At 60.9% G+C, this 51,529-nt stretch carries 44 protein-coding genes and 1 pseudogene; 26 read left to right on the top strand and 19 right to left on the bottom strand.

The features are described 5' to 3' along the window. The 6 genes and pseudogenes from ADK28_RS22680 to ADK28_RS22705 all read left to right on the top strand — a co-directional run. Positions 1-279: pseudogene (locus ADK28_RS22680) on the top strand (XRE family transcriptional regulator); the annotation flags it as partial. Continuing rightward, a complete protein-coding gene (locus tag ADK28_RS22685) occupies positions 280-1,176 on the top strand; it encodes a queuosine precursor transporter (RefSeq protein WP_004937338.1) in 897 nt (298 codons plus the stop codon). It abuts the pseudogene before it with no gap. Beyond that, positions 1,154-1,993, top strand: coding sequence for an NADPH-dependent 7-cyano-7-deazaguanine reductase QueF (gene queF / locus ADK28_RS22690; RefSeq protein ID WP_028127598.1), 840 nt, complete (start codon positions 1,154-1,156; stop codon positions 1,991-1,993). The genes ADK28_RS22685 and queF overlap by 23 nt, the downstream gene beginning before the upstream one ends. Positions 1,994-2,116: 123 nt before the next feature. After that, positions 2,117-4,264, top strand: coding sequence for a phosphocholine-specific phospholipase C (locus tag ADK28_RS22695; RefSeq protein WP_048796749.1), 2,148 nt, complete (start codon positions 2,117-2,119; stop codon positions 4,262-4,264). A gap of 85 nt (positions 4,265-4,349) precedes the next feature. After that, positions 4,350-5,537 (top strand): ABC transporter substrate-binding protein, encoded by a 1,188-nt coding sequence (locus tag ADK28_RS22700; RefSeq protein WP_048796750.1) that lies wholly within the window; start codon positions 4,350-4,352, stop codon positions 5,535-5,537. A gap of 109 nt (positions 5,538-5,646) precedes the next feature. Further along, entirely contained in the window at positions 5,647-7,770 is a 2,124-nt protein-coding gene (locus ADK28_RS22705) for a TonB-dependent receptor family protein (protein WP_033639383.1), read from the top strand. A 27-nt stretch (positions 7,771-7,797) separates the two neighbouring features. Here ADK28_RS22705 and ADK28_RS22710 read toward each other — a convergent pair whose 3' ends face one another. Beyond that, positions 7,798-8,694, bottom strand: coding sequence for a LysR family transcriptional regulator (locus ADK28_RS22710; RefSeq protein WP_015379061.1), 897 nt, complete (start codon positions 8,692-8,694; stop codon positions 7,798-7,800). A gap of 272 nt (positions 8,695-8,966) precedes the next feature. Between ADK28_RS22710 and ADK28_RS22715 the strand changes: the two genes are divergently transcribed. From ADK28_RS22715 to ADK28_RS22750, 8 genes are all read left to right on the top strand, one after another. Next, positions 8,967-10,283 carry a M20 family metallo-hydrolase gene (locus ADK28_RS22715; protein WP_048796751.1) on the top strand — a complete coding sequence of 439 codons (1,317 nt, stop codon included), beginning with the start codon at positions 8,967-8,969 and terminating at the stop codon, positions 10,281-10,283. Further along, positions 10,280-11,731, top strand: coding sequence for a M20 family metallopeptidase (locus ADK28_RS22720; protein WP_048796752.1), 1,452 nt, complete (start codon positions 10,280-10,282; stop codon positions 11,729-11,731). The genes ADK28_RS22715 and ADK28_RS22720 overlap by 4 nt, the downstream gene beginning before the upstream one ends. Before the next feature lie 100 nt (positions 11,732-11,831). Continuing rightward, positions 11,832-13,358 (top strand): p-aminobenzoyl-glutamate transporter, encoded by a 1,527-nt coding sequence (abgT, locus tag ADK28_RS22725; protein WP_028127596.1) that lies wholly within the window; start codon positions 11,832-11,834, stop codon positions 13,356-13,358. Between the two features lie 178 nt (positions 13,359-13,536). After that, a complete protein-coding gene (locus tag ADK28_RS22730; RefSeq protein WP_048796753.1) occupies positions 13,537-14,463 on the top strand; it encodes an aminoimidazole riboside kinase in 927 nt (308 codons plus the stop codon). Between the two features lie 194 nt (positions 14,464-14,657). Continuing rightward, positions 14,658-16,067, top strand: coding sequence for a carbohydrate porin (locus ADK28_RS22735; RefSeq protein ID WP_048796761.1), 1,410 nt, complete (start codon positions 14,658-14,660; stop codon positions 16,065-16,067). 63 nt (positions 16,068-16,130) lie between these two features. Next, a complete protein-coding gene (locus ADK28_RS22740; RefSeq protein WP_033639379.1) occupies positions 16,131-17,501 on the top strand; it encodes a sucrose-specific PTS transporter subunit IIBC in 1,371 nt (456 codons plus the stop codon). Beyond that, a complete protein-coding gene (locus tag ADK28_RS22745; RefSeq protein WP_048796754.1) occupies positions 17,501-18,910 on the top strand; it encodes a sucrose-6-phosphate hydrolase in 1,410 nt (469 codons plus the stop codon). The genes ADK28_RS22740 and ADK28_RS22745 overlap by 1 nt, the downstream gene beginning before the upstream one ends. Positions 18,911-18,931: 21 nt before the next feature. Continuing rightward, positions 18,932-19,975 carry a LacI family DNA-binding transcriptional regulator gene (locus tag ADK28_RS22750; RefSeq protein WP_016930122.1) on the top strand — a complete coding sequence of 348 codons (1,044 nt, stop codon included), beginning with the start codon at positions 18,932-18,934 and terminating at the stop codon, positions 19,973-19,975. Positions 19,976-20,030: 55 nt separating this feature from the next. Here ADK28_RS22750 and exbD read toward each other — a convergent pair whose 3' ends face one another. Next, on the bottom strand, positions 20,031-20,453 hold the full coding sequence (exbD, locus tag ADK28_RS22755; protein ID WP_004937307.1) for a TonB system transport protein ExbD: 423 nt from the start codon (positions 20,451-20,453) through the stop codon (positions 20,031-20,033). Positions 20,454-20,456: 3 nt separating this feature from the next. Further along, positions 20,457-21,458, bottom strand: a complete 1,002-nt coding sequence (exbB, locus tag ADK28_RS22760) for a tol-pal system-associated acyl-CoA thioesterase (RefSeq protein WP_075202129.1) — start codon at positions 21,456-21,458, stop codon at positions 20,457-20,459. A gap of 431 nt (positions 21,459-21,889) precedes the next feature. Here exbB and metC point away from each other — a divergent pair, with 431 nt between their 5' ends. Beyond that, complete coding sequence (metC, locus tag ADK28_RS22765) at positions 21,890-23,086, top strand: cystathionine beta-lyase (protein ID WP_048796755.1); 1,197 nt, start codon at positions 21,890-21,892, stop codon at positions 23,084-23,086. A 145-nt stretch (positions 23,087-23,231) separates the two neighbouring features. Further along, complete coding sequence (locus ADK28_RS22770) at positions 23,232-23,894, top strand: DedA family protein (RefSeq protein WP_004937300.1); 663 nt, start codon at positions 23,232-23,234, stop codon at positions 23,892-23,894. 10 nt (positions 23,895-23,904) lie between these two features. Here the strand turns inward: ADK28_RS22770 and ADK28_RS22775 are convergent, their stop codons facing one another. Further along, positions 23,905-24,825 carry a LysR family transcriptional regulator gene (locus ADK28_RS22775; RefSeq protein WP_033639377.1) on the bottom strand — a complete coding sequence of 307 codons (921 nt, stop codon included), beginning with the start codon at positions 24,823-24,825 and terminating at the stop codon, positions 23,905-23,907. 107 nt (positions 24,826-24,932) lie between these two features. Here ADK28_RS22775 and ADK28_RS22780 point away from each other — a divergent pair, with 107 nt between their 5' ends. Continuing rightward, positions 24,933-25,961 (top strand): zinc-dependent alcohol dehydrogenase family protein, encoded by a 1,029-nt coding sequence (locus ADK28_RS22780; RefSeq protein ID WP_048796756.1) that lies wholly within the window; start codon positions 24,933-24,935, stop codon positions 25,959-25,961. A gap of 7 nt (positions 25,962-25,968) precedes the next feature. Here the strand turns inward: ADK28_RS22780 and ADK28_RS22785 are convergent, their stop codons facing one another. Beyond that, a complete protein-coding gene (locus ADK28_RS22785) occupies positions 25,969-26,856 on the bottom strand; it encodes an AraC family transcriptional regulator (RefSeq protein ID WP_156866316.1) in 888 nt (295 codons plus the stop codon). 226 nt (positions 26,857-27,082) lie between these two features. Between ADK28_RS22785 and yqhD the strand changes: the two genes are divergently transcribed. From yqhD to ADK28_RS22800, 3 genes are all read left to right on the top strand, one after another. Then, on the top strand, positions 27,083-28,246 hold the full coding sequence (gene yqhD / locus ADK28_RS22790) for an alcohol dehydrogenase (RefSeq protein ID WP_016930127.1): 1,164 nt from the start codon (positions 27,083-27,085) through the stop codon (positions 28,244-28,246). 285 nt (positions 28,247-28,531) lie between these two features. Beyond that, positions 28,532-29,356 carry a 2,5-didehydrogluconate reductase DkgA gene (dkgA, locus tag ADK28_RS22795; protein WP_004937289.1) on the top strand — a complete coding sequence of 275 codons (825 nt, stop codon included), beginning with the start codon at positions 28,532-28,534 and terminating at the stop codon, positions 29,354-29,356. Positions 29,357-29,498: 142 nt separating this feature from the next. Beyond that, positions 29,499-30,104, top strand: coding sequence for a transglycosylase SLT domain-containing protein (locus ADK28_RS22800; protein WP_016930129.1), 606 nt, complete (start codon positions 29,499-29,501; stop codon positions 30,102-30,104). Between the two features lie 63 nt (positions 30,105-30,167). Here the strand turns inward: ADK28_RS22800 and ADK28_RS22805 are convergent, their stop codons facing one another. Both ADK28_RS22805 and ADK28_RS22810 read right to left on the bottom strand, forming a co-directional pair. Further along, positions 30,168-32,336 carry a YgiQ family radical SAM protein gene (locus ADK28_RS22805; RefSeq protein ID WP_048796757.1) on the bottom strand — a complete coding sequence of 723 codons (2,169 nt, stop codon included), beginning with the start codon at positions 32,334-32,336 and terminating at the stop codon, positions 30,168-30,170. An 80-nt stretch (positions 32,337-32,416) separates the two neighbouring features. Then, a complete protein-coding gene (locus ADK28_RS22810) occupies positions 32,417-33,151 on the bottom strand; it encodes a GntR family transcriptional regulator (protein WP_016930130.1) in 735 nt (244 codons plus the stop codon). 657 nt (positions 33,152-33,808) lie between these two features. Here ADK28_RS22810 and ADK28_RS22815 point away from each other — a divergent pair. Beyond that, on the top strand, positions 33,809-35,206 hold the full coding sequence (locus tag ADK28_RS22815; protein WP_004937281.1) for a purine-cytosine permease family protein: 1,398 nt from the start codon (positions 33,809-33,811) through the stop codon (positions 35,204-35,206). Next, a complete protein-coding gene (locus tag ADK28_RS22820; RefSeq protein ID WP_033639374.1) occupies positions 35,203-36,135 on the top strand; it encodes a PfkB family carbohydrate kinase in 933 nt (310 codons plus the stop codon). Before ADK28_RS22815 ends, ADK28_RS22820 begins: the two co-directional genes overlap by 4 nt. A 33-nt stretch (positions 36,136-36,168) precedes the next feature. On the opposite strand, the gene ADK28_RS22825 is transcribed toward ADK28_RS22820, so the two are convergent. Continuing rightward, positions 36,169-37,419 carry a nucleoside permease gene (locus tag ADK28_RS22825; protein ID WP_033641351.1) on the bottom strand — a complete coding sequence of 417 codons (1,251 nt, stop codon included), beginning with the start codon at positions 37,417-37,419 and terminating at the stop codon, positions 36,169-36,171. Between the two features lie 81 nt (positions 37,420-37,500). Further along, positions 37,501-38,322 (bottom strand): xanthosine phosphorylase, encoded by an 822-nt coding sequence (gene xapA / locus ADK28_RS22830; protein WP_033639373.1) that lies wholly within the window; start codon positions 38,320-38,322, stop codon positions 37,501-37,503. 137 nt (positions 38,323-38,459) lie between these two features. On the opposite strand from xapA, the gene ADK28_RS22835 reads away from it, so the two are divergent. Continuing rightward, positions 38,460-39,371 carry a LysR family transcriptional regulator gene (locus ADK28_RS22835; RefSeq protein ID WP_048796758.1) on the top strand — a complete coding sequence of 304 codons (912 nt, stop codon included), beginning with the start codon at positions 38,460-38,462 and terminating at the stop codon, positions 39,369-39,371. Positions 39,372-39,388: 17 nt separating this feature from the next. On the opposite strand, the gene ftsP is transcribed toward ADK28_RS22835, so the two are convergent. The 4 genes from ftsP to parC form a co-directional block, all read right to left on the bottom strand. Further along, complete coding sequence (ftsP, locus tag ADK28_RS22840) at positions 39,389-40,804, bottom strand: cell division protein FtsP (RefSeq protein WP_004937270.1); 1,416 nt, start codon at positions 40,802-40,804, stop codon at positions 39,389-39,391. 132 nt (positions 40,805-40,936) lie between these two features. After that, positions 40,937-41,671, bottom strand: coding sequence for a 1-acylglycerol-3-phosphate O-acyltransferase (locus ADK28_RS22845; protein WP_033639371.1), 735 nt, complete (start codon positions 41,669-41,671; stop codon positions 40,937-40,939). Between the two features lie 60 nt (positions 41,672-41,731). Next, the gene (locus tag ADK28_RS22850; protein WP_033639370.1) at positions 41,732-41,914 is read right to left on the bottom strand and encodes a hypothetical protein; all 183 of its coding nucleotides are present in this window, start codon (positions 41,912-41,914) and stop codon (positions 41,732-41,734) included. A 3-nt stretch (positions 41,915-41,917) separates the two neighbouring features. After that, the gene (gene parC / locus ADK28_RS22855; RefSeq protein WP_016930135.1) at positions 41,918-44,191 is read right to left on the bottom strand and encodes a DNA topoisomerase IV subunit A; all 2,274 of its coding nucleotides are present in this window, start codon (positions 44,189-44,191) and stop codon (positions 41,918-41,920) included. Between the two features lie 325 nt (positions 44,192-44,516). Here parC and ADK28_RS22860 point away from each other — a divergent pair, with 325 nt between their 5' ends. Continuing rightward, the gene (locus tag ADK28_RS22860; RefSeq protein ID WP_016930136.1) at positions 44,517-45,098 is read left to right on the top strand and encodes an NAD(P)H-dependent oxidoreductase; all 582 of its coding nucleotides are present in this window, start codon (positions 44,517-44,519) and stop codon (positions 45,096-45,098) included. A gap of 33 nt (positions 45,099-45,131) precedes the next feature. Beyond that, complete coding sequence (locus tag ADK28_RS22865) at positions 45,132-45,440, top strand: putative quinol monooxygenase (protein WP_004937258.1); 309 nt, start codon at positions 45,132-45,134, stop codon at positions 45,438-45,440. 8 nt (positions 45,441-45,448) lie between these two features. Here the strand turns inward: ADK28_RS22865 and ADK28_RS22870 are convergent, their stop codons facing one another. The 6 genes from ADK28_RS22870 to nudF all read right to left on the bottom strand — a co-directional run bounded on the left by ADK28_RS22870 (position 45,449) and on the right by nudF (position 50,866). Then, positions 45,449-46,345 (bottom strand): LysR substrate-binding domain-containing protein, encoded by an 897-nt coding sequence (locus ADK28_RS22870; RefSeq protein WP_033639368.1) that lies wholly within the window; start codon positions 46,343-46,345, stop codon positions 45,449-45,451. An 82-nt stretch (positions 46,346-46,427) separates the two neighbouring features. Beyond that, positions 46,428-48,323 carry a DNA topoisomerase IV subunit B gene (gene parE, locus ADK28_RS22875; protein WP_025304305.1) on the bottom strand — a complete coding sequence of 632 codons (1,896 nt, stop codon included), beginning with the start codon at positions 48,321-48,323 and terminating at the stop codon, positions 46,428-46,430. Positions 48,324-48,369: 46 nt separating this feature from the next. Further along, positions 48,370-48,954, bottom strand: a complete 585-nt coding sequence (gene yqiA, locus ADK28_RS22880; RefSeq protein ID WP_015379081.1) for an esterase YqiA — start codon at positions 48,952-48,954, stop codon at positions 48,370-48,372. Continuing rightward, the gene (gene cpdA, locus ADK28_RS22885) at positions 48,954-49,781 is read right to left on the bottom strand and encodes a 3',5'-cyclic-AMP phosphodiesterase (RefSeq protein WP_048796759.1); all 828 of its coding nucleotides are present in this window, start codon (positions 49,779-49,781) and stop codon (positions 48,954-48,956) included. Before cpdA ends, yqiA begins: the two co-directional genes overlap by 1 nt. 27 nt (positions 49,782-49,808) lie before the next feature. Beyond that, on the bottom strand, positions 49,809-50,234 hold the full coding sequence (locus ADK28_RS22890; RefSeq protein ID WP_004937244.1) for a DUF1249 family protein: 426 nt from the start codon (positions 50,232-50,234) through the stop codon (positions 49,809-49,811). After that, on the bottom strand, positions 50,234-50,866 hold the full coding sequence (nudF, locus tag ADK28_RS22895; protein ID WP_004937242.1) for an ADP-ribose diphosphatase: 633 nt from the start codon (positions 50,864-50,866) through the stop codon (positions 50,234-50,236). Before nudF ends, ADK28_RS22890 begins: the two co-directional genes overlap by 1 nt. 347 nt (positions 50,867-51,213) lie before the next feature. Between nudF and ADK28_RS22900 the strand changes: the two genes are divergently transcribed. Further along, the coding region (locus tag ADK28_RS22900) for a TolC family protein (protein ID WP_048796760.1) at positions 51,214-51,529 on the top strand (316 nt) is incomplete at its 3' end.

Consider the following 51,529-nt stretch of genomic DNA (forward strand, 5'->3'; position numbering starts at 1 on the left):
ATCGGGCAACTGGTCACTGAGTTCCCTTTGACTTATTTCTTCGGCGATGAGTCGAACATGTTGGCAATGAAAATAGAGACCGAAATTAAAGGGTCATTTATTCCCGGCGAGGTCATCATCATCAAACGCCCGCCGGTACTGATTTGCGATTCGCCTTTGCTGTATCACTCGGGAAAAAGCGGCTTCTTTGTGGTTGACGACAAAGACAGCGAAAGCATGGACAAACGCCCTCAGGACACCGTGCAATTCCTGGGTTACATCGTTGGAGAAAGGTTATAAATGGAACCGAATCAGAAGTTCAAGCTGTTGGGCTTCACCCGGCATGGCACCATCGCGGCCAATGTCATGGTATTGGCCACCGGCAAAACCATTACCATGGGGCTGAATGAGCTGGCCGACAGCGAAATATCAGAAGATCTGAGCCGGCACGAGCTGCAGGCGCTGTACCGCAAACTCTATGGCGATAACCAACAAAAAACCGCCTACGAGCTCAGCGATCGCCACGAACGCTCCTGGTACGCCTATCTGATTATTACCGTGGCGCTCAGCGTGATTTATATTTTCTCAACGCTGTGCGGCGTCAAGCCGATCCAAATCCCGGTGCTGAATCTCATCACGCCGCCGGCGATCTTCATTTACCCGCTCACGTTCATTCTGGTGGACATCCTTAACGAATTCTATGGGTTGCGGTTGGCTCGGCGCACCATCATCATCTCGTTTATCGCCAACCTGACCTTCGTTCTGGGAGTCTGGGTGACAACGCTGGTGCCTAGCATTCCGCAGTGGGAGTACAGCGAGACCTACAACGGCATCGTGCACAGCATCATGGCGGTGCTGGTGGCCTCGTCGGCGGCCTATCTGATTTCCGAGAACGTCAATTCCTATCTGCTTTGCAAAATCAAAGAGTTGACCAACTCCCGTTACCTGTTTGTGCGCGTGATCACCAGTACCGTAGTGGCGTCGGCCATCGACAGCGTGGTGTTCTGTACGCTGGCGTTTTACAACGTGCTGAGCTGGGACATCATCAAGACCATGATCCTGTCGCAGTTCCTGATCAAGGTGGTTTACGCCCTGCTGGGCGTCGGGCCGATCTACGCCACCCGCAGTCTGTTTAACCGCTACATCAATACCGAACAAGCAAAGGGCAATGAATATGCATATCCAAAAGCAAGATAAGATCACCCATCTTGGCGCGAACTCCGATTATCCGGATCAATATGCTCCCGCATTGCTCGAAGCCTTGCCGCGCGCGCGCGGCCGCGATTTGATCGGCGTGGACGAGCGGCAACTGCCGTTCAGCGGCTTTGATCTCTGGACCGCCTTCGAGCTGTCCTGGCTCAACGCCAAGGGCAAGCCGGTGGTGGGCATCGGCGAATTTACCTTCCCGCATTCCTCGTCGAACCTGATCGAATCCAAGTCGTTCAAGCTGTATCTCAACAGTTTCAACCAAACGCGCTTCGACAGCGTGGAACAGGTGAGCGCCGCCATGCAAAAAGATCTGTCGCAGGCGGCCAACGGCCAGGTCACCGTTAAACTCTATCCGGGGCTGGAAGGTTACCCGGCGCAAATCGATCGCCTGCCGGGCATCAACATCGACGATCTGGATATCGCGATCGACGACTTCGCCTTCAAGCCGGAATACCTGAGCGGCGCGGCCGATCAAGGGGAACGCGTGGCGGAGACGCTGTCTTCCAATCTGCTGAAATCCAACTGCCTGGTCACTAACCAGCCGGACTGGGGCAGCGTGGTTATCCGCTATGAAGGCCGCCAAATCGATCGCGAAAGCCTGCTGCGCTACCTGATCTCCTTCCGCCAGCACAACGAATTCCACGAGCAGTGCGTCGAGCGCATTTTCAACGACATCAAGCAGAGCTGCCGCCCGGAAAAACTCAGCGTGTTCGCGCGTTACACCCGCCGCGGCGGCCTGGACATCAACCCCTTCCGCAGCGATTTCGAGACGGCGCCGGCGCTCGGCCGCCTGATCAGGCAGTAAGCGTTACCCCCCAATGCTCCCGCCAGGGAGCATTGTTTCCCTCGCTTTCATCTCCCTGTTATTTTTCGCCATTATCGTCGTCAGCGGCTATCTTCAAAGCACACTGACGGAGATTAACGACGCATGCCTGACCTTTCACGCAGAGATATCCTGCGGGCTGCCGCCATCGGATCGGCATTCTCGCTGTTGCCCGCCTCGATTCGCAAAGCGCTGGCCATTCCCGCCAACAACCGCACCGGCACCCTGCGCGACGTCGAACACGTGGTGATCCTGATGCAGGAAAACCGCTCTTTCGATCACTACTTCGGCACCCTGCCGGGCGTGCGCGGCTTCAGCGATCGCTTTACCATCCCACTGCCCGGCGATCGCCTCGTCTGGCAGCAACAGGGCGCCGAACGGCTGGTGCTGCCCTACCATCTGGACAGCAAACGCGGCAACGCCCAGCGCGTCACCGGCACGCCGCACTCGTGGGTGGATGAGCAAGCCGCCTGGGATCACGGCCGCATGAGCGCCTGGCCCACCTACAAAACGCCGGCCTCGATGAGCTACTACCGTCAGCAAGAGCTGCCGTTCCAGTTCGCGCTGGCCAACGCTTTCACCCTGTGCGATGCCTATCACTGCTCCATCCACGCCGGCACCAACACCAACCGGCTGTTCCACTGGACCGGCACCAACGGCCCGTCCGCCGCCGACGTGGCGGTAGTGGTCAACGAATGGGACAGTCCCGGCCCGGCGGACATCGGCTACCAGTGGACAACCTATCCGGAACGGCTGGAGGCGAGCGGCGTCAGCTGGAAGGTGTATCAATTCCTGCCGGACAACTTTACCGACAACCCGCTGGCGGGTTTTCGCCAATACCGCGCCGCCAGCATTCAAGTGGGCAACCCGGCGCGGCCGTCGAAAGACTTCAACGCTTTCGTGCCTTATAGCGATGCGCTCAACGAGGCCGCACCGCTCTACAAAGGCAACGGCAACACCCTGCCGGCCGCCGACGGCAACGACCTGGACGCCATGCTGGCCGGATTCCGCGCCGACGTGCAGCAGGGCAAACTGCCGCAGGTCAGTTGGATCATCGCGCCGGCGGCCTATTCGGAACATCCCGATCCCTCCAGCCCGGTGCAGGGCGGCTGGTTCACCCAAGAGATCCTCAACGCGCTGACCGACAACCCGGAGGTGTGGAGTAAAACCGTCCTGCTGGTCAACTACGACGAAAACGACGGCTTTTTTGACCATATGCCTTCGCCTTCCGCGCCGTCGCTGCGCGAAGACGGCAGCTTCGCCGGTAAATCGACCGTACCGTTCGACACCGAGATCTTCCAGCACGTGGCGCCGCCCGGCTCGCAGGATCAACCGCCGCCGGACGGCCGCATCTACGGCCCCGGCCCGCGGGTGCCGATGCTGGTGCTGTCGCCCTGGAGCCGCGGCGGCTGGGTCAATTCACAGGTTTTCGATCACACCTCGGTGCTGCAATTTTTGGAAAAGCGCTTTCAGGTGCATGAACCCAACATCAGCGCCTGGCGCCGCGCGGTGTGCGGCGATCTCACTTCGGCGTTCAACTTTGTCGATCCTAACGGCGAAGCATTGCCGAGCCTGCCCGCCACCAGCCGCCACGCCGCCGACGGCCTGCGCCAGCGTCAGGAACAGCTGCCGCAGGTGCCGCTGCCGCCGCCCGCCCACCAGCGTTTACCCCACCAACGCCGCCTGGCGCGCCCTTCCCGCGCTCTGCCCTACCAGCTGCACGTCGAGGCCAGCGTCGCGACCGAGCAGCGCCGCGTGACGCTGAACCTGTTCAATACCGGCGAGCAGGGAGCGGTGTTTCACGTCTACGATCGGCGAGACCTGACGCAAATCCCGCGCCGCTATACCGTCGAGGCCGGCAAGGCGGTCAGCGACGACTGGCGGGCGGAAAATGGGTACCATCTGTGGCTGCTCGGCCCCAACGGCTTTCATCGTGAACTGCGCGGCGCCCTGAGCCGGCCGCAGCCTGAGGTGCGTTTGCGCCCAACGGGCCGCAACCTGCTGCTGCAGTTGAATAACCCGGGCACCGAAGCGATAGCGATCACCCTCGAACGCTGCCCTTACACGCAGCAAGGCCCGTGGCCTATCACGCTGCCTGCGGGCGGCAGCCACCAGCAAGCGTTTGACGCACGCGCCAGCGGCGGTTGGTACGATATTACGCTGCAAAGCGCCGGGGGCTGGCTGCGTCGCCTGGCGGGGCGGCTGGAAGATGGCGAACACAGCGTCAGCGACCCGCTGATGGGCCATGAGTAACTATCGGCACTGTGGGAGTTCAAAAATCGAAAGGATATCGCTTATCATTGCGTTCTCGTTCTTCACCGATTACCCAAGGATCTTCATGCCCGCTGTTCTTATCGCCAAAGCCGGCCGCTGGTTGGCCGCCTGCGTTTTACTGTTGGCCGGCGCCGCTCAAGCCGCGCCGATCGTCGTCACCGATGTCGCCGGCCGCCAGGTCACCCTGCCGCAACCGGCAAAACGCGTTATCCTGGCCGATGCCCGCGCGTTGCTGGCGCTGAATATTCTGCATCCGCAGGAGCCGCTGAAAAACATCATCGCCTGGGACAACTCGCTGAAGGTCAAAGCGCCGGATCTGGTTGAAGCCTACGCGAAAAAATTCCCGCAGGTCATGCAGATCCCCACCTTCGACAACCCCTACACCAGTGATTTCAGCGTGGAAAGCGCGGTGGTGCGTCAACCGGATCTGATCATTTTCGACATTGGCCTGCTGAGCAAATTGAAAGACAGCGGCGTGCTGACCCAGCTGGAAAAAGTCGGCATCCCGGTGCTGATCATCGATTTTCGCCAACAGCCGCTGACCAACACCATCGCCAGCATGGCGCTGTTGGGTAAAGTATTTGACGAGCAGCCCAATGCCGACGCCTTCATCCGTCTCTATCAGCAGCGCCTCGAGCTGGTGCGGCAGCGGGTCGCCACGCTGAAACCAGAACAGCGCCCCAGCGTCTTCATCGAGCGCAGCGCCGGCATCAAAGGCGAACAGTGCTGCAACACCTTCGGCAAAGGCAGTTTCGGGCAGTTCATCGATACCGCCGGCGGCAACAATATCGGCAGCACGCTGTTTTCAGACATGGGCGGTGAAGTGAACGTCGAACAGGTGATCAGCAGCAGCCCGGATTTCTATCTGCTGACCGGCGCCGACTGGAGCCGCGGCCATCGCGGCACGCTGGCGGTGCCGCTGGGTTACGCCACCGATATGGCCACCAGCCAAAAGAAACTGGCGCACCTGCTGGATCGCACCGGCATTAACGTGCTGAAAGCGGTGAAAGAAAAACGCGTGATGGCGATTTATCATCAATTTTACGACACGCCGCTCAACTTTATCGCGGTTGAGGCGATCGCCAAATTCCTGCACCCGGCGCTGTTTAAAGATATTGATCCGCAAGCGGATATCGAAATGGTGCACCAGAAATTCACCGCGCTGGATTACAGCGGCGTCTTCTGGCTTACGCCACAATANCCCCCGCCAGGGCCCGCCAGCCGGGCCCTGTTTCCCGCAGTCATTATTTAGTTGCCTACTTAACTATCCCGTAACAATTTTATTTACTTGCCAATAATTATCATTAAGATTGTCTTTTCTAAAAAAATACATCCGGGTCTGAAACTCTTAAGGCATTATTATGTCACCTCTTTTTCGGCTTTCTCTGCTGACGGCTTCCATCGCCGTCGCATTCCCTGTCCTTGCTACTGATAACTCATCTCAGAACGATACCGACACCGTGACCGTCGTCGGCAACTGGCTGGACAACCCTGATACCAGTTCGGTGCTGCTCAACCATCCGGGCGCGCGTTCCATCGTCACCCAGCAGCAAATGCACGAACAGGGCGACCAAACCATCGCCGATAGCCTGCGCGGCGTACCCGGCGTGCAAGTGCGCGACAGCAACGGCACCGGCGGCAGCGACATCTCGCTCAACGTCGGCGTGCGCGGCCTGACTTCGCGCCTTTCTCCACGCTCCACCATTCTGATGGACGGCGTCCCGCTGGCGGTCGCGCCTTACGGCCAGCCGCAGCTGTCGATGGCTCCGCTGTCTATCGGTAATCTGCAATCGGTGGACGTTGTGCGCGGCGGCGGCGCGGTGCGCTACGGGCCGCAGAACGTCGGCGGCGTGATCAACTTCGTTACCCGAGACATTCCCAAAACGTTTGGCGGCACCGCCAGCGTACAAACCCAGGGCGCCAGCCACGGCGGCCTGAAGACCCTGACCAGCGCCTCCGTGGGCGGCACCGCAGACAACGGCCTCGGCGCCGAACTGCTCTATTCCGGCCTGCACGGCCAGGGCTACCGCGACAACAACGACAACACCGACATCGACGATTTCATGCTGAAAACGCGTTATGCGTTTACCGATCGCGACGAACTGTTGGCCAATTTCCACTACTACGACGCCAAAGCCGGCATGCCGGGCGGGCTGAGCAGCGCGCAATACGCGCAGAACCCGTTCCAGTCCACGCGGCCGTGGGACCAGTTCGAAGGCCGCCGCAAGGATATGTCGTTCAAGTACAAACACCAGGAAGACGACAAACAGTTCGAAGTGTTGACCTACTTCACCGACAGCTACCGCGGCAGCAACATCGAATCGGAAGGCACCGGCAAAAACGCGGGCCAGCGGCGCATGGTCTCCTATCCGCGCCACTATTCAACCTGGGCGATCGAACCAAGTTACTCGCAGGTCTTCCGTTTCTGGGATATGGCGCACGAGATCACCCTCGGTTACCGCTACCTGAATGAAACCATGGATGAAAAGGCGTCTCGTTCGGCCTGGTATAACCCGGCGAATATCGGCTCGACGCCGGAGACCCCGGACTATTACCAGCACACCTCTGGCGGCACCGCAGCCAACGCGTTCTATATCGACGACACCATTAACGTCGGCAACTGGACGGTCACGCCGGGCCTGCGTTATGAAAGCATTCGCACCCACGTGGACGATTCGTTCAACAATATCAGCCGCGAGAAAAGCTACAGCGAGCCGCTGCCGTCATTGAACGTGATGTACCACCTGTCCGACGCCTGGAAACTGTTCGCCAACGCCAACACCTCGTTCGGCAGCATGCAGTATTTCCAACTGACCAAAGGCGGCAACGGCAACCAGCCGGCGCCGGGGCTGACGGCGGAAAAAGCGCGCACCTATGAGTTCGGCACCCGCTACGACGACACCGTGGTTAAGGCCGAGGCCACGCTGTTCTATATCGACTTCGATAACCAGCTGCAGTACATCAGCAACGACGTGGGCTGGACCAACATGGGCGCCACCAAGCACAAAGGCATCGAGCTGGCGCTCAGCTACGATCTCAGTGAGCTGAATCGGGCGCTCGACGGCGCCAGCGTCTACACCAGCTATACCTACACCAAGGCCAGCACCGACAAGGGCGACTTCGCCGGTAAAGATCTGCCGTTCTACTCGCGCCAGGTCTATACCGTCGGTACGCGTTACGCCACCGGCAGCTGGGTATGGAATCTGGACGGTTATGCGCAGTCGAAACAGCATTCGCCGGGCACCGGGCCGGAGTACATCACGCAGGAAAGCGCCGATGGCCAGTTCGGCAACATCGCCGGTTACATGGTGTGGAATATGCGCGGGGAATATAACTTCGGGCCGCAGCTGTCGAACCTGACGCTGGGCGCCGGGGTGAAAAACCTGTTCGATCAGCGCTACTTCACCCGCTCCAACGACAATAACTTCGGCAAGTACGTCGGCGAACCGCGCACCTTCTTCGTGCAGGGGTCGATCGCTTTCTGATACCCAGGCCCCGATGGGGCTTCGGTATCACCGACAATAAAGACGAAACAGGCGCGCCAGGTGCGCGCCCATCGGCGTCAAGGTGGTGTCCTTGCGTTGGATAAGATAAAACGTCGCTTTCGGCAGACGCTCTTCCAGCTCAAGCGGCACCAAATGCTTGCCCAGAATCGGATCCGAAATCACGTCCACCGACAGAATGCTGACAAAATCGCTCTGCGCCACCAGGCTGGTACAGGCCATAAAGGTCTCACAGGTCACGCTGATCGACGGCGCCATGCCCAAGTCCCCGAACAGATCGTGCAATAGCCGGTAATAACTGCCTTTCGGCGTCGGCATGGTCCAGTCGCAGTGCTGCAGCTGTTTCAGCGAGGTCGCCCCCTCCATCGGATGCCCTTTGCGCACCACCACCCGATACTCTTTTTCCATCAGCCGTTCATACTGCAGCTCGTTGTCGAGGCTGCTGGGGTAATAGGTATTGACGGTAAAATCCAGCTCGCCCTGGCGCAGTTCTGGGATCATCGACACCAGTTGCCCCTCGACGATGCGCACCTTCACGTTCGGATACTCACGGTGAAACTGGGTGACCACCTGCGGCATCACGGTGCGCGCAATGCTGCCGCCAACGCCGATATTCACCGTGCCGCCCGCCAACCCCAGCCGCTGCTGAATGTCTTCCTGCGCCACCCGCAGCTCTTCGAGGATCAGGCTGGCATGCTGGAAAAAGTTATCGCCGCAGTCGGTCAATACCACCCCCTGACTGCGGCGAATAAACAGCTTGGCGCCCAGCACCTCTTCCAGCTCCTGAATGGCTTTGGTCAGTGCAGGCTGGGAAAGGCGAGAGGTGCGGCTGGCGGCGCGGATGCTGCCCTGGCGGCTAACGTCCACAAATGCACGCAATTGGTGCAATTTTATCGAGGCTGGCATAGGCGAAAGGCGATAACCGTTATTTATCAATAGCAAGATATTGGCATCTTATTTAGCCAGATTCCATTGTGTACATTCGGAAAAAACATAATAAATAACCAAATTCTTATTTCGCTTAATTAAGCGCATTTTCTGCGCCAATAAGCGCCATTCACGGCAGTTAGTAACCAAACGCACCTTTTTCTTTGCAATAGCTTCACCGTCTGATTTCAGTTCAGAGCATAACTGCTGCCTGGAGCGATCCAGCGCGCGATAACTTATGAGATATCACTATGACTAATTCGCTTTCGATGTTGGTGGCCGATCTGTACCCGCAATTGCAGGCCTGGCGCCGCGACTTCCACCGCTATGCCGAATCCGGCTGGTTTGAGTTCCGCACCGCCACCCTGGTGGCGGAAGAACTCGATCGGCTGGGTTATCGTTTGCAGCTGGGCCGCGAGGTCATCAAGGCAGAGGCGCGCATGGGACTGCCCTCGTCCGATGAGCTGGAGGCGCAGGAACTGCGCGCCCGCAATCAGGGCGCGTTGGAAAAATGGTTGCCGCACTTTTCCGGCGGCTTCGCCGGCATCGTCGCAACGCTCGATACCGGCCGCCCCGGCCCGATTATCGCCTACCGCGTGGATATGGACGCCCTCGATCTCAACGAATTGCTGGAACCCGAGCACCTGCCGTTCCGTGAAGGGTTCGCCTCTTGCAACAGCGGCATGATGCATGCATGCGGTCATGACGGCCATACCACCATCGGCCTGGGGCTGGCGCACGTGTTCAAAAGCCTGGAGTCCCAGCTTAGCGGCACCGTCAAACTGATCTTCCAGCCGGCGGAAGAAGGCACGCGCGGCGCAAAATCGATGGTGGAGGCCGGCGTGGTGGACGACGTCGATTTCTTCACCGCGGTGCATATCGGCACCGGCGTGCCGGCCGGCGAGCTGGTGTGCGGCAGCGACAGCTTTATGGCCACCAGCAAGCTGGACGTTACCTTTCGCGGCGTCGCCTCCCACGCCGGCGCCAAGCCGGAAGACGGTCGCAACGCGCTGCTGGCAGCGGCGCAGGCTGCGCTGGGGCTTTACGCCATCCCGCGCCACAGCGAAGGCAGCTCGCGCATCAATGTCGGCGTGCTGCAGGCCGGCACCGGCCGTAACGTGATCGCCGATCGGGCGTTTATGAAGGTGGAGACGCGCGGCGCCACCAATGAGATCAACGCGTTCGTCTATCAACAGGCGCTGAACGCCATCGAAGGCGCAGCCAAAATGCACGGCGTCGCCTGCGACATCGCGCTGATGGGCGCGGCGCAGAGCAGCAAACCGACCCAACCGTGGGTGGATTACATCCGTCGCCAGGCACAGCAGATAACCGAGCTGACCTCGGTGGTCGATCGCCGCGAACAGGCTGCGGGTTCGGAAGACGCCACCTACATGATGGAACGGGTGAAATCCCGCGGCGGCCAGGCCTCATATGTCATTTTCGGTACCGAGCTGAGCGCCGGACACCATAACGAGAAATTCGACTTCAACGAACAGGTGATGGCGGTGGCGGTGAAAACGCTGGCGTCGCTGGCACTGAACCTGCCGACATTCGGGAGCGGAGCATGAGCAACTCAGAACTGCAGGCTTTTATCGACGACTACATTGACCAACGCCAGTCCCGCTTCAGCACGCTGAGCGACGCGATTTGGGACCATCCGGAAACGCGCTTTAACGAGACCTATTCCGCCACGTTGCTGGCCGATGCGCTGGAACAGGAAGGCTTCTCGGTCGAGCGCGGCGTGGGCGACATCGAGACGGCGTTTATCGCCAGCTACGGCAGCGGTCACCCGGTTATCGCGCTGCTGGGCGAGTACGACGCGCTGGCCGGGCTGAGCCAGCGGTCCGGTTGCGCCACGCCGCAGCCGCTGGTGGAAAACGGCAACGGCCATGGCTGCGGCCACAATCTGCTGGGCACCGCGGCGCTGGCGGGCGCCTTCGCCGCCAAGGCGTGGATGCAGCAGAACCGGCTGACCGGCACCCTGCGCTTCTACGGCTGCCCGGGTGAAGAGGGCGGCTCCGGCAAAACCTTTATGGTGCGCGAAGGCCTGTTCGACGACGTCGACGCCGCCCTCACCTGGCACCCGGAAGGCTTCAGCGGCATGTTCAACACCAGTACGCTGGCCAACATTCAGGCGGCGTTTCACTTCAAGGGCGTCGCCGCCCATGCCGCCAACTCGCCGCACCTGGGGCGCAGCGCGCTGGACGCGGTGACGCTGATGAATACCGGCGCCAACTTCCTGCGCGAACATATCGTGCAAGAAGCGCGGCTGCACTATGCGCTCACCCACACCGGCGGCAGCTCCCCCAACGTGGTGCAGGCCGACGCCGAGGTGTTGTACCTGATCCGCGCACCGCAGCTCGACCAGGCGCAGGACATTTACCAACGGGTGATTAACATCGCCAAGGGCGCAGCGCTGATGACTGACACCCAGATGGAAGTGCGCTTCGACAAGGCCTGCTCCAACTATGTGCCAAACCGCAGTCTTGAACGCGCGATGTATCAAAACCTGTGTGATTTCGGTCTGCCCGAGTACAGCGACGCCGAACGCCGCTTCGCCGAGGAAATCCGCCAGACGCTGAGCCGCGACGATCTGCGCAACGCCAAACTCAACATTGCCCGCACCGGCGGTGCAGCCGGGCGCGAGTGGGTGCAACTGCTGGGAGATAAGGTGCTGATGGACGAGGTCGCTCCTTATGTGGAATCCGACGATCTGCTGTACGGCTCTACCGACGTTGGCGACGTGAGCTGGGTGGCGCCGACCGCCCAATGCTTTAGCCCCTGTTTCGCACTCGGCACTCCGCTGCACACCTGGCAACTGGTGGCGCAGGGCCGCACCGCTATCGCCCATAAGGGCATGTGCCTGGCCGGCAAGGTGATGGCGGCGACCGCCGTCGATCTGCTGAGCGACAGCGCCCTGCTGGCGCGCTGCCGCAGCGAGTTTGAGCGCCGGCGCGCCGAACAGCCGTACCGCTGCCCCATCCCGCAGGGGGTGAAGCCATCTCCATTGAAATAGCATGAACAGACAGGGCCCGGACAACCGGGCCACCAAGCATAATTATAAATAAATCAAATAATAACAATCACACAACAGAGCAAACACAGAGGGTAAAATCATGAGTGAGGCCACAACGCCAATCAATAAAAGCCCCGGACGCGTTTTTTACTGGGTGGAACGCATCGGCAATAAGATCCCCAATCCGTTTTTATTGTTCGTCTATTTGATCCTGGTGCTTATGCTGGCCACCGCGCTGTTTTCCTGGCTCGATGTGGCGGTGAAAAATCCGGCCACCGGCGAGCTCATCAAGGTGAATAACCTGATGAGCGTGGCGGGCATGCAGTGGATATTTCCCAATATCATCCATAATTTCAGCAGCTTTGCGCCACTGGGGGCTATTTTGGCGCTGGTCATAGGCGCCGGCCTGGCGGAAAAGGTCGGCCTGCTGCAGGCGCTGATGTATAAAATGGCCTCGCGCGTCAGCGCCCGCTACGCCAGCTATATGGTGCTGTTTATCGCCTTCTTCAGTCATATATCGTCGGACGCCGCGCTGGTGGTGATGCCGCCGCTCGGCGCGCTGATGTTTGTAGCGGTGGGTCGTCACCCGATAGCCGGACTGCTGGCGGCGATCGCCGGCGTCGCCTCCGGTTTTACCGCCAATCTGTTGATCGTCACCACCGACGTATTGCTTTCCGGCATCAGCACCGAAGCCACCAAAGCGGTGGATGGCGCGGTTCACGTCAGCGTGATAGACAACTGGTACTTTATGGCCACCTCCGTGATCGTGCTGACCATCGCCGGCGCGCTGCTCACCGACAAGTTTATCGAGCCCCGTCTGCCGAAGTGGCAAGGCGGCGCCGAAGACAAAATCGCAGCGCTGACCCCGCTGCAGAACCGGGGGCTGATGATGAGCGGCATCGCCGCGCTGGTGTTTATCGCCATCATCGCCGCTCTGGTGGTGCCGGAGGCCGCGCCGCTGCGTGACCCGAACACCGGTTCGGTGATCCCTTCCCCGTTCATCAAGGGTATTGTGCCGATCATCATCCTGTTCTTCTTCACCGTCGCCATTACCTATGGCGTAGTCACCAAACAGATCCGGCGGCCGGACGATATTCCCCACCACTTGCTCGATCCGATGAAAAGCATGGCGGGTTTTATCGTGATGGTGTTTCCGCTGTCGCAGTTCGTGGCGTTCTTTAACTGGAGCAACATGGGCAAGTTTATGGCCGTCGGTCTGACCGATATGCTGGAAGCCGCCGGCATGAGCGGCGCACCGGCATTTCTCGGCCTGATGTTCCTCTCCGCCTTCCTGTGCATGTTCATCGCCAGCGGCTCGGCGATCTGGTCAATTTTGGCGCCGATCTTCGTGCCGATGTTTATGCTGCTCGGTTTCCACCCGGCGTTCGCCCAGATGATCTTTCGCATCGCCGACTCTGCGGTGCTGCCGCTGGCGCCGATGTCGCCGTTCCTGCCGCTGTTCCTCGGCTTCCTGCAGCGCTACCGCAAAGACGCGCAGCTCGGCACCTATTACGTGTTGATCCTGCCCTATCCCGTGGTGTTCTTCAGCGTGTGGATTTTGCTGCTGCTGGTCTGGTATGCGCTAGGCTTGCCAATCGGTCCCGGCGTCTATCCGAAGCTGGGCTAAACGCCCCGCTATCTCGCCCCGCGCTGGTTCGCGGGGCAGATCCCCTCTTCCCCAAGCCCAGCAGAAAGATTGATCTTCCTCACTGACCAAGCGGCTCTGAGGATTATTTCATTGCCTTGCTAAACCGGTTCTTCTATTTTAGCTCACCATCTGACAACGACAAAAACAGGGATTAAGCATGATGAATCGCGTATGGGTACTGGGCGACGCCGTGATCGACCTGGTGCCGGAAAATGCCAACGGTTATCTCAAATGCCCCGGCGGCGCGCCGGCGAACGTGGCGGTGGGTATCGCCCGCTTGGGCGGCGACAGCGCCTTTATCGGCCGGGTGGGGCAAGACAGCTTCGGCGCCTTTCTGCAGCAGGTGCTGAGCGATGAAGGGGTGGATATTGACCATATGCTTTCGGATCCCGAACACCACACCTCCACGGTGGTGGTGGATCTCGATCAGCACGGTGAGCGCTCATTCACGTTTATGGTGCAGCCCAGCGCCGATCTGTTTTTGCAGCCCGACGATCTGCCGGCTTTCCAACGGGGCGAATGGCTGCACCTCTGCTCCATCGCGCTGTCGCAGGAGCCCAGCCGCAGCACGGCCTTTACGGCGATGGAACGCATGCGGGCAGTCGGCGGCCGGGTCAGTTTCGATCCCAACATCCGCGAAGAGGTCTGGCGTCAGCCGGAAGCGCTGCGCCCCTGCCTGCAAAAGGCGCTGCTGCTGGCGGATGTGGTGAAACTGTCGCGCGAAGAGCTGGCTTTCATCAGCCACCTTGACGATGTGGAGAACGGCATCCGCTGGATGATGCAAACCTATCCGCTGCGCCTGCTGCTGGTGACGCTGGGCGGCGACGGCGTCTGCGTACACGATGGGCATCGCCTGCGCCATTTCCGCGCGCCGTCGGTCGTGCCGGTCGATACCACCGGCGCCGGCGACGCGTTTGTCGCCGGGCTGTTAGCGGCGCTGGCGCGCCTTCACGCATTGCCGCAGGACGCGCAATGGCCGGCGGTTATCGCCCAGGCTCAGGCCTGCGGCGCGCTGGCCACCACCGCCAAGGGCGCCATGACCGCCCTGCCTCACGCCGAAGAGCTGGCCGCTTTTCTGCGTTGATCCCCTGCATCCACGGCGATCCCCTGGGCGCCGTGGTCTTTTAACCCGCGATTTGCGCGCTCGATCACAATAGCTGAATCGGGTTAGCAAACTTGATTGCCAGTCCGCTCCTCGATCGTTATCTTTCGCCATGAAAAACCGGTTTAGCAATTTAGCAAAAAATAATAACAACCCTTCCCGGATGATAGACGATGATGAAAAAACTCAGCTATTTGGCGATAACAACAGGGCTTTTCCTCTCCACGTCTGCCGCTGCAGCCTCCGGCGGCGGCGGCATCGAGGCGCGCCTCAACGCGCTTGAACAACGCCTGGCGCAGGCGGAACAGCGCGCCGCTCAGGCTGAAACTCGCGCCACCGCGGCGGAACGCCGGGCGCAACAGCTGGAACAGCGCACCGCCAGCACCGAAAGGCAAACCGCGCAGGTCGTGCAGCGCGCCGCCGCGCTTGAAACGCAATCCTCTCCGACCAGCGCGCTGAAACTGAACGGTTTCAACGATCTGAAACTGTACGGCGACGTGGAGTTCAATCTGGACGGCGCCAGCCGCAGCGGCCAGCTGACGTCGCTGAAAGGCAGCGACCACAAGGACTGGAAACCCGGCAACAAAGAGCGCTGGGACATCAATGGCCGCATTCTGGTCGGGCTGGACGGCTACCGCCGCAATCCGGACGGCAACTTCTCCGGCTTCAGCGTCCAGCCGCTGGCGGACATGAGCGGCAAAATGAACCTGGACGACGCCGCTTTCTTCTTCGGCAATGAAAATAACTGGCAAACCAAAATCGGCCGCTTCGAAGCCTACGACATGTTCCCGCTGAATCAGGACACCTTCATTCAATACTCCGGCAATACCGCCAACGACCTGTACGCCGACGGCTTCGGCTATATCTACATGATGAAAGAAGGCCGCGGCCGCAGCAGCAGCGGCGGCAACCTGATGCTGAGCAAATACGCCGGGGATGTCTATTTCGAACTGAACACGCTGGTGGAAGACGGCACCTCGCTGTTCCAGGACAACAGCTACCACGGCAATGCGCTGGAAAATAAGAAAAACGTCGCCTATTTGCGCCCGGTGATCGCCTGGAAGAAAGACGCCTTCAGCATCGCGGCGGCGATGGAAAGCAACGTGGTGAATAACGCTTACGGCTATCAGGACAGCCAGGGCCGCTTCGTCGACCAATCCAAGCGCAACGGCTACGGCATGACGATGAGTTGGAACAACAGCGCCGCCAATCCGGATAACGGCGTGGTGGCCAACCTGAGCACCGCCTATCTGGATGCCTCAGGCGAGCAAGACTTCACCGCCGGCGTCAACGTGCTGTGGCGACGCTTCGAACTGGGTTATATCTATGCCCATAACAATATCAAAGAGTTCAATACCGCCGGGATCGCCGCCGATATCCACAACCCGCTCAGCGAACCGGGCAACTACGACATCCACACCGTTCACGCGTCGTATCAGATACCTAACATTATGAATATGAAGAATTTCAACCTGTATTTAGGCGCCTATGTGTCGCTGCTGGAAGCCAACGCCGACAACAAGATCGCCAACGGCGACAACGACCAGCGTTACGGCATGCGCGCCAGATTCAAGTATTTCTTCTGACATCGATTCACGGCGCTGCGCCGCAAACTGCGCGGCGGCATTTTTATTTAGCAAGGGGACAACATGGACATTACCGCAACCGCCAACGCGCTGTTGCCGCTGCTCGGCGGTAAAGAGAACATCGCCAGCGCCGCCCACTGCGCCACGCGCCTGCGCCTGGTGCTGGTGGACGACAGCAAGGTGGACAAAGAGGCCATCGGCAAACTGGACGGCGTTAAAGGCTGCTTCAGCAACGCCGGTCAGATCCAGGTGATCTTCGGCACCGGACTGGTCAACAAGGTGCATGCGGAATTCATCAAGGCGGCGGGCGTCAGCGAATCCAGCAAGGCCGAAGCCGCCGATATCGCGGCGAAAAAGCTCAACCCGCTGCAGCGCATCGCGCGCCTGCTGTCGAACATCTTCGTGCCAATCATCCCGGCGATCGTCGCTTCCGGCCTGTTGATGGGGCTGCTCGGCATGGTGAAAACCTACGGCTGGGCCGATGCCAACAGCGCACTGTTCATCATGCTGGATATGTTCAGCTCGGCGGCGTTCATTATCCTGCCGATTCTGATCGGTTTCACCGCCGCACGCGAATTCGGCGGCAATCCCTATCTGGGCGCCACGCTCGGCGGCATTTTGACGCATCCGGCGTTGACCAATGCCTGGGGCGTCGCCGGCGGGTTCCACACCATGAATTTCTTCGGTCTGGACATCGCCATGATCGGCTACCAGGGCACGGTATTTCCGGTGCTGCTGACGGTGTGGTTCATGAGCCTGTTGGAAAAACGTCTGCGTAAGGTGATCCCCAACGCGCTCGATCTGATCCTGACGCCGTTCCTGACGGTGGTGATCTCAGGCTTTGTCGCCCTGCTGTTTATCGGCCCCGCCGGCCGTGCGCTGGGCGACGGCATCTCCTTCGTGCTCAGCACGCTGATCGCTCATGCGGGGTGGTTCGCCGGGCTGCTGTTCGGCGGCCTCTATTCCGCTATCGTCATTACCGGCATCCACCACAGTTTCCACGCGGTAGAGGCCGGGCTGCTCGGCAACCCCACTATCGGCGTCAACTTCCTGCTGCCGATTTGGTCGATGGCCAACATCGCTCAGGGCGGCGCCTGCCTGGCGGTCTATTTCAAAACCCGCGACGCCAAAATCAAAGCCATTGCGGTGCCTTCGGCCTTTTCCGCCATGCTCGGCATCACCGAGGCGGCGCTGTTCGGCATCAATCTGCGCTTCGTGAAACCGTTTCTGGCGGCGCTGGCGGGCGGCGCGCTCGGCGGGGCCTGGGTGGTGGCCAACCATGTCGGCATGAACGCGGTCGGGCTGACGGCGATCCCCGGCATGGCGATCGTGCAGGCCAGTTCTCTGGTCAGCTATATCATCGGTCTGGCGATCGCGTTTGGCAGCGCCTTTGTCCTCTCCCTGCTGCTGAAATACAAAACGGACGCGCAATGATGGAAGAACTCAGCTTAATCAAACAGGCAATGCGGGCGGTCATGAACGGCCAGCCGCTCGCGCTGCGCGATCCGCACCGACCGGCCTGGCATCTGGCGCCCAGCGTTGGCCTGCTGAACGATCCCAACGGCTTTATCCAGCACAACGGCGTTTATCATCTGTTTTATCAGTGGAATCCGCTGGGTTGCGATCATCGCAACAAATGCTGGGGACACTGGCAGTCGGCCGATTTGCTGCGTTGGGAGCACCAGCCAATCGCCCTGGCGCCCAGCGCCTGTTACGACAGCCACGGCTGTTACTCCGGCTCGGCGGTGGCGGCGGAAGGCAAAATCACGCTGATCTACACCGGCAACGTGAAATTCCCAGACGGCTCACGCACCGCTTACCAATGCCTGGCTCAGGAAAGCGAACGGGGTGAATACCGCAAGCTCGGGCCGGTGCTGCCGCTGCCGGAGGGCTACAGCGGTCACGTACGCGATCCGAAAGTGTGGCGTCATCAAAATGACTGGTACATGGTGCTCGGCGCGCGTGACCTGCAGGATCGCGGTAAGGTGCTGCTGTTTCGCTCCAGCAATCTGCGTGACTGGCAATCGCTGGGCGAGATCGCCGGTTCCGGTCTGAACGGCTTAGAGGAATTCGGCTACATGTGGGAGTGCCCGGATCTGTTCACGCTGGACGGCGCCGATGTGTTGATCTGCTGCCCGCAGGGGCTGGCGCCGCAGCCGGAACGCTATCTCAACCGTTATCAGGCCGGCTATCTGCTCGGCAAGCTGGATTACCGGCAGGCGGCCTTCAGCCACGGCGAATTCCGCGAGCTGGACGCCGGCTTCGAGTTCTACGCGCCGCAGACGACGCTGGCGGAAGATGGCCGCCGCCTGCTGTTCGGCTGGATGGGCGTGCCCGAGCAAGATGAAGAAGCCCATCCGACGCGCCGTTACGGCTGGATCCACACCATGACCTGCCCGCGCGAGCTGTCGCTGCGGCATGGCCGCCTCCACCAGCGCCCGGCGCGCGAGCTGCAACAGCTGCGCGGTGAGCGAGCAGGCTGGCAAGGCCGCGCCGATGACGCCCCCACCTATGCGCTGGGGGCCGCAGAGTTGCAGATGACGCCGCAAGGCGCGTTCAGCGCAACCTTTGGCGACGCGATGACGCTGAACTGGGACGGCGAAAGGCTGCAGCTGACGCGCGCTTCCCTGACCGACGGCCGGCCGGAGCACCGTTACTGGCGCGGCTCGGTCACGCATCTGCAACTGCTGTTCGATCGTTCCAGCGTGGAAATTTTCATCAACCGCGGCGAGGCGGTGATGAGCGCGCGCTACTTCCCGGCTGGTGAGCCGCAACTGCGGCTGTGCGGGAGCGCGCCGCTGGCGTTGGAATACTGGCCGCTGACGCCATGCATGCTAGAATGACGCATCCTCCGATGACTTCAGATGGCGTCAGTGAAAAAAAATAAACGCATTACCATCAGTGACATCGCCACGCTGGCCGGGGTGTCGAAATCGACCGCCAGCCTGGTGCTGAACGGCCGCAGCAAGGAATATCGGGTGTCCGACGACACCCGCGATCGCGTTCTGGCGCTGGCGCACGAACACCATTATCAGCCCAGCATCCACGCCCGCTCTTTGCGCTCCAACCGCAGCCACACGCTGGGGCTGGTGGTGCCGGAGATGACCAACTACGGCTTTGCGGTGATTTCACGCGAGCTGGAAACGCTGTGCCGCGAAGCCGGTCTGCAGCTGCTGATCGCCTGCACCGATGAAAACCCGGCGCAGGAGATGATGGCGGTGAACAGTCTGGTGCAGCGGCAGGTGGATGGCTTGATCGTCGCCTCCAGCCAGTTGAACGACGCGGAATACCAGAAGATCAACGCCGGGCTGCCGGTGGTGCAGATGGACCGTCTGATCGCCGGCTCCGAACTGCCGCTGGTGATCACCGATTCGGTCAATTCGACTGCCGACCTGGTGGAAAAGGTCGCGCGCCAACATCCGGATGAGATCTATTTTCTCGGCGGGCAGCCGCGCATTTCGCCGACCCGCGATCGCCTCGCCGGCTTCCAGCTTGGCCTGGAGCGCGCCGGCATCACATGCAAACCGGAATGGATCATCAACGGCAACTATCACCCCAGCTCAGGTTACGAGATGTTTGCCCAGCTGTGCGCACAGCTGGGGCGTCCGCCTAAAGCGCTGTTTACCGCCGCCTGCGGCCTGCTGGAAGGCGTATTGCGTTATCTGACTCAGCATCAGCTGATGGAGAGCGACATTCACCTGTGCAGCTTCGACGATCACTACCTGTTCGACTGCATGACGCTGAAGATAGACACGGTCGCGCAAGACTGCCTGGCACTGGCGCAACATAGCTTCGACCAAGTCACCGCGCTTATCGACGAACGGCCGCTGGAACAGAGCGCGCTTTATCTGCCGGGCCGTATCCACTGGCGTCATGCCGGTTCCCGGGCTTTGTTAGCCGGGGAGTGATATCTCAGAATCAATAAAAAAGGGCGCCTGAGCGCCCTTTATCGTTTTGCTGCCGCTACTTGGCGGCGCCCTCCATGCCCACCAGCCCCACTTTCAGGTAGCCGGCTTTACGCAGGGTGTCCATCACGCTCATCAGCGTTTCATAGTCCACGCTCTTGTCCGCCTGGAAGAAGATGGTGGTTTCTTTGTTAGCCTGGGTACGTTGATCCAGCACCGAAGTCAGCTGATCGGCATTCACCGGCTGATCGCCGACGTAGAGCTGCTTGTCGGCCTTCACCGACAGGAACACCGGTTTTTCCGGCCGCGGCTGCGGCTTGGCGGAAGAAGCCGGCAGATCGACGCGGATATCTACCGTTGCCAGCGGCGCGGCCACCATAAAGATGATCAACAGCACCAACATGACGTCGATAAACGGCGTCACGTTGATTTCATGCAGTTCGCCGCTGTCGTCCAGATCTTCATTTAAGCGCATCGCCATGACTCACCCCGCCCGCAGTTGGTGCGCGTGCTGTGAGCGCTTGGCTTCCGCCGTCGCGGCCAGATCCAGATCGCGGCCCTGCAGCAGCATGACCTGCGCCGCCACGTCGCCCACCTGCGCACGGTGGCCGCTGATGACGCGGGCGAAGATGTTGTAGATAACGACGGCAGGGATCGCCGCCACCAGGCCCAGCGCGGTCGCCAGCAGCGCTTCCGCGATGCCCGGCGCCACAACCGCCAGGTTGGTGGTCTGCGAATGGGCGATGCCGATGAAGCTGTTCATGATGCCCCACACGGTGCCGAACAGGCCGACGAACGGCGAGATGGCGCCGATGGTGGCGAGGAAGCCGTTGCCGCGGCCCATGTTGCGGCTGTAGGCCGCCACGCGGCGCTCGAGGCGGAAGCCGGTGCGCTCTTTGATGCCGTTGTTGTCGTTGGATTCCGCAGACAGCTCCAGCTCGTTTTGCGCATCGTTCAGCAATACCGCGCTGACGCTCTCCGGGGCGAAGTTTTGCGCCAGCTCGGAGGCTTCATCCAGCGAGCGCGCTTCGGCCAGCGCCAACTGCTCGCGGCGCAGACGGCGCTTGGCGCGCAGCAGTTCGCTGCCTTTGGAGAACAGAATGGTCCAGGTCACGATCGAGGCCAGCACCAGGCCGATCATTACCGCTTTCACCACCGCGTCGGCGTGCTGGTACATGCCCCAAACGGACAGGTCCATGCCCCAAACGGACAGGTCCATGCCGCGGGTTTCCGGTGGCTGGATCGTTGGCGCCGGGTTCACCGGCGTGATGCTCTCCGGCGCGGCGGCTGCCGCAGGTGCAGGCGCGGTGGTCGGCGCAACGCTTTCGGCAACGGCCGGATTGCTCGCCGGCGCGGCCTGCGCGCTGCCGGCCAGCCCCACGACCAGCACCATAGAAGCCATCAGGCTGCGGCCGAAGACCTTGCCCCACTGCGCCCGGCCCTGGCCGAACGATCCTTGATTTAAATTCTTGCCAGCCGTTTTCACGCTGTGCCTCCACCCATTACCGATCAAAATTAAGGAATAATTCAGCGTGCGATCATATCAAACCAACCGGGGATTGATAGTAGTTCTCATTATTATTTACCAAATAAACGAGAAAATTTTAGCCAGCCCCGCCACAAAGCGCCAATCTGCGTCCGTTCACCGCCAACAGCCCCTTTTATAGGGTTATTTCGTTACTTTTCTCCCACAACGACGCAACAACGCCGCGCTGCCGAACGGCGTCTTGACCGATGAATGGGCTTCTCTCTCGCACCACGGCAGAAGGATGAGGCGAGAAATGCGCGCTCGACAGACAATTATAGCCGTTTCTATATCTGGAAGTTAAAACGTCTGGATGGCTATATTAACTCATGTTAACGTAAGGGCTATCGCAAACGGGCACGTGCAGAGCAACCAGAGGTGAGCCAGGTACCATGACGTCAAAACATATCGAAACCACGCTGATCGGCGCCGGCCGCAGCCAGCGTTACACCCAGGGCTCCGTCAATCCCGTCACGCAACGCGCCTCTTCTTTGGTCTTCGACTCCGTCGCTGCCAAAAAACACGCCACCGCGCAACGCGCCCACGGCGAGCTGTTTTACGGCCGACGCGGCACCCTGACCCACTTCGCCCTGCAGGATGCAATGGTGGAGCTGGAGGGCGGCGCCGGCTGCGTGCTGTACCCCTGCGGCGCGGCGGCGGTGGCCAATGCGATTCTGTCGTTCGTCGGCGCCGGCGATCACCTGCTGGTCACTGGTTCGGCGTACGAACCGACCCAGGATTTCTGCACCCATATCCTCGGCCGCATGAACGTCAGCACCACCTATTTCGATCCGCTGATCGGCGCCGATATCGCCACGTTGATCCAACCCAACACCCGCGTGGTGTTCCTGGAATCCCCCGGCTCCATCACCCTGGAAGTGCAGGACATTCCGGCGATGGTGCAGGCCATTCGCGCCGTGGCGCCGGAGGTGGTGATCATGATCGACAATACCTGGGCGGCGGGCGTGCTGTTCAAGGCGTTGGATTTCGACATCGATATCTCCATTCAGGCCGGCACCAAATACCTGATCGGCCATTCCGATTACATGCTCGGCACCGCCGTCGCCAACGCGCGCTGTTGGGAGCAACTGCGCGAGTACTCCTATCTGATGGGGCAGATGGTGGATGCCGACACCGCCTACATGGCGAGCCGCGGCCTGCGTACCCTGAACGTGCGCCTGAAGCAGCACGAACGCAGCAGCATTGAGGTCGCCAACTGGCTGGCCGAACGGCCGGAGGTGGCGACGGTCAATCACCCGGCCCTGCCCAGTTGCAAAGGCCACGAGTTCTATCGCCGCGACTTCAGCGGCTGCAACGGGCTGTTCTCCTTCGTGCTGAAAGAGCGGCTGGATGAGGCGCAGTTGGCCGCCTACCTGGACAACTTCAGCCACTTCAGCATGGCCTACTCCTGGGGCGGCTTCGAGTCGCTGATCCTGGCCAACCAGCCGGAAGAACTGGAAGCGATCCGCCCGGCGGGCGGCGTCGATTTTTCCGGCACGCTGGTGCGGTTGCATATCGGTCTGGAGAACGTCGAAGACCTGATCGCCGATCTGGCGGCCGGCTTCGATCGCCTCAACGGCGTGCGCTAAGGCGGATTCCGATAATTTTCTTCGTCTCGTTTAATGTCGGCTTAAGCTATTAGCGGTACACTAACCGGGTAACTGTCAGATACGGTAACCGCCGCATCCTGGAGAACGTGACCCCGGGCGCAACCGGCATGCAACAGGACATAAAATGGATGTATTACGAGAGATTATTCATGCGCTTTGGCAGCAGGACTTCATCGCCCTCGCCGATCCAAGCGTAATTTGGGTGGTTTACGCCGTACTTTTCACCACTCTGTTTTTGGAAAACGGACTGCTGCCCGCCTCCTTCCTTCCCGGTGACAGCCTGCTGCTGCTGTCGGGCGCGCTGATCGCCAAAGGCGTGATGGGCTTTGCCCCCACTCTGCTGATACTGACCGCCGCCGCCGGGCTCGGCTGCTGGCTGAGCTATATCCAGGGCCGCTGGCTGGGCCACACCGGCCTGGTGAAGAGCTGGCTGCTGCAACTGCCGGCACAGTACCACCAGCGCGCGCACAACCTGTTCAACCGCCACGGGCTGACGGCGCTGCTGATCGGCCGCTTCCTCGGTTTCGTACGCACCCTGCTGCCGACCATGGCCGGCATTTCCGGGCTCAACAGCTCGCGCTTCCAGGTGTTCAACTGGCTGAGCGCGGCGATCTGGGTCTGCGCGCTGGTCGGCCTCGGCTACGCGTTCAGCCAAATCCCTCTGGTGAAACGCTATGAAAGCCAGGTGATGACCGGCCTGATGCTGCTGCCGCTGCTGCTGCTGTTCGTCGGCCTGCTGGGCGCCATGCTGGTGATCTGGCGTAAAAAACGCGCCGCCTCTTCCTGAACCGGGCGCGCTACAGCGCCTTCTCGACCAACGCCAGACTGGCAGGCAGTTTGTTCACCAGCGTATCCACCGCCAGCCGCACCTTCAGCGGCAGGTGGGGCGTGTGCGGCCACACCGCATGCGCTTCAAAGGCGGCGCCCGGCCGATCGCGCAGCAAGCGCACCAGCGCCCCGCTCAACAACTGCTCACGCACCAGCCAGCACGGCAGCCAGGCAATGCCGAAACCCGCCGTCGCCGCATCCGCAATCGCCTGCAGGTCGTCCATTTGCAGCCGGTTATTCGGCATCACGTCCTGCGGCTTGCCGTCGCTATCCAATACCAACCAGCTGCGCCGCGCGCCGGCGCGCATATAGGTCACCGCCTCATGCTGCGCCAGTTGCTCGATGCTGTGCGGTTCGCCGCACCGCTGCAGATAGGCCGGCGAGGCGCACAGCGCCATGCGGTGATCGCCGATGCGGCGCGCCACCAAGCCGCTGCTGTTGGCCAGCGTACCGTTGCGAATCGCCATATCGAAGCCGTCCTCAATCAGGTCCACCACCCGATCGCTGAACGACAGCTCCAGCTCCAACCCAGGATGCTCGCGCGTCAGTTCGGTCAGCAGCGGCGCAATGCACATGCGGCCAAACAGCACCGGCATCGACACCCGCAGCCGGCCGCTGACCTGTCGTTTCCCCGACTCCAGCAGCGTTTCCGCGCCACGGATCTCCTCCAGCGCCCGCAGGCAGCGCTCATAAAACAGCGCACCGTCGTCGGTCAGGCTCTGGCTGCGCGTGGTGCGATGAAACAGCCGCACCCCCAGCCGCTGTTCCAGCCGGGCGATGGTTTTGCCGACCGCCGAACGCGAAAGATGCAGCCGACTGGCCGCCAACGCAAAACTGCCCGCCTCCACGGCGGTAACGAATACCGAAATGCCGCTCAACCGATCGCTCATGATTTGTCGCCCTGAAAGAAACAATCTGCGGAAATCTTATCGCCACTGGCGAACCTTCATCAACGATATTATCGACAGGTCGTTAATCGCAGACTTTGGAGAACATCATGACCGACACGATGCAACGCTGGACGATGGACGCCCTGGGGCGTGAACACCTGCAGCTGACCACCGACGCGATCCCGCAGCCGGGGCCGCGCGAGATCAGAGTGAAAGTGAAGGCTATCTCACTCAATTACCGTGACAAACTGATGATAGAAAGCGGCATGGGGCTCACGCTGCCGCAGCCGTTCACGCCCGCCTCGGACATGGCTGGCGAGGTCGATGCCATCGGCCCCGGCGTCAGCCGCTTTCAGCCCGGCGCGCGCGTCATTTCCACCTTCAGCCCCGGTTGGCTCGACGGCGAGCAAAAACCCTACGGCGATGCGCGCCGGGTGCCTTATCACACCCTCGGCGGTTTTTATCAGGGCGTGCTGGCGGAATACGTGATAGTGCATGAAGATTGGCTGGTGGCAGCGCCGGCGTCGCTGGACGATGTTCAGGCCAGCACCTTGCCGTGCGCCGGGCTGACCGCCTGGTTCGCACTGGTGGAGCAAGGCAGGCTGCGCGCCGGCGACTCGGTATTGGTGCAAGGCACCGGCGGCGTGGCGCTGTTCGCGCTGCAGATCGCCAAAGCGCACGGCGCCGAGGTGTACGTCACTTCCGGCAGCGACGAAAAATTGGCGCGCGCCAAGGCGCTGGGCGCCGACCGCGGCATCAATCGCCTGCATGGCGACTGGGTGGAGAAGGTCTATCAGCTGACCCAGGATCGCGGCATCGACCATGTGGTGGATACCGTGGGCGGCACCAACCTCGGCAACTCGGTGCGCGCCGTGGCGGTGGGAGGACGCATCTCGGTAATAGGCATCCTGGAAGGCAACGAAATTTCCGCCCCCGCCGGCCCGCTGCTATTAAAATCCGCAGTGATTCAGGGCATCGGCGTCGGCCACCGCCGCGCGCTGGAAGACCTGGTGCGCGCCGTGGACGCCGTCAACCTGCAGCCGGTGATCGACCAGGTATACCGCTTCGATCAGCTGCCGCAGGCGCTGGATCACCTCGATCGCGGGCCATTCGGCAAGATCGTCTTAACCCCATAAATGCGGCTCAGCCCTCCAGCAACAGCGGGTTGGCCTCGCGCAGCCGGGCGACTTCATCGCTCGGCGTCATGCCGAACAGCCGTTTGAACTCGCGGCTGAACTGCGACGCGCTTTCGTAGCCGACGCGGATCGCCGCCGTGCTGGCCTTCAGACCGTCATGAACCATCAACAGGCGCGCCTTATGCAGCCGGTACGACTTCACGTACTGCAGCGGCGAGGTGTTGGTCACCGCCTTGAAGTTGTGGTGGAACGCCGAGACGCTCATGTTGACCTCGCTGGCCAACTGCTCGACGTTGATGCTGTCGGCATACTGATGTTCGATACGCCGCAGCGCCTTGGCGATCTGGCTGAAGTGGGTATGCCGATTGACCAACTCCTGCAGCGACGCGCCGCAGGCGCCGCGCAGCACATAATAGAGAATCTCCCGTACGATCTGCGGCCCAAGCACCCGGGCGTCGAGCGGATTGGCCATCACGTCGAGCAGACGCTCGGTGGCGCACAGCAACTCTTCCGTCATTTCCGCCAGGTTCACCCCGTTGCTCTCCGCGCGCGGTTGCATCAGGTAGTCGTCATCGCCGATGTCGATCAGCAAGTCCTGCAGCATTTGGGTATCGATATTGACCGCCAACCCAACCAGCGGCAGTTCCGGGCTGGCGAAGGTTTCGCATTCAAACGGCAGCGGCACCGTCATCAGCAGGTAGTTGCGCGGATCGTATTGGAACTTCTTATTGCCGCAATAGCCGACCTTGTGCCCCTGAAAAACAATGACGATCCCCGGTTCATACATCACCGGCTGACGCGGGCTGTGGCGATCGACATACAAAATCTTCACCCGCGGCACCGGCGACGGCGTGTAGCCGTTGCCGCTGGCGATAGCCATCGCCTGGCGCGCCATGCGGCTGCGCAGCGCATCGATTTCAATCACGGAAACACCCTCTTACAGTCAGAACGATTCGGCATAAATCATAATTTAAAACTCGCCATTTCTACAGCCAGTTGTAGAAATAGGCAAGAACCAAACAGGAATGTGCATTGTGCGTTGCCGCCCGGTTCCTGACAATACGGGCCAGATACTTTTGCGCCACTTTGGCGCCCGCCTGACAGAAAGAGAGAAATCAACCATGCACAACTTCATTCTGCATACCCCAACCAAAATCCTGTTCGGCAAGGACCAAATTGCCGACGTGGCCGGCCAAATCCCGGCGGACGCGCGCATCCTGATCACCTACGGTGGCGGCAGCGTAAAGAAAAACGGCGTGCTGGATCAGGTGCATAGCGCGCTGGCCGGCCGCGACGTGCGGGAGTTCTCCGGCATCGAGCCTAACCCGACCTACGAAACGCTGATGAAAGCGGTCGAGGTGGTGAAAGCGGAAAACATCGATTTCCTGCTGGCGGTCGGCGGCGGTTCGGTGGTTGACGGCACCAAGTTCATCGCCGCCGCCGCCCGTTATACGGCCAGCAACGACGCCTGGCACATTCTGCAGACCGTCGGCAGCCACATCGCCGACGCGGTGCCGATGGGCTGCGTGCTGACGCTGCCGGCCACCGGCTCCGAGTCCAACAGCGGCGCGGTGATCACCCGCAAAAGCAGCGGCGACAAGCAGCACTTCTTCTCTCCGCTGGTGCAGCCGCGCTTCGCCGTACTGGATCCGGTGGTGACCTACTCGCTGCCGCCCCGCCAGATCGCCAACGGCGTGGTCGACGCCTTCGTGCACACCCTGGAGCAGTATCTGACCTACCCGGTCGACGCCAAGGTGCAGGATCGCTTCGCCGAAGGCCTGCTGTTGACCCTGCTGGAAGACGGCCCGCGCGCTCTGGCCGAGCCGGAGAACTATGCGGTGCGCGCCAACGTGATGTGGAGCGCCACCATGGCGCTGAACGGCCTGATCGGCGCCGGCGTGCCGCAGGACTGGGCGACCCACATGCTGGGCCACGAGCTGACCGCCATGCACGATCTCGACCACGCGCAAACGCTGGCCATCGTGCTGCCGGCGCTGCTGCACGAGAAGAAAGCGCAGAAGCGCGAAAAACTGCTGCAGTACGCTGAACGCGTCTGGGGCCTGCGCGAAGGCAGCGAAGACAGCCGGATCGACGGCGCCATCGCCGCCACCCGCGCCTTCTTCGAACAGATGGGCGTGCCGACCCGCATGGCGGATTATCAGCTCGACGGCAGCAGCATTCCGGCGCTGCTCGACAAGCTCCATCAGCACGGCATGACCGCCCTGGGCGAGCATCAGGACATCACCCTGGACGTCAGCCGCCGCATTTATGAAGCGGCGCGTTAATCGCAAAACGGCGATTTTTTGCTAGGCTTTAGTCTCCGCCAGCCATTTTTCGCCGCATCCTGCGCCCGGCCGATCACCGGGCGCAGTCGGGCGCTTCAGCGCCGCCGATCGTTTCGCACCACTCGTCTTACCGCTCATTCGCAGGGAGAGCGGGGAGAAAATGGCCCTCCCGCCACCGCTGAAATTAGGCTGGCAAACCCGGCAACCGCCCATTTTGCCAACTAGAATTTATCTATAGCCGTTTCGGCGCCGCAGGCGCCGCAATCCGTACACAAGGAGATGCGCATGACAACGCAACAACCCATCATCAAACTCCACGATGGTAATCTGATGCCGCAGTTGGGTCTCGGCGTTTGGCAGGCGAGTATTGAAGAGACCACCCGCGCGGTGAGCAAAGCGCTGGAGATCGGTTACCGCTCCATCGACACCGCCGCGATTTACAAGAACGAGGAAGGCGTCGGCGCCGCGCTGCAGTCCAGCTCGCTGCCGCGCAGCGACCTGTTCATCACCACCAAGCTGTGGAACGACGATCAGGGCGATCCGCTGGCGGCGCTGGAAACCAGTCTGGAAAAGCTCAAGCTGGACTATGTGGATCTGTATCTGATCCACTGGCCGCGCCCGCAGCAGGATCAATACGTCTCCGCCTGGCGCGAGCTGATCAAGCTGCGCGAACAAGGCCTGGTGAAAAGCATCGGCGTATGCAACTTCCATACGCCGCACCTGCAGCGTCTGTTGGATGAAACCAACGTGGCGCCGGTCGTCAACCAGATCGAGCTGCACCCGCTGCTGCAACAGCGCCAGCTGCGCGCCTGGAACGCCACGCACCATATCGCCACCGAATCCTGGAGCCCGCTGGCGCAAGGCGGTGAAGGCGTGTTCGACCAGCCGCTAATCAAGGCGCTGGCCGAAAAATACGAGAAAACCCCGGCGCAGATTGTGGTGCGCTGGCACCTGGACAGCGGTCTTATCGTCATCCCGAAATCGGTCACGCCGTCGCGGATTCGCGAAAACTTCGAGGTGTTTGATTTCAAACTCGATAAAGATGAACTGGGCGAGATCGCCAAGCTGGATGTCGGCAACCGCCTCGGGCCGGATCCGGATACCCTGTAATCTCCCCCCAAGCCCTCTCCGGCCGGAGGGGGCTTTTCCTTCCCGCACATTGCTCCTTTGCGCCGCCTGACGTTATGATGACGACGCCGGAGGCTCCGCCCGCCGGTTAACGCCGTTAAAAAACAGACAAGCACGGAGCACCATGAAATTCTCTTTCTCACACGGGTCACGGCTGGGCATGCTTTGCGTCATGCTGGTGCTGGCGGGTTGCGCCGGCAAGAAACAGCGCGTCAGCTACGATCGCCACGCCTTCGATAGCGCCATCAAAGACGCCGCCAGCGAATACGGCGTAGACGCCAAGCTGATCACCGCCATGATCCAGGTGGAGTCCGGTTTCAACCCCGCCGCAGTGAGCAGATCCAATGCGATCGGCCTGATGCAGCTGAAAGCCGATACCGCCGGCTGCGACGCCTATCGCTACAAAGGCAAACGCGGTTGCCCGGACGATGACGATCTGCGGGATCCCGACACCAATATCGATCTCGGCGCCGCCTATCTGGCCACCTTGCAAAAACAACAGCTTAAAGGGATAGCCAATCCCGTCACGCTGCGCTACGCCACCATCATCGCCTACGTCAACGGCACCGGAGCACTGCTGCGCACCTTCTCCAGCAACCGTCAGCAGGCCATCGCGATGATTAACAACCTGTCGCCGGAGGCCTTTAACTGGCACGTGCGCAAATACCATCCCGCGCCGCAGGCGCCGCGCCATTTGATGAAAGTGGAAGCCGCGTACGAGCAGCTGTGACGCTCAACAGTGAAAAGGAGAACCCGGGGGTTCTCCTTTTTGTTTACGCATGCGGTGCGGCCGTTACGGCTTGGCTTTGCGAATCGGTTTGCGCGGCGGCCGGTTGGACGGCGTGCGCTGCCGATTGATATCGGTATGTTTGGTCAGCGCCGGCCGGGTATGGCGCTGCAGCCGTTTCGCTTCGCGCTGTTCGTCGATGCTCGGCGCCGGCACCAGACAATCGCGGCGGCTGCCGATCAGGTGCTTCAGGCCCATCTCTTCCAGCGCGGCGCGGATCAGCGCCCAGTTGGCCGGATCGTGGTAACGCAGCAGCGCCTTGTGCAGGCGGCGCTGGCGATCGCCGCGCGGCACCACCACGTCTTCGCTCTTGTACCCCACCTTGCTCAGCGGGTTTTTGCCGCTGTAATACATGGTGGTGGAGTTGGCCATCGGCGAAGGATAGAAGTTCTGCACCTGATCGAGGCGGAAACGGTTCTTCTTCAGCCACAGCGCCAGGTTCACCATGTCTTCATCGCGGGTGCCCGGGTGCGACGAGATAAAGTATGGGATCAGGTACTGCTCTTTGCCCGCCAGCTTCGAATAGTGATCAAACAGCTGCTTGAAGCGATCGTAACTGCCCATGCCCGGTTTCATCATCTTCGACAACGGTCCTTCTTCGGTGTGCTCCGGCGCGATCTTCAGGTAGCCGCCGACGTGGTGGGTCGCCAGTTCCTTGATATAGCGCGGATCTTCCACCGCCAGATCGTAACGTACCCCGGAAGCGATCAGGATCTTCTTGATGCCCTCCAGAGAACGCGCGCGGCGGTAAAGCTTGATGGTCGGCTCGTGGTTGGTATCCATGTAAGTGCAGATCTCCGGATACACGCACGAGGCGCGGCGGCAGGTCTGCTCAGCGCGCGGGTTGGTGCAGCGCAGCATATACATGTTGGCGGTCGGGCCGCCCAGATCGGAGATCACACCGGTAAAGCCCGGCACCTTGTCACGGATCTCTTCGATTTCGCGAACGATCGAATCTTCCGAACGGCTCTGGATGATGCGCCCTTCATGCTCGGTGATCGAACAGAACGAACAGCCGCCGTAGCAGCCGCGCATGATGTTCACCGAGAAACGGATCATGTCATAGGCCGGAATGCGATCCTGACCGTAGGACGGGTGCGGTACGCGTTGATAAGGCAGAGCGAAGACGCTGTCCATCTCCGGCGTGGTCAGCGGGATCGCCGGCGGGTTGATCCACACGTAGCGATCGCCGTGTTTTTGCATCAGCGCGCGGGCGCAGCCTGGGTTGGTTTCATGGTGCAAAATGCGCGAGGTGTGCGCATACAGCACCTTGTCGCCCTTCACTTTCTCGAAGGACGGCAGCAGCACGTAGGTCTTCTCCCACGGCTTCGGTTTGGCGGCGCGCACGGTGACAGGCTTGGCTTCCGGCTCTTTCGGCTTGGTGCCGTCGGCGCACGGCAGATCCTCGCCGTACGGGTTCGGAATAGGTTCGATGCGGCCCGGCTTGTCGAGGCGGGTGGAATCCACGCCGCTCCAGCCCGGCAGCGCTTCTTTGCGCATCACCGCGGTATTGCGAATATCGTGGATATCGCCGATCTTCTCACCGGCGGCCAGACGGTGCGCCACTTCCACCAACGGACGCTCGCCGTTGCCGTAGATCAGCATGTCGGCTTTGGAGTCCACCAGCACCGAGCGGCGCACGGTATCCGACCAGTAATCGTAGTGGGCGATGCGGCGCAGGCTGGCTTCGATGCCGCCCAACACGATCGGCACGTCTTTATAGGCTTCTTTGCAGCGCTGGCTGTAGACCAGGGTGGCGCGATCCGGCCGCTTGCCGCCGACGTTGCCGGCGGTATAGGCATCGTCGTGGCGCAGTTTGCGATCGGCGGTGTAGCGGTTGATCATCGAGTCCATGTTGCCGGCGGTGATGCCGAAGAACAGGTTCGGTTTCCCCAGCCGCATGAAGTCTTCTTTATTGCTCCAGTCCGGCTGCGCGATGATGCCGACGCGAAAGCCCTGCGCTTCCAGCATGCGGCCGATGATCGCCATGCCAAAGCTTGGGTGATCGACGTAGGCGTCGCCGCTGATGATGATCACGTCGCAGCTGTCCCAGCCCAGTTGATCCATCTCTGCCCGCGACATCGGTAAAAACGGCGCGGTGCCAAAACATTCGGCCCAATAAGGCTTATAGGAAAACAGTTCACGATCGGGTTGGATCAGGCTGGTGGTGCTCATTCTGCTGCTCTTTTTACAGGTTAATTAATCGCCGGGCGGCGATTATACGCACTAGCAGCAAAAAGAGCATGGTTATTTCGCTAACCGTTCACTTCGAATTCATAAACGTCGCTGCGGCACAAGATATCGCTGAACTCCAGCGCCTCACCCTGAGCGTTGCGGCTGGTTTGGATGATGTGCAACAACGGCGCGCCGCACGGCACGTTGAGCAGTTCGGCGACCTCGTCGCTGCAGGACACCGCCTTCAACAGAAAGTGTTTATCTTCAGGCACGATGCCGCGCGATTGCCATAGCGCATACAGTGAATGCTCCAGCTGCGCCGGTTCGGGCAAGAAGCGCGGTGGTATATAGGTGGTTTCCAGCGAGACCGGGCTGCCGTTCAGCAAGCGTAACCGCCGCAGTTTGATCACTTCATCCCCCTCCGCCAGCCCCAGCGCCGCCGCGGCCTTGGCCGGCGCGCCGACTCGGGTGCGCAGCAGCCATCGATTGCTGACGCGGCTGCCGTGACGCAGCGCCTGAGCGGTGAAACCGCTGTCCTTATCGAGGGAATAACCAATGCGCATCGCCACGCGGGTGCCGACCCCCTGCTGCCGTGAAATCAACCCTTTATCCTCCAGCAGCTTCATTGCCTTGCTGACGGTGACGCGCGACAGCGCCAGCCCCTCCGCCATCTGCCGTTCCGGCGGCAGAAATGCCTCCGCCGCCAACACCTGCTGCCTGATCGCGGTTTCTATCGCCGCCGCCAGCTGAATATAACGCGGCGCTACCGCCCCCTGCGCCAGATGGCCACGCAGCCAGGCCATAAAATCCGTCATTCGCCCGCCCTCTTGCTTATGCCATTCGTCTGAGTCTCATTGTTATCCTATCGCCTGTCCGGCGATAGGCACCTCACTTTAACTAAAATATCGCTAATGCTTTCAGAGTGGCATCACAATTTTTGCCTAATGGACTTTCATTGGATCTAGATCGCGCGTAATCTGTGCTTATTGATGTTGATACATCAATAGCACCAACACCAGGGACCCACTTTAAAAACAATAAAAAACCCGCTGCCAGCCCTAAAGGATACCCTTGATGGCCGGCAGCGGGCCTATACTGCCGGCGCAAACGGCCGATAATAAGCAACGGAGCTAATGGATAGCCTGCTCACGGCTCATCGCCGCATCACAGGATCCCATCGCGGAGGGCGAAGCGGATCGATGTCGGCAAATAGAAAGGTTCCCGCTTCGCCAATCCCCGCTGCAGCCCCACTCTTTGACTACACTCATTGGCGCCGTGTGGCCGACGTGCCTCACCCGATAAGGCGGATACCGCCCTCATTTTGACAGACCCGGCGGCATCAGCCGCTACACACTGCGCGGAATCGGCGTCTTCACCGACAGCGGGATAGCCGGCCTCAACCGCGCCAACGGAATCGATTTTCAGTCAACTGCGGCGGCCCTCGCGGCCCTGCGCAACAGGGATCATTTGCTATGACCGATATCAATCGCAATGAAGCATGGAAGGTAGAAAGCACCGGTATCGACCGGGTGCCGGACGCGGAACAGACCGGTAAGCCCATCGAGCTGTTTTGGATCTGGTCGGCGGCCAATATCGGTATTCTCGGCGTGGTGTACGGCGCCATCATCGTCGGCTTCGGCTTATCCTTTCTGCAATCGGTACTCGCCGCGCTGGTCGGCGTCGCCAGCTTCGTGCTGGTCGGCCTCACCAGCTTCGCCGGCAAGCGCGGGCGCACCTCTACGCTGACGCTCTCGCGGGTGATTTTCGGGCTGAAGGGCAACGTGGCGCCCACCCTGTTCAGTTGGATCAACCTGATGGGCTGGGAAGCGGTCAACGTGATCACCGGCACCCTGACGCTGGCGGCGCTGTTCGAGGCCTTCGGACTGGGAACCAGCCACCTGCTGACCGCGCTCAGCCTGCTGCTGTTCGGCGGACTCACTGTCGTCGTCAGCCTGCTGGGGCAAAATACCGTAGTCTGGATGCAGAGCTGGTTCAGCCGCATCTTCGGCACCATGACGCTGATCGTGGTGCTCTATATCCTGTTCAACACCGAGTGGAGCCAGGTGCTGGCGCTGCCTTCCGGCAGTTGGTTGACCGGTTTCCTGCCGGCGGTATCGGTGATCGCCGCCGGCACCGGCATCAGTTGGGCAATCGCCGGCGCCGATTACAGCCGCTATCAAAGCCCGAGCTCGTCGAGCAAAGGCATTTTCGCCGCGGTGATGGGCGGTGCCTGTTTGCCGCTGATGCTGCTGATGCTGGCCGGTATTCTGCTTTCCGTGCAGCTCCCCGATCTGGCCAGCGCCGCCAACCCCATCGCGCTGATAGGCTCGGTGCTGCCCGCCTGGATGGCCATCCCTTATCTGCTGGCCGCCACCGCCGGCATCGTCACCATCGCGGTGCTCAGCCTGTATTCCGCCAGCCTTAACCTGCTGACCATCGGCGTGCAGGTCAAACAATGGCTGGCGGTATCGATCGACGCCGTGGTGGTGCTGGGCATCGCCCTGTATGTGCTGTTCATCTCCGGCGATTTCATGGGGCCGTTCATCTCCTTCCTGGTATTCTGCGGGGTGTTTCTGGCGGCCTGGGAGGCGATTTTCCTGCTCGATTACCTGTGCCTGCGCCGCCGCCACGGGTATGATGGCAACGCTTTGTACGGCCTGCATGGCCAGAACCGCGGCGTGCGCAAAGCCCCGCTGTTTTGCTGGTTCCTCGGCGCCCTGTGCGGCCTGCTGGTCACCAAAACCGGTTTTATCGACGGCCCGCTGGCCAAAGGCTTGTTCGCCGACTCCAGCCTGGGGCTGTTTGTGTCGTTTGCGGTGAGTCTGATCGCTTACGGTCTGTACCTGACCCAACGCAGAGAACATCAATGAATGAGTGGGAAGCTGTAACACCTGTCCTGGTGATTGGGGGCGCGGTCGGCGATCTGGTGATGACGCTGCCGCGCCTGCCGACCCGCGGTGAAGATATCGAAGCCCTGCCGCAGGCGCGGCAAATCGGCGGTTGCGCGTTCAACGTGGCGCGCGCGCTGACGCGCCTTGAAGCGCCGGTGATCAACGGCATGCCGGTCGGCAACGGCGAGTGGGGCGCGGCGATCGAAGCCGCCATGGGCGAACTGGGGCTGGAGGTGCTGTTGCGCCACGGCCAGATGGACAACGGCTGGTGCCTGGCGCTGGTGGAGCCCGACGGCGAACGCACCTTTATCACGGTGTCCGGTTGCGAAAGCCAATGGAATAAAGCGCAGCTGGCGACCCTGCCGCTGACGGAACACACTCTGATCTACGCCAGCGGCTACGAGCTGGCGGGCGAAAACGGCGAAGCGCTGCGCGAGTGGCTGACGCGCATGCCGTTCGACCAACCGCGCCTGATCGATCCCGGCCCGCGCATCGCCCAGCTCAGCGAAGATTTCTTCGCCATGCTCAGCGACAGCCACACTCTGCTGACGCTCAACCGCGACGAAGTGGCCACGCTGTGCGGCGTCGGCGACGCCGTGGAGGCCGCACAGCGCTATGCCGCCGCCCGTAATCTGACGCTGATCTGTCGCCTGGATCGCGACGGCGCGTGGATCTGCGACGGCCGCACGCCGCCGCTGCACGTTCCGGCCTATCCGGTAGAGGTCGTTGACACCATCGGCGCGGGCGATGCCCACTGCGCCGGTTTGCTGGCGGGCCTGTCTGCCGGCTGGCCACTGCCGCGGGCCGTCGATCTGGCCAACCGGGTCGCCGCTTGCGTGGTGGCCAGCCTCGGCGCCGCCAATCCGCCGGACTGGCAGCACCTGCAGCAGCGCTTCCCGCAGGCCTGACGTTTCAGGGCGCAGCCAGCTGCGCCCCCTGCCTTACTGCGCCGCCACCGCGCTCTCCTGCGGCAGGTGGCGGTAGTTGAAGCTCAACGCGAACACGATCCCCAGCACCAGCGTATATAGCGCAAACACCAGCCAGATGCTCTGCCAGTCTTTCACGCCGTCATGGCTGAAGAAGTCCACCACCTCGCCGCTGGCGAGCGCCCCCAGATAGGCGCCCAAACCGTTGACCATGGTCATGAACAGCCCCTGCGCGCTGGCGCGGATGCGGTGATCGGCCTCTTTCTCGACGAAGATGGCGCCGGAGATATTGAAGAAGTCGAAGGCGCAGCCGTAGACAATCATCGACAGCAACAGCAGCACGAAACCAAAGCCGACCGGCGTGCCGTAAGCCAGGAACAGAAAGCGCAGCGTCCAGGCCGCCATGCTGATCAGCATCACCTGCTTGATGCCGTAACGGCGCAGGAAGAAGGGAATGGTGAGGATAAAGAACACTTCGGAGATCTGCGACAGCGACAGCAGCACCGCCGGATACCGGACGCTGAGGCTGTCCTGATACAGCGGATTGAGCGACAGATCGTGCAGGAACGGGTTGCCGAAGGTATTGGTTATCTGCAGCGCCGCACCAAGCAACATGGCGAACAGGAAAAACAGCGCCATGCGCCTCTGGCGGAACAACACCAGCGCATCCAACCCCAGCACGCTCACCCAGCTTTTCGACTCGGCCGCGCGGTTGGTCGGGCAACGCGGCAGCGTCAGCGAATAGGCGGACAGCAGCAGCGACGCCGCAGAAGCCAGATACAGCTGCAGATTGCTGAGCTCGATGCGGCTGAAGCCGACCAACCACATCGCCAGAATGAACCCCACGGTGCCGTACACCCGCACCGGCGGAAAATCCCTCACCGTGTCAAAGCCGTGCTTCTCCAGGCAAAAATAGGAAATGGCGTTGGAGAGCGCGATGGTCGGCATATAGACCATGGCATTGAACAGCATCACCCAGAACATCAGCATCGGTTGCTCGACCTGCGCCGCGCAGTACAGCGCCAGCGCCCCGAGCAGGTGGCACAGCGCATACAGATAGTTGGCCTTCATCCACCGATCGGCGATGATGCCCGCCAGCCCCGGCATGATCAGCGCGGCGATGCCTTTGGCGCTGTAGACCATCCCCACCTGCATGCCGCTGAAATGCAGCGTATTGATCATGTAGGAGCCCAGCGTCACCAGCCAGGCGCCCCAGATAAAGAACTGCAGGAAAATCATGACTTTTAATCGTGTTTTTATCGCCATCGCCATCACCTTGTTATTATGCTTTCAACGATGATTGGTGCCGCGGGCCCCCTGCAGCCCGCCGCCGGTTTGCTTGCGGTGTTACAGCGTTTTGAACAGCTCGCGGATCAGGCGCATGAAATCGTCCGCCGCCAGCGCCGCGCAGCTGAGCGTTTGTTCGTGAGAAAGAGGCGTATCCGACAGCCCTTCGGCGTAGTTGGTCATCGCGGACACCACCAGCACCTTGAGACCGCAGTGGCGCGCCGCCAGGACTTCCGGCACGATCGACATGCCCACCACGTCGCAGCCCAGGGTCTGCATCATGCGGATCTCCGCCGGCGTTTCGAAATTCGGCCCGGTGTAGGCGGCGAATACCCCTTCCGCCAGCGGGATGCCCGCGCTTTCGGCCACCGCCGCCAGCCCGGCGCGCAGATCGCGATCATAGGCGTTCGCCAGGCTGAAGAAGCGCGGCCCGAAGCGCTCGTCGTTGGCGCCGACCAGCGGCGATTCCGGCATGAAGTTAATGTGATCGGTAATGGCCACCAGGCTGCCCGGCGCCACCGAACGGCGCAGCGAACCGGCGGCGTTGGTCGCCAGCAGGAATTCGCAGCCCAGCAGTTTGAAGGTGCGCACCGCGGTGGTCATCACCTGCATGCCACGCCCTTCATAGAAATGACCGCGCCCTTTCATGCACAATACCGGCACGCCCTCCAGCTTGCCGGCGACCAGCTGCCCGGCGTGGCCGGCGACGCCGCTCACCGGAAAGCCCGGCAGCTCCGCGTAATCGAGGGTGACGGTTTCGGTCATCACCTCCGCCAGGGCGCCAAGCCCGGAGCCGAGAATCAAGGCCGCTTTCGGCTGGAAACCCGGCAGGCGTGCGCGGACGACATCGGCGCAGGTAAAAGCATCTTCTTGATTAAACATCGTATTCTCTCTTTCAGCGGGGGATAATAAGCCCCATAGTAGAGAGCGAGGCGCGGCCGAGACCAATACATTCTTGGCGGCCGATTTATTCCATTTACCTATAAGTTGAGCTGCGTCACAAGGAGGCGATACCCCGGATGAACCCGCCCCAAGCCCTGCCCGATCCCGGCCGGATTAACTTCCGCCTGCTGCACTATTTCCGCGTGGTGGCGGAAGAGATGAACTTCACCCAGGCGGCGCGGCGGCTGAATATGTCACAGCCGCCGCTCAGCAAGCACATCAAGGAGCTGGAGAGTCAGCTCGGGGTGGTGCTGTTCAAACGCACCACCCGCTCCATGACGCTGACGCCGGCCGGCCGCACGCTGCTGCGCAACGTCGAGCGGCTGCTGGATCAGGCCGACAGCGCATTGCATCAGGTGCAACAGATGGGGCGTGGCGAAGGCGGCCACATGGTGGTCGGCATGGTCGGCACCTCGGCCTGGGGCGGCCTGATCGCGGCGCTGCGGCGATTCAGCGAGCGGAGCGCCGGCGTCACCTGGTCGTTGAACGAGCTGACGCCCAGCCAGCAAATCGCCGCGCTGCAAAAGCGGCATATCGACATCGGGGTCTGGCGAGAGGCGCAGCAGCAGACGCTGCCGGGGTTAACCTGCCAACGGTTGGCAAGCGAGAGCATCGCCGTGGTGTTGCCGCTCGATCATCCGCTGGCGCAGCAGGAAAATATCCCGCTGGCGGCGCTGCAGAACGACAGTTTCATCGTGCTGCCGCCGCATGAGGCCAGCCTGGGGCTGTATCTGCACAATCTGTGTCTGCGGCAGGGATTTTTGCCGGACGTCGCTTATCAGGTCAACGAACCGCAGACCCTGCTGGCGCTGGTGGCGGAAGGCTGCGGCATCACGCTGCTGCCGGACAGCTACGGCCGCATCCCGTGGCCCGGCGTACGCTTTTGCTCGCTGCAACAGGCACCGCCGGCGGATCTGTACGCGGTGTATCGCGCCGACAGCGTCACGCCGGTGGTGCAGTCCTTCCTGGAAATGCTGCGGGCGCCGTAAGCGGCCCGCAGCGCAGATTACATCGTCGGCTGCACCATCAGCTGGCCGGCGGTGCCGCGATCGGCCATCTCCAGCGTCTGGCTGTAATACAGGAACGGGAAGTGTTCGGAGGTAGGTTGGTTGAAATACACCAGCAGCTCGACGTCGCCATCGACCCAGACGGTGTCCTTCCAGCCGCGATCTTCCGCCATCGGCTGCGCGCCGTTGACGCGTTTGATCAGGAACTGCACGCCCTGAATATGGAACGCCTGCGGCGTATCCGCATGAATGTTCCAACGTTCCCAGGTGCCTTGCTGCGCCTGTACGTCGATGCGGTTCATGTCCCAAATCGCGCCGTTGATGCCGACGCCGCCGTCGCCCAGGCGGAAATCGCGGGTGCGGCTGGCGCTGCCGTCCAACAACTGATCCGCCAGCAGGCGCATCGGCAGGTTGTCGGTCACCAGCGGCAGCAGGCCGGTCGGGCGCAGCGTCAGCACCTGGGTGGACACCAGAATGCTCGACGGCTCGAACAGGCCGCGCAGGCGATCCATGATGCCCGCCGCTTCACCGGCGGTGATGGTCACCTCTTCGCCCTTCGACATGTCGATCAGCACTTCCCGGCGTTCGCCAGGCGCCAACGACAGCTGCTGCACCGCGACCGGCGCAGGCAGGAAGCCCTGATCGCTGGCAATCACGTTGAACGGCCGCCCGTCGCTGAGCTGCAGGGTATAGCGGCGCGCGTTGGAGGCGTTAAGCAGGCGCAGACGCACCCAGCCGCGCGACACGTCAACATACGGGTTTTGCACGCCGTTGACCAACAGCGTATCGCCGACGAAACCGCCCTGCGACGGTGCATCGTATTGCGGTGTGCCGAAGTTATCGAAGCGTTTGTCCTGAATGATCAGCGGGAAATCGTCGACGCCGTAGTGGTTGGGCAGCGGCAGCGCTTTGCTGACGGCATCTTCCACCAGCCACAGCCCGGCCAGCCCGTTGTAAACGTGCGGCGCCATACGGTTCGGCGTGTTGGCATGGTACCAGCAGGTGGCCGCCGCCTGACGAATGGGCAGCACCGGCGACCAGTCGACGTTAGGCGACATCATGCGCGGCGCGCCGCCCATCAGCGTGCCTGGCACCTGCAGACCGCTGACGGTCATCGCTACCGGCTCCTGCAGGCGGTTGCTGTAGATCAGTTTGACGTCGTCACCGCTGTAAACCCGCACCGTCGGCCCCAGGTACATGCCATTGATGCCCCACACCGCCGCTTTGCGGTTATCCATAAACGCCCAATGGGCGCGCTGCAAGGTCAGGAACAGCGGCTGACCGCGGCGAGACTCCAGCAACGGGGGAATGGGTAACGGGGTCTGCGTTCCGCTCGCCTCAGCCCTCAGCGGCACGGCGCCCGCGCACAGCGCCAGGCCCGATGCCTGTAAAAACTGACGTCGACTGAGTGACATATTTTCTCCATGAAAAGCAATAACTAAACCGTGTGCAAAACCCAAACGCCCGCCAATCAAGATTAGCAGGCGTTCAGGCGTTAACGGCGCTGAACGCCAATTAAAACCCTATTCTTTGAAGCCGGTAGACTCTTATTTTTTGGCGGCGTTGCGCTGGGCGACTTCGGCGTCCAATTCGGTGATTTTCGCCTCCATCAGTTCACGGCAATGGGCCGCCAACTCACGCACGTTTTCTTTGCCGTATTTACTGGTATCCACCGGTGCCAACATCTCGACGATCACATGACCGTTATTCCAGCGATTAAGATTTATATTACCGCTGGTGGTTGATACACAGATCGGCACAATCGGCACGCCGGCGGCGATGGCCGCGTGGAACGCGCCGGTTTTAAACGGCATCAGCCCGCGACCGCGGCTGCGGGTCCCTTCCGGGAACATCCAGATCGAAATGTCTTTCTTTTTGAACTGCTCCGCCACCTGGGCGATGGTGCCGTGCGCCTTGGCGCGATTATCACGATCTATCAGCAGATTACCGGTCAGCCAATACAGCGGGCCGAAAAACGGGATCCACACCAGACTTTTTTTACCGACGGTCACGGTGCGCGGCTGCACGATATTGGAGGCCGTCACCATGTCGTAGTTATTTTGGTGGTTGGCGATATAGATGCAGTTGCCATTGTTGGCCGCATCGGCCGGCACGCGGGTTTCAACCTTGATGCCGAACAGCGTCGACAGGCGGCCGAAAAGATGGCCGAAGGTCGCCACGTGGCGAGGGTTGCGCGGGCTGAACAAGCAATAAACAGAACCGAAAATACACACCAGAATACAGAAAAGAGTGGCGAGAACGGCACGCAAAATCAATAACATAACAACCTCATTAGCACACTGCCAACGCAGTTTACTTCGCTGCGCAGATTCCTTTACTCATTATTTGCCGGCCAGGCGGTAAGCACGCCGATGTTGCCTGCATTTCTCGCTATTTTCCTGCCAGGCGGCAGTACGCACAATAATTTTATGCGCAGAAATGTTAACTATTTGGAAAATAAACGCCAGCAAAAATAAATAAGGCGGCCACAGCATGCTGCGACCGCCCTTTAACGCCGGCGCCAACGCTTACTCTTCGCTGTCGCCGCCCGACGCCCGCACCGGCGCATCCACTTCGACGCGATCGATGCGCTGCAGGCCACGCGGCAGCTGGGTGCCCTTGCGGCCGCGCTCCGCGCGGAACTTCTGAAGATCCTCCGGACGCAGCGTCAGCTTGCGTTTGCCGACATACAACGTGACGGACGCCTGCGGCGGCAGCACGAACAGCCAGGCCAGCTTGTCTTCACCGGCTGCGGCCTGCGCCGCCGGAATGGAGACGATCTTGTTGCCCTTGCCCTTCGACAGTTGCGGCAGATCGGCGACCGGGAACATCAACATGCGCCCGGCGGCGGTGATCGACAGCAGCATATCGTCTGCGCCGTGAATTTCCATCGGCGGCAGCGCTCTGGCGTTGTCCGGCAGCGTGATCATCACCTTGCCGGCGCGGTTGCGCGCCACCAGATCGTTAAAGGTGCAAACGAAACCGTAACCGGCGTCGGACGCCATCAGCAGTTTTTGATCGTCGGCCGCCATCAGCACCTGCTCAATGGTGGCGCCCGGCGGCGGCGTCAGCTTGCCGGTCAACGGTTCGCCCTGCCCGCGCGCCGAAGGCAGCGTCATCGGATCGAGCGCATAGCTGCGCCCGGTAGAATCGATGAACACCACCGGCTGGTTGCTCTTGCCGCGCGCCGCGCCGCGGAAGCTGTCGCCGGCCTTGTAGCTCAATCCTGCCGGATCGATGTCATGGCCCTTGGCGCTGCGCACCCAGCCCATTTCCGACAGCACGATGGTCACCGGCTCGGACGGCACGAAGTCGTGCTCGCTCATCGCCTTGGCTTCCGCGCGCTCGGTCAGCGGCGAACGGCGATCGTCGCCGTAGGTTTGCGCGTCGGCCTGGATCTCTTTCTTAATCAGCGTATTCAACTTGCGCTCGGACGCCAGCAGCGCCTGCAGCTGATCGCGCTCTTTCGCCAGTTCGTCCTGCTCGCCGCGGATCTTGACCTCTTCCAGCTTGGCCAGGTGACGCAGTTTCAGCTCGAGGATCGCTTCCGCCTGGGTATCGGAGATGCCGAAACGCTGCATCAGCACCGGCTTCGGCTCATCCTCGCTGCGGATGATGTGGATCACCTCGTCGATGTTGAGGAACGCCACCAGCAAACCTTCGAGGATATGCAGGCGCTTGAGCACCTTCTCGAGGCGGTAGTTCAGGCGGCGACGCACCGTATCGCGACGATAGGCCAGCCATTCGGTGAGGATCTCCACCAGCCCTTTGACCTGCGGGCGGTTGTCCAGACCGATCATGTTCATGTTGATGCGGTAGCTGCGCTCCAGATCGGTGGTGGCGAACAGGTGATTCATCACCTGCTCCAGATCGATGCGGTTGGAACGCGGCACGATCACCAGACGCGTCGGGTTCTCGTGATCGGATTCATCGCGCAGATCCTCGACCATCGGCAGCTTCTTGGCGCGCATCTGGCTGGCGATCTGCTCCAGCACCTTGGCGCCGGAGACCTGATGCGGCAAGGCGGTGATCACCGCGCTGCCGTCCTCTTTCTTCCACACGGCGCGCATGCGCACCGAGCCGCGGCCGCTCTGGTAAATTTTGCGAATTTCATCGCGCGGGGTAATGATCTCGGCTTCGGTCGGGAAGTCCGGCCCCTGCACGAACTCGAGCAGGTCATCGAGCGAGGCGCCCGGCTTGTCGAGCAGCGCCACCGCCGCAGCGGCGACTTCGCGCACGTTGTGAGGCGGAATGTCGGTCGCCATGCCGACCGCGATGCCGGTGGTGCCGTTCAGCAGGATGTTCGGCAGGCGCGCCGGCAGCATCTTCGGCTCTTGCAGCGTGCCGTCAAAGTTCGGGATCCAGTCGACCGTGCCCTGGCCCAGTTCGGCCAGCAAGACCTCGGCGTATTTGGACAGGCGCGATTCGGTATAACGCATCGCCGCGAACGACTTGGGATCGTCCGGCGCCCCCCAGTTCCCCTGGCCGTCCACCAGCGGATAGCGATACGAGAACGGCTGCGCCATCAGCACCATGGCTTCATAACACGCACTGTCGCCGTGCGGGTGGTATTTACCCAGCACGTCGCCCACGGTGCGGGCGGATTTCTTGAATTTGGCGCTGTTGGTCAGCCCCAGTTCAGACATGGCGTAGATGATGCGGCGTTGTACCGGCTTCAAACCGTCGCCAATGTACGGCAACGCCCGATCCATGATGACGTACATGGAATAGTTCAGATAGGCGTTTTCAGTGAATGTGTGCAGCGGTAAACGCTCTACACCGTCATGAGTCAGATCACTCATTACTCAATTATCCTCAGACCGTGGCTTGGCAATCCCTTGGACGACAAAAGGCATCGCTTGTCGATTCTGCCCGCGATAGTAACCCATCTGCGGGGTAGCTGTCACAGTTGGCGCAAGGATCGCCGCCGGCGGCCGGTTGCGCGATGCGGTTTATGCAAAATTTCGCTGTCTGGCGGCCCGTTTATTGACTGGCAGTCAACACTGTTGTGCGCTGGATCGCATTTTTACTTGCCTGACTCACGATTACACTCGTCACCAGCGAGATGGTTTCCGCCTTTTCAGCGGGAAGCATGCCATATCTTAACTCTGACGGGAGCCGCGAAAGATGAGCAATATCCTGATTATCAACGCTAAAAAACAATTCGGCCATTCCAACGGCGAACTCAACCAAACCCTGAGCGACGTGGCGGAAGGCTTCCTGCGCGATCTGCAGCACGATGTGCAGGTCACCGTGGTCGACGACGGCTATGACATCGAAGCCGAAGTACAGAAATACCTGTGGGCCGACGCGGTCATCTATCAGATGCCAGGCTGGTGGATGGGCGAACCTTGGATCCTGAAAAAATACATCGATGAAGTGTTCACCGCCGGTCACGGCAGCCTGTATGCCAACGACGGTCGCTCTCGTTCTGACGAAAGCAAAAAATATGGCTCCGGCGGCCTGATCCAGGGCAAAAAATACCTGCTGAGCCTGACCTGGAACGCCCCGATGGAGGCCTTCACCGATCCCGATCAGTTCTTCCACGGTATCGGCGTCGACGGCGTTTACCTGCACTTCCACAAGGCCAACCAGTTCCTGGGAATGGAAGCGCTGCCGACCTTTATCTGCAATAACGTGATAAAACAACCGGATATCGAAGCGGACATCGCACGTTATCGCGAGCATTTGGCGAAAATTTTTGCTTAACTGACGCAGAACATTCTCATCAACGAGGCAGACATGATCACCGTAATCGCAGAAATCAAAGTGAAACCCGGCCACCGCGCCACCGTACTGCAAGCCATTGAAAAACTGGTGCCGCTGGTGCTGGCGGAAGACGGCTGCGGCGAATATACGCCGATGGTCGACAGCAATACCCAGGCACCCTGGCAGAAACGGTCGCCGGATTCGGTGTTCATGCTGGAGAAATGGGAAAGCATGGCGCATCTGGAAAAACACCTGGCCATTGAGCACATGCTCAAACACCGCGAGACCATCAAGGACAGCGTGCTGGACACCGAGATCTACATCCTGGAAAACGCCCTGTAAGCTCCGCCTTATAACGTCTGCGCGTCGATGTGCGCGCTGACGTAGTCAAGAAAACAGGTGATGCGCGCCGCCAATTGCGTATTGCGGTAATACACCGCATTGATCGGCTGGCGCACGTCCAGCGTCTCCTGCTCCAGCAACGTCACCAACTTGCCGGCTTCCCGATCGCGGCGGGTCATAAAGTCTGCCAGCTGTACGATCCCCTCGCCCTGCAGCGCCAATTGCCGCAGCGTTTCCCCGCTGGACGCAGAGATCGTCGGCGTGATGGTGAAATGCGGCGCCTGGCGATAGCGCAACGGCCACTGGTTAAGCGACTCCGGCTGGGTAAAACCGAGCAGACAATGCCGATGCAACTCCTCCACGCTCTGCGGCGTGCCGTGCTGCTGCAGATAAGCCGGGCTGGCGAGGATGCGCAGCCTGCTGGCTCCCAGCGCGCGCGCATGAATGGTCGAATCACGCAACGCACCGATGCGAATGGCGATATCCGTGCGTTTTTCCAGCAGATCGATAATCAGGTTGTCGGTGTTCAGCTCGAGCGAAATTTGCGGATAACGTTCTCTGAACCCCGCCACCAGCGGCACGATGACGTGCTCCATAAAAGGTGCGGCCGCATTGATCCGCAGCCGCCCGGCGGGCATTTGCCGGCGCACCGCCATTTGCTCTTCGGCATTTTCCACCGAGCTGATGATCGTACGCGCATGGTTCAGGAAGCTCAGCCCCTCTTCGGTCAGCTCCAAACGACGCGTCGTGCGGCGCATCAGGGTGGTATCGAGCTTATTCTCCAGGCGGCTGAGCGCGCGGCTGATGCCGGATGTTGTCTGGCCGAGCTGATCGGCGGCGGCGGTGATGGAACCGCTGTCGACCACCGAGGTGAACGCCAGCAATTCTTCGAGCGTGATCTTCATGCATTCCGGCCCAGGTTATCGGGCGCCGCATGAACGCCCTGCGGGAAAGCCGGCCCGGCGTTTCACCGGGCCAGGGTCAGGCTCAGACCGCCAATTCGGCCATGTCGCCCTTGTCTTGCAGCCAGTTGCGGCGATCTTCCGAACGCTTCTTGGCCAACAGCATGTCCATCACCGCCAGCGTCTGATCGACGTCATCCTCCGCCACCGTCAGTTGCACCAGACGGCGGGTGTTCGGATCGAGGGTGGTTTCGCGCAGCTGCAGCGGGTTCATCTCGCCCAGCCCTTTAAAGCGCTGCACGTTCGGCTTGCCCTTTTTGCGCTTCAGCTGTTCCAGCACGCCGGCTTTCTCTTCTTCATCCAGCGCGTAGAACACTTCTTTACCGAGATCGATGCGGTACAGCGGCGGCATGGCGACATAGACGTGGCCGCCTTTCACCAGCGAACGGAAGTGGCGCACGAACAGCGCGCACAGCAGCGTGGCGATATGCAAGCCATCGGAGTCCGCATCCGCCAGGATGCAGATTTTGCCGTAGCGCAATTGGCTGAGATCTTCGCTGTCCGGATCGATGCCGATCGCCACGGAAATGTCGTGCACTTCCTGCGAGGCCAGCACTTCGTCCGAGGACACTTCCCAGGTATTCAGGATTTTGCCCTTCAGCGGCATGATCGCCTGATACTCGCGATCGCGCGCCTGCTTGGCCGATCCGCCCGCCGAGTCCCCTTCCACCAGGAACAGTTCGGTCATGGCCAGATCCTGCGAGGTGCAGTCCGCCAGCTTGCCCGGCAGCGCCGGCCCGCTGGTGAGCTTCTTGCGCACCACTTTCTTGGCCGCGCGCAGGCGGCGCTGGGCGCTGGAGATCGCCAGCTCGGCCAGCTGTTCCGCCGCCTGAACGTTCTGGTTCAGCCACAGGCTGAAGGCGTCTTTCACCACGCCGGAAACGAAGGCCGCGCACTGACGCGAGGAGAGACGCTCTTTGGTCTGCCCGGCAAACTGCGGATCCTGCATCTTCACCGACAGCACGTAGGCGCAACGATCCCAGATATCCTCCGCCGACAGCTTCACGCCGCGCGGCAGAATATTGCGGAATTCGCAGAACTCGCGCATCGCGTCCAGCAGCCCCTGACGCAGGCCGTTGACGTGAGTGCCGCCCTGCATGGTCGGGATCAGGTTGACGTAGCTTTCGGTCAGCAGCTCGCCGCCTTCCGGCAGCCACAGCAGCGCCCAGTCCACCGCTTCGGTGTCACCGGCGAAATTGCCGACGAACGGCGCTTCCGGCAGGGTTATCAGGCCGTTAACCGCTTCCATCAGGTAGTCGGTCAGGCCGTCCTGGTAGCACCAGCGCTGCTCGGTGTTGTTCACCTTGTCGATGAAATAGATCTCGACGCCGGGGCACAGCACCGCTTTGGCTTTCAGCAGGTGAGTCAGGCGCGATACCGAGAAACGCGGGCTGTCGAAGAACTGTTCGTCGGGCCAGAAGTGCACGCTGGTGCCGGTGTTGCGTTTGCCGCAGGTGCCGGTCACCGTCAGATCCTGCACTTTGTCGCCGTTTTCGAAGGCGATGCCGTAGACGTTGCCGTCGCGGCGCACGTTGACTTCCACCCGCTTCGACAGGGCGTTGACCACCGAGATGCCAACGCCGTGCAGGCCGCCGGAGAACTGGTAGTTTTTATTCGAGAATTTACCGCCGGCGTGCAGCCGGCACAGGATCAACTCAACCGCCGGCACGCCCTCTTCCGGGTGGATGTCCACCGGCATGCCGCGGCCGTCGTCGATCACTTCCAGCGACTGATCGGCGTGCAGGATCACGTCGATGCGCTTGGCGTGACCGGCCAACGCTTCGTCGACGCTGTTATCGATCACCTCTTGGCCGAGGTGGTTTGGGCGCGTCGTGTCGGTATACATGCCGGGACGACGGCGCACTGGTTCTAGACCGCTGAGTACTTCAATGGCATCAGCGTTATAGCTGGATTGAGTCATCGTTGATTATTTTTTCGTGGTTAAAGGGAGGTGCCGGAACGGTCCGTCAGACCGCGTTTAGCCCTAAAAAATCCACAATCTGGGGGAAGTAGTGCTCGAAACCGACGAAGGCGTGGTTTCCACCCGACTCCACCGTTTGCCGACACGCGGTGTAATACGCCACTGCCTGGCCGTAATCGAGAATTTCATCGCCCGTTTGCTGCAGCAGCCAGATTAAATCCGGCGACTCCAAAGGATCGATCTGCATCACTTTCAGATCGTAAACGTGCCGAGACTCTAACACATATTGCTGGCCGGTGTAGGGGTTCTCGTTGGCGCCGAGATAGTCGACCAGCAGCTCAAACGGCTTGACCGCCGGGTTGACCACCACCGCCGGCAGGGAAAAACACTGCGACAGCCAGGTGGCGTAATAGCCGCCCAGCGACGAGCCGACCAGCCCGAGCGTTTGCCCGGCGCGTTCCAGCACCAGATTTTCCAGCATCTCGGCGGCCTCCGCCGGAAAGGCCGGCAGCTGCGGCACCAGCATCTCGATATCGGGATGGTGTTCGGCCAGCCAGGCCTTGAAGGCCACCGCCTTGGCCGACTGCGGCGAGCTGTTGAAGCCGTGCAGGTAGAGCAGTGTCGAAGGCATCAGTATCCATCCGAGTCCATATCGGGGCGGAAATCGTCGTTTTCCAGGCGGAACACCTGCGTCTCGACGCGACCGTCCGGCAGCAGATCGAGGTAGCGCCAGCCGGGGGAAACGTCGTCGATGGTGAAGTTCGTGCAGTGCGGCTTGAATTGCACGCAGGTAGACGGCGTCGCCAACAGGCGCCGACCCTGCCATTCCAAATCCAGATCTTGGTGAATGTGCCCGCACACCACGGTATTCACTTTCGGATAACGCAGCAGGATTGCGCCCAGCATATGCGGGTTGCGCAGGCTGTGCTGATCGAGCCAGGTGCAACCGGAAGGCAGCGGATGATGGTGCAGCAGCAGCAGCGTATAGCGCTCGGGGTGAGCCTGCAGGCAACGCTCCATCCACTCCAGCTGGTATTCGCTCAATTCGCCGTGCGGCACGCCGAACACCTGGCTGTCCAGCATCAGCACTTGCCAGTTATCACCCAACAGCACCTGTTTGGAAGGCGCAATGCCCGCGGCGGCCAACGCGTCGACCATCGCCGGTTGAAAATCGTGGTTGCCCGGCAGCCACACGCAGGGGGCCGGCAGTTGCGCGATGCCGGCGGCGAAGTGGCGGTACGCCTCTTGCGAATGATCCTGCGCCAAATCTCCCGTGGCGACGATCAAATCGACGTCGCGGCACTGCGCCTGGATGGCGTCCAGCACCGCGTGATAGCTGCGATAGGTATTGATGCCGAGCAACGTCTCGTGTTCGCCGGCAAAAAGGTGGGTATCTGTTATTTGTAGAATCCTGACCGCGGCCCCACTCGCCACGGGCAGTTTAAACAGGCTTTCCAAATGGTGTCCTTTGTTATTTCAGTCTGTCTAACAAACCGGAACCGCCATCGCTCCATGCGCCAAACAGTAGCGCAGCCAATCAGCAAGAAACTGGTTAATTTGATGCTTTTCGTCGCGTTGATGCAACTTTTTATTAGGATAATCATAACGCGCTTTAAAGCGGTAGATCTGCTGACTGGAACACACTTCCGCAACCATGGCGTCATGGTACAACCGCACCGTCATCGCGGGCAGGCTCCAGTAGCTGACCGCCGGAAAGATCTGCTCGATCTCCACCAGCGACGTGTAACGCGTGGACTCAACGATGGTCAAACGATAGCCGGCGCCGTTCACCTGATAAGTCACCGTTTCGCCCGCTTCGTCGTTGCGCGGCAGCAAGCGGCGCAATTGCGCGAAGTTGGTTTCGCACAATCTCATCATTTCGGGGAAATCAGGGGTATAGCGCTGTTTCATTAGTTGGCCCACTCTTTTCTCAACGATTCATGGTGCAACGCCAGCCATTGCAATGCAATCACTGATGCGGCGTTATCGATCGCGCCTTCCTCAACCCAGCGGTAAGCCTGTTCGCGGCTGACCACATGGACGCGGATATCTTCATGTTCTTCCGCCAGGCCGTGGATGCCCTCGGCGGTGCCGGCGTCCACTTCGCCGACCATGATCGACAAACGTTCGCTGGTGCCGCCGGGGCTGGCCAGGTAGCTCAGCACCGGTTTGCAGCGCCCGACCACCACGCCGGCCTCTTCCTGCGCTTCGCGGCGGCATACGTCCTCGACGCTTTCACCGGTTTCGATCATACCCGCCACCATTTCCAGCAGCCAGGGCGAATTACTGGTATCGACCGCGGCGATGCGCAGTTGTTCAATCAGCACAACCTCGTCGCGCACCGGATCGTAGGGCAGCAGCACCGCCGCATGGCCGCGTTCGAAAATTTCACGCGTGATTTCAGGGCTCATTTCACCATTGAACAACCGGTGGCGAAACCGGTATAAATTGAGTGAAAAAAAACCACGGTACAGCGTCTCGCGTGCAATAATTTCTACATCTTTTTTATCGAAAGTAACGGGCGACGGCTGCGAACGGTTCATGCGCGAATTCTCCTGCTTGAGTATGCCGATAAAATAAACGGTTTTGATGACAGAAACAGCGGGACTCTCCGCCGCGGCTTTATGTTAGGCTGTTTTTCGCCGCCGGATGCGGCACGTTTGTGCGCTCGCAGGTAATAGCGGGAAACAATCCGGATTGTCAGCCATAATATCAGCTGCAGTCGACCCGGGCAGTACGCCAAGGTAAATGGGCGGTCTGAAAGGTAAAAGTTACGTGAGATGGCACATTCAGCCACCTGATGCGTACCTCAGACTCTGCTAGAATCGGCAACTATTTCGTCTATCGTCAGCGCTAACATAGCAATATTGCTGCACAACAAGGAATGCAAATGAAGAAACTGCTCCCCCTTCTTATCGGACTGAGCCTGGGCGGCTTCAGTGCAATGAGCCAGGCAGAGAACCTGCTGCAGGTCTACAAACAGGCCAGGGAAAGTAACCCGGATCTGCGCAAAAGTGCAGCTGACCGCGACGCCGCATTCGAAAAGATCAATGAAGCGCGCAGCCCGTTGCTGCCGCAGCTCGGCCTGACCGCCGGTTACAACTATACCAGCGGATATCGAGACAGCCGCGACACCCATAGCGATAGCACAAGCGGCTCGCTGGCGCTGACGCAAACCATCTTCGACATGTCGAAATGGCGCCAAC

It is taken from the genome of Serratia sp. 506_PEND (genome assembly GCF_001076875.1).
Taxonomy (GTDB): Bacteria; Pseudomonadota; Gammaproteobacteria; order Enterobacterales; family Enterobacteriaceae; genus Serratia; species Serratia marcescens.

Bases quoted from the DNA above. Each gene is read 5' to 3' on its own strand.
- ADK28_RS22685 (WP_004937338.1), top strand. From the start codon at position 280: ATGGAACCGAATCAGAAGTTCAAGCTGTTGGGCTTCACCCGGCATGGC.
- queF (WP_028127598.1), top strand. From the start codon at position 1,154: ATGCATATCCAAAAGCAAGATAAGATCACCCATCTTGGCGCGAACTCC.
- ADK28_RS22695 (WP_048796749.1), top strand. From the start codon at position 2,117: ATGCCTGACCTTTCACGCAGAGATATCCTGCGGGCTGCCGCCATCGGA.
- ADK28_RS22705 (WP_033639383.1), top strand. From the start codon at position 5,647: ATGTCACCTCTTTTTCGGCTTTCTCTGCTGACGGCTTCCATCGCCGTC.
- ADK28_RS22710 (WP_015379061.1), bottom strand. From the start codon at position 8,694: ATGCCAGCCTCGATAAAATTGCACCAATTGCGTGCATTTGTGGACGTT.
- ADK28_RS22715 (WP_048796751.1), top strand. From the start codon at position 8,967: ATGACTAATTCGCTTTCGATGTTGGTGGCCGATCTGTACCCGCAATTG.
- ADK28_RS22720 (WP_048796752.1), top strand. From the start codon at position 10,280: ATGAGCAACTCAGAACTGCAGGCTTTTATCGACGACTACATTGACCAA.
- abgT (WP_028127596.1), top strand. From the start codon at position 11,832: ATGAGTGAGGCCACAACGCCAATCAATAAAAGCCCCGGACGCGTTTTT.
- ADK28_RS22730 (WP_048796753.1), top strand. From the start codon at position 13,537: ATGATGAATCGCGTATGGGTACTGGGCGACGCCGTGATCGACCTGGTG.
- ADK28_RS22735 (WP_048796761.1), top strand. From the start codon at position 14,658: ATGAAAAAACTCAGCTATTTGGCGATAACAACAGGGCTTTTCCTCTCC.
- ADK28_RS22740 (WP_033639379.1), top strand. From the start codon at position 16,131: ATGGACATTACCGCAACCGCCAACGCGCTGTTGCCGCTGCTCGGCGGT.
- ADK28_RS22745 (WP_048796754.1), top strand. From the start codon at position 17,501: ATGGAAGAACTCAGCTTAATCAAACAGGCAATGCGGGCGGTCATGAAC.
- ADK28_RS22750 (WP_016930122.1), top strand. From the start codon at position 18,932: ATGGCGTCAGTGAAAAAAAATAAACGCATTACCATCAGTGACATCGCC.
- exbD (WP_004937307.1), bottom strand. From the start codon at position 20,453: ATGGCGATGCGCTTAAATGAAGATCTGGACGACAGCGGCGAACTGCAT.
- metC (WP_048796755.1), top strand. From the start codon at position 21,890: ATGACGTCAAAACATATCGAAACCACGCTGATCGGCGCCGGCCGCAGC.
- ADK28_RS22770 (WP_004937300.1), top strand. From the start codon at position 23,232: ATGGATGTATTACGAGAGATTATTCATGCGCTTTGGCAGCAGGACTTC.
- ADK28_RS22775 (WP_033639377.1), bottom strand. From the start codon at position 24,825: ATGAGCGATCGGTTGAGCGGCATTTCGGTATTCGTTACCGCCGTGGAG.
- ADK28_RS22780 (WP_048796756.1), top strand. From the start codon at position 24,933: ATGACCGACACGATGCAACGCTGGACGATGGACGCCCTGGGGCGTGAA.
- ADK28_RS22785 (WP_156866316.1), bottom strand. From the start codon at position 26,856: ATGGCGCGCCAGGCGATGGCTATCGCCAGCGGCAACGGCTACACGCCG.
- yqhD (WP_016930127.1), top strand. From the start codon at position 27,083: ATGCACAACTTCATTCTGCATACCCCAACCAAAATCCTGTTCGGCAAG.
- dkgA (WP_004937289.1), top strand. From the start codon at position 28,532: ATGACAACGCAACAACCCATCATCAAACTCCACGATGGTAATCTGATG.
- ADK28_RS22800 (WP_016930129.1), top strand. From the start codon at position 29,499: ATGAAATTCTCTTTCTCACACGGGTCACGGCTGGGCATGCTTTGCGTC.
- ADK28_RS22805 (WP_048796757.1), bottom strand. From the start codon at position 32,336: ATGAGCACCACCAGCCTGATCCAACCCGATCGTGAACTGTTTTCCTAT.
- ADK28_RS22810 (WP_016930130.1), bottom strand. From the start codon at position 33,151: ATGACGGATTTTATGGCCTGGCTGCGTGGCCATCTGGCGCAGGGGGCG.
- ADK28_RS22815 (WP_004937281.1), top strand. From the start codon at position 33,809: ATGACCGATATCAATCGCAATGAAGCATGGAAGGTAGAAAGCACCGGT.
- ADK28_RS22820 (WP_033639374.1), top strand. From the start codon at position 35,203: ATGAATGAGTGGGAAGCTGTAACACCTGTCCTGGTGATTGGGGGCGCG.
- ADK28_RS22825 (WP_033641351.1), bottom strand. From the start codon at position 37,419: ATGGCGATAAAAACACGATTAAAAGTCATGATTTTCCTGCAGTTCTTT.
- xapA (WP_033639373.1), bottom strand. From the start codon at position 38,322: ATGTTTAATCAAGAAGATGCTTTTACCTGCGCCGATGTCGTCCGCGCA.
- ADK28_RS22835 (WP_048796758.1), top strand. From the start codon at position 38,460: ATGAACCCGCCCCAAGCCCTGCCCGATCCCGGCCGGATTAACTTCCGC.
- ftsP (WP_004937270.1), bottom strand. From the start codon at position 40,804: ATGTCACTCAGTCGACGTCAGTTTTTACAGGCATCGGGCCTGGCGCTG.
- ADK28_RS22845 (WP_033639371.1), bottom strand. From the start codon at position 41,671: ATGTTATTGATTTTGCGTGCCGTTCTCGCCACTCTTTTCTGTATTCTG.
- parC (WP_016930135.1), bottom strand. From the start codon at position 44,191: ATGAGTGATCTGACTCATGACGGTGTAGAGCGTTTACCGCTGCACACA.
- ADK28_RS22860 (WP_016930136.1), top strand. From the start codon at position 44,517: ATGAGCAATATCCTGATTATCAACGCTAAAAAACAATTCGGCCATTCC.
- ADK28_RS22865 (WP_004937258.1), top strand. From the start codon at position 45,132: ATGATCACCGTAATCGCAGAAATCAAAGTGAAACCCGGCCACCGCGCC.
- ADK28_RS22870 (WP_033639368.1), bottom strand. From the start codon at position 46,345: ATGAAGATCACGCTCGAAGAATTGCTGGCGTTCACCTCGGTGGTCGAC.
- parE (WP_025304305.1), bottom strand. From the start codon at position 48,323: ATGACTCAATCCAGCTATAACGCTGATGCCATTGAAGTACTCAGCGGT.
- yqiA (WP_015379081.1), bottom strand. From the start codon at position 48,954: ATGCCTTCGACACTGCTCTACCTGCACGGCTTCAACAGCTCGCCGCAG.
- ADK28_RS22890 (WP_004937244.1), bottom strand. From the start codon at position 50,234: ATGAAACAGCGCTATACCCCTGATTTCCCCGAAATGATGAGATTGTGC.
- nudF (WP_004937242.1), bottom strand. From the start codon at position 50,866: ATGAACCGTTCGCAGCCGTCGCCCGTTACTTTCGATAAAAAAGATGTA.